This window comes from Pedobacter lusitanus, from assembly GCF_040026395.1.
Taxonomy (GTDB): Bacteria; Bacteroidota; Bacteroidia; order Sphingobacteriales; family Sphingobacteriaceae; genus Pedobacter; species Pedobacter lusitanus.
This window is the reverse complement of record NZ_CP157278.1, coordinates 1,211,102-1,268,772: the sequence shown is the minus strand read 5'-3', so window position 1 is coordinate 1,268,772 and position 57,671 is coordinate 1,211,102. Positions and strand designations below refer to the sequence as shown.

Sequence of the window (57,671 nt, the reverse complement as noted above, 5' to 3'; positions counted from 1 at the left end):
CACCGATTATACGCTGCGGAGTTGAATTGTCAGACTGAAGTATTTCAAGGATTTTGAGATCCAGATCGTCTGGATTGAATTGTGATAATGAACTTTTTAAACGCATATAGGACTAAAATCGAGGAAAAATTGCAATTTACCACTAAAAATACAGTAAATAATTCGTGTAAAGCGTAATATTTTTGCGTCAGTAATTTATAAGATGAAATAAGAGAATGATGTTAATACACAATAAACACGAACATTACCGTACAGAAATAGATCTTGCTGATGAAAAATTATTTGGTCAAAAGGCAGAGGAAGATGCGGTTGTATTTTTATCACATCATGACCATTACAATGTTACGCCGTTAATTTCATTGAGTGGTCTGGCAGAAAAACTGCAAATAGGCCGGCTCCTGGTCAAAGATGAAGGGGCCCGTTTAGGGATAGGTAGTTTCAAGGGACTTGGTGGGTACCACGCTGTTATGCGTAAATTTTTAAAAGAAGCAAGCGTAATACTTGGCCGGGAAGTCCGGATCCAGGATATAGCCGATCCTGAAGTCAGGTCTGTCGCCAGTAAGATGGCATTTTGCGCTGCCTCTGCAGGAAATCACGGCCGGGGAGTTGCAGCGGCAGTCCAGATGCTCGGAGCTACAGTATATATCTATCTTCCTGAGCAGACTAAAAGTGAATATGTTGAGGCGATAACGAAGTATGGTGCACTGGTCAGAAAATTCCCGGGAAGTTATGATCAGACTCTTGTGGCAATTAACGCTGATGCTAAAAAAAACGACTGGTTTTTAATATCCGATATTTCGTTTATTGAGAACGACGAAGTTACTTCCTGGGTAATGCAGGGTTATCTCCTCATTTTAAAGGAAGCGTTGGAGCAGTCAGTGCAGGTACCAACGCACATATTTATTCAGGCAGGGGTCGGTGGACTTGCCGGAGCACTTGCAGCTCAGTTACGAATTCGCTATGGAAAAAACTGTCCTTATATTGTTATTGTTGAACCTGTTGGTGCTGCCTGTATCTATGATAGCATCGAAGCAGGAGAATTGAAAAAGATCAGGCATGGTCTGCCAACCGCGATGTCAATGCTGGATTGTCTTCAGCCCTCACTGGCGGCCTGGCGTATTCTAACCAGGACTGGTGATAGTTTTATGAAGATTAATGAAAGTGAAAATAAAGAGGCCCTGGCATTGCTGGGCAAACCATTGGGAAATGATCCTGTTATCAAATCAAGCGAAAGCGGTAGTGCAGGCCTGACCGGATTAGTTAAAGCAATACATCATGAGCAGATGCGTTCAGCTATTGGACTGGATTTAAATTCCTGTGTGCTGGTTATTAATACGGAACAAGCTAATTAATATTTAAATTATAGAAAAGAGATGAAAACATTAAAGGATTTACTGCTGCTGGGGGATCCGCGGTTATATGAAGTTTCCGCGCCGGTATCAGAAACCGAACTTCCATTGGTTCAGGAGTGGGTAGCAGATATGCACAATGTTATGGAAGAGATCAGACATAAATACAACTTTGGAAGAGGTATAGCCGCACCACAATTAGGTATTATGAAAAGATTGATCTATCTGAACATTGACCGGCCGGTAATCATAATCAACCCTGAAATTAGTGAGCAGAGTGAGGATGAGTTTGAATTGTGGGATGACTGTATGAGTTTCCCTAATCTACTGGTCAGAGTAAAAAGACACAGCCAGATCAAAGTTAAATACCTGGATGAGCATTGGCAGCCTCAGGAATGGCTGGTACATAATGACTTATCTGAACTTTTACAGCACGAATATGATCATCTCAATGGTGTTTTATGTACAATGCGGGCTATAGATCAACAATCTTTTAAATGGCGAAGCTGAGTTGCGCTTATAGATTCTTTTTTTGCTTTGCGTGCATACTCGCTGCATAATCGGTCGGGGTCATTCCAAATTGCTTAGAGAAAATTCTACCGAAATGATTTTGGGAGCTATAGCCGACCATTTCTGCTATCTCGTATATTTTAAGAGTACCATCATTGAGTAGTTCTGCTGCCTTTTTCAACCTGGCGAGGTTGATAAGCTCATTAGGGGATAGATTTGAAATGGATTTTATTTTCCGGTAGAGCGTTGGCCTGCTCATATGCATATGATCGGTAAGTAATTCTACATCTAACTGCGGGTTACTGATAGTCTGATCTATGATGACCTGTAGTTTTTTTAAAAATTGCTCATCCGCTTTAGAGTAGGCAAGGCTTTTAATATGGAGGAGCGGAGAACTTGAAAAATAGGCTTTAATTTTATTCCGGTTGGCAATTAAGCTGGAAGCCTGTACCTGTAAGAATTCCGGCGAAAATGGCTTCTCAATGTAGACATCTGCACCGAGTTCTAATCCTTCAATCTTAGATTGTAAAGTGTTTTTGGCAGTAAGGAGGATCACAGGGATATGACTGAATTCTATCCCGGATTTTATTCTTCTGCAAAATTCAAAGCCGTCCATTCTGGGCATCATCACATCGCTGATTACCAGATGGACGATTTCTTTCTCCAGAATGGCGAGGCCTTCAAGACCATCTGATGCGATAAGTACTTTGAATTTTTCGCTCAGGTCATCTGATATAAAGTCGAGAATTTCTTCATGATCATCAACAAGAAGAATAACGGGTTTCTCCCGGATATCATCTGTTGTATGTGGTACGAAGTTTAAATCTTTTTCCATTTTCCTTTTAAATTGAATTCTATCATTTGATGAATAGGGAACACAGCAAGCAGTATATTGTTATCAGTATCACTTTCTTCCAGTTTAAGGGAGCCTTTATGTAGTTCGGTAAGTGATTTTGCAATGGAAAGGCCAATACCTGTTCCCTGCTTCATTTCGGTCTCTTTTACCCTGAAAAAGGGTTCAAAAATCTTATCTTTCAGTTCTGGTGCAATTTTATTTCCATCGTTTAGAATTTGTATTCTGAACTGATCCTGCTGCTCATTTACCGTAAGTATTACTTTTACAGTCTGTTTTCCATACTTGATGGCGTTATCCACCAGATTACTCATTATTTTATAAAATGCCTCCAGGTCTATATAGGCATAAAGTGGTACTGCTGGTAAAATAGTTTCGTATCGGATCTCTTTCTGCTCGGCAGCAAGCAGGAATTGCAAATTTACATCGTGAAGGATCTCAGATATATTTGATTTGACAAAATTTAAAGAAAAACCGTTGATCTCTGTTTTTCTGAAATCCAGAAGTTGATTAGTCAGATTGAGCAAGCGCTCCGTATTGCGATCCATAATTTTAAGATTCTTTTCAAATGCAGGAACTTCTCCTGCAGATCTGATCATTTTCTCCATTGGTCCCTTAATCAGGGTAAGCGGCGTCCTGATTTCATGAGCTACATTCGTAAAGAATCCGATTTTTGCCTGATAGATCTCCTTTTCTTTCTCATGTTCAAAGATTTCCATGCGCCGGTTATTTTTCTGCTGGATTCTTTTGTGATACAGTCTGATTAGCAGTGTAGTTAAACCTATAAATAAAAACGTATATAATAACCAGGCCATGGGGCTTTTCCAAAACGGAGGGAGCACTACAATAACCAGCCTGATGTTATTTTTACTCCATTCTTTACTGCCCTGGATCATAGCTTTAGCTTCAAATATATATTCACCCGGGGAGAGTTTGGTGAAGTATATTTTTCTGTTTGTCTTTAGATATTGCCAATTGTTATAAAGGCCGCTTATCTTATAGGCATATTCAGTTTTTTCCGGCGAAAAATAGCTCAATGCGGCAAAATCAATATTAAAGGAAGACTGATTGTTATTCAGGATAATTTTATCTGTATATAATATGGATTTCTGTAGCACAACAGCATCTTTTTTTGACTGAGTTTGTGTATAGTCAATTTTAAAGCCGGTTAAAAATAAGGGAGCAGTTTTAACTGTGGTATTCAATTGGTCCGGTAGAAAACTGATCAGACCTTTTACACTTCCAAAATACATCCTGCCATTCGTATCTTTATAAGATGAGCTATAATTGAACTGATCGGTAAGCAGACCATCAGTTTTTGTATAAACTTTAACGTTCCTTTTAAGCGGATCAAAGCAAACCAGCCCGCGTGTACTGCTAATCCATAATTTGTATTGGTTATCTTCCAGGATATTAAAAAGAAAATTGGCTGGCATCCCATCTTTTACTGTAAAGGATTTGAAATTGCCTGTTTTTTGATCAAACAGAGATAAACCACCACCATCTGTGGTAATCCACAGGTTCTTTTTACTGTCCTGAAAAATACAGTTTACCGTGTTATTGGGTAGACTACCAGCGTCTTTATTATCATTTCTGTAATTCTTATAACTGGGGCTATCAAGCCTGAAGCTGAAAAGTCCGTCATTGAAACTTCCCGCCCAGATTGTTCCATCCGCATCTTCTTTGAGGTTATTATAGAACAGAAAAGGCAAGCCTGGAACAGGATCGAAGTCGTCTTTTTTGCGGTTGTAGGTATAAATCCCGGATGTAGTTGCAATAATAATCTCACCAGCCCTGGTTTTATACAAACTTAAAATGAAATCCGATCGGAGTAAACTTCCCTTACGCATGTGAAAATGCTTGAAAATCAAACCGGTATTGACGTCCATTACATCCAGGCCGTGTTCAAAAGTACCTATCCAAAGTTTGTCGCCATCCGCAAGAAGGCCATGGATATTGTAATGTGAGATAGTATGTTTATTTCCGTCTGGAAAGTAAGAGACGAATTGAGCACTTCCAGGAGCTAATTTGTTAAGGCCGGCATCTTCGGTTCCGATCCATAAATTGCCTCGCTGATCTTTGCAGATTTCCCTGATATCGTTTCCGCTAATGGAATTTTCCTGCTGAGTTGGGAAGTATTTAGTAAAGATGGAGGATTCGGTAGCATAATAATTCACTCCGCCAAAATAGGTTCCTGCCCACATTCCACCTTCTGTATCACGGCAAAGGGAATAAATTGCATTATCGGATAAGGAATAGGGATCACTGTTTCGTTTTTGCAGGTGGACAAGATTTTTACTTTGATGGTTATAAATATACAATCCCGATTCAGTGCCGATCCAGTACTCCTGATCCTTAGACTTTTTTATCGCCCGGACAAAAATATGGGTTTTGTCTCTATTCATTACAATCAGATCTTTGAGCACCCTGGTTTTAAGATCAAATATTTTGATACCCTGGTTGACAGTCCCAATAATCAGCTGCTGATCATTGGTTTCTTCGATCGCTGAGATCCAGCCTATTTCTACAGGCTTCTTTTTACCGGATAGATTGAGCATCTCAAAAGTCCGGGATGTCTGATTGTATCTGGCAAGATAACCATCTGGACTGCTTACCAGGACTTCACCATTTGAACGGCAATAGATATAGGTTGGTACAAATGACTTACTAAGCTGTACAGCAGAAAACCTTTTTTGAACCAGATTATAAGTATATACTTTACCTGAAGAAAGCATCCAGAGATTATTTGAATGATCAAGTGTAAGTACACCTACACCCATGTTTTTTGTTTCTTTTATCAATGTAAAATAATCGTTCAGGGTATTATAGTGATATAATCCCTGATCAGTACCTATCCACAGACTGGCTGGCTGATCACTAAGCAGGGAATGGATCTTGTCATTACCCAGACTTTTCTGATTTGCCGGATCATGACGATAAGTCTGGAAAGTATAACCATCAAACCTGTTAAGTCCGTCTTTTGTTCCCATCCAGATAAAACCGCTGTGATCCTGAGTAATGCAAAACACACTATTATTGGATAAGGCGTTCTCTACCTGATAATGTTTAAAATAATAGGGTTGTGCCTTCAGGAATGTGGCAGAGAGCAAGAAAAGAAATAAGGTTAGAATTTTCAATTTCAAAGGGTCATTATCTCAAATATATCAATAATTATAAACCCGGAGCAGATAAACCTTCATCGCTGAACAGAACAGAAAATAGAGACAAAATGTAGAATTATTGATACAAACGTGTGCAACAACCAAAAGCTAAAAATTCAATATTTGATTGTGCCCGGATAGAACCACCTGATTATCCCGGTACACCTAACCAAATATTAAATCTTTATGGAAAAAAGTCTACATGCTCATTGCAGAAGTGTGCACTTAAAGCATTATCAGCTTAAAGCTTTTATCTTTTTTATTTCTCTTTTTTTCTCCTTAACCAGTATCGCGCAGCCGGGCAGTATAAGCGGAACAGTAACTGATGATAAAGGACAAACGCTGATCGGTGTCACGGTAAAAGTGAAGAATACAAAAATTGGCGGGATGTCTGATACGAACGGAAAATTTAAGATCACCGTTCCGGATAAGAATGCTGTCCTGGTATTTGCTTACATCGGATATGTCACAGCAGAAATTCCCTTAAACGGGCAAACTAATTTAATTGTTAAACTAAAAGATTATGATAATGACCTTAAGGAAATTGTGGTCACGGGTTACGGTACCCAAAAAAGAGAATCAATTACCGGAGCTATTTCAGCTGTAACCAGTAAAGATATAGAACGGGTACATGGAGGAGCTACAGTAAGTACCGCTCTGGCTGGAAAGATTCCCGGAGTGACCTTCCGGATGACAGACGGCAGGCCGGGAGCAAGTGCCAGTATACAAATCCGTAATATGGGACGGCCCCTTTATGTTATTGATGGAATACAGCAGGATGAGACACAGTTTAACAATATCGCACCTAACGATATTGAAAGTATTTCGGTTCTGAAAGATGCTTCTGCTGCTATCTATGGGGTTCGCGCAGCCAATGGAGTAGTCGTAGTGACCACTAAAAAAGGGACAGCAGGTGAGAGCCGGATAAATATAGATGCTTACCTGGGTTTTCAGAACTGGTCGAGGTTTCCTGATGTTGTGCGTAGTTCTTACGATTATATGCGCTATAAAGCAGATGCTGAATTAAACTCTAATGGGAGCACCAGTATCACTCCGGCTGAACTGGAGAAATATAAAGCCGGAACTGATCCTGCCTACAGGAGTTTTGATTGGAGGGATTATATCCTGAAAAGTAATAATAATGCACCTCAGAATTCCATTAACATGAATTTTACAGGAGGAACTGATAAAATGAGTTATTATGTTTCTGCTACTAATCTGTATCAGAATTCTGTATTAGGGAAAGAATATGAGTTTAAACGAACCAATATCCAGTCTAATATTACAGCTACGGTAGCAAACGGACTTAAAGTTGGTGTAAATATTAACGGAAGAATTGAAAGCCGGGAAAATCCTGGTGTTCCAGGTTTGGATGATTATCTGCTGGCCCGTCTTGCGGTATTGCGAAACAATCCTCTGGAGCGTCCTTATGCAAATGATAATCCAGACTATCTGAATGATATCGGACATACCGAAACCAACTATGCTTTTTTGAATAAAAAACTCTCAGGAACATACCGTAACGACTGGAGGGTTCTGCAAACCAATTTCAATGCAGAATATCAGATTCCAGGGATAAAGGGCCTGGTCGTTAAGGGTGTATATTCTTATTATCTGGCAGATTATGTGCTCAATAACCATGAATATACTTATAATACCTATACCTACAGGCCTGCTACAGGTGCCTACGACATTACCGGTGGTAGTAATAATCCATACAGGGAACGTGAACAGAAAAAAGAGTTTGCCACTACGTTTCAGGGACAGCTGAATTATAACAATACTTTTGGTAAACATACTGTGGGTGCTACGCTGGTTGCGGAACGGATTGACCTGAAACACCAGCGGAATTATATACATTCTTCTCCAATTTCCAATAACTTACCTTTAATTTACTTCCCAACTGCAGACAGATATGATGACAGTGATGATGGCGAAGCGCGTATCGGATATATTGCCAGATTAAATTATAACTACAACAATAAGTATTATCTGGAAGCTTCAGCAAGACGGGATGCCTCTTATTTATTTGCACCTGATAAACGGGTAGGGTATTTTCCCGGCGTTTCTGCCGGATGGAGAATTACAGAAGAAGGCTTTATGAAAAAGCTTTTAGGAGAAAAGAAAGTCCTGAGTGATCTGAAATTCCGTGCTTCTTACGGTATACTCGGAGATGACCGGAACCCAAATGATCCGAATCAGTCTATTGTGCCCCCTTATGCTTATCTGCCGGGATATAACTATAACCAGGGAACGGTAATTCTGGATGGAAATCCTGTAATCGTTTCCAGAGATAAGGGAATTCCTTTAAACAGAATATCCTGGCTGAAGAGCAGGACTTTTGATGCAGGTGCGGACTTCAGTATGTTTGGGAATAAGCTGACCGGGACTATAGATTATTTTTACAGAAAACGTACAGGTTTGCTGGGTGGAAGGAATGATATCATTATCCCTGTTGAACTGGGTTACCGGCTACCTGATGAGAATGTGAACAGTGATGCACAGTACGGACAGGAGGTCTCTTTAAATTATAACAGCAAAATCGGTCAGGTAAATTTTAATATTGGTGGTAATTTCTCCTATACCCGGTCTAAAAACCTGCAATCCTATAATCCTTTATTTTTTAATTCCTGGGATCAGTACCGTAACTCTTCAGAAAACAGGTTTACCAGTATAGACTGGGGTTATGAGGTTACCGGTCAGTTTACTTCTCAGGAACAGATCAATAATTACCGGGTAAATATTGATGGTAAAGGAAACAGGAGCCTTTTACCTGGTGACCTGATCTATAAAGATCAGAATGGAGACGGGAAAATTGATGAGTATGACCAACGGCCAATTGGCTTTGGTTATGGCAGGCAACCCAATATTAATTTTGGTTTAAGCTTTGGAGCAAGCTATAAATCATTTGATTTTCATGCGGATTTTTCTGGTGGAGCTGGCTATACCTGGTTTCAGAATTATGAAACAAGATGGGCCTTTCAGAACAATGGTAACCTGAACAGCATTTTTGAAGACAGATGGCACCGGGCTGATCCATTTGATCTGAATAGTGCATGGATTCCTGGTAAGTATCCTGCAAACCGCTATAATCCTGGGACGGGACACAGTGACTATGGTTCAAACTCTACCTTCTGGCTGCATAGTGTGAGATATCTGCGGGCAAGAACTATAGAATTTGGCTATACCTTATCACCTGCAATGTTGTCCAGAATCAAGATTAAGCGGGCTCGGATTTATGTAAACGGATACAATCTGTTCTCTATTGATAATATGAAACAGTATAACGTTGATCCGGAAATAGCTGATGACAATGGTCTTCAGTTTCCACAGAATAAGGTGATTAACGTCGGACTCAATTTAACCTTTTAATATTTTCATTATATAATTATGAAGAAGATAGCTATAATACTAATGTTTGCTGTCCTTTTATTTACAGAGGCCTGCAAAAAAGACAGTAAATTTTTAGATGTACCTCCTAAACAGATCATTCCTGAAGAAGTCGCGTTTTCAGATCAGGCTCTCGTGCTCTCTGTTTTAGGAGATTTATATAACAGACAACAGGACTTTTCAAGTCTGGATGGTGACGGCTGGAGATCGTTTGTTGATTTTAGCGAAGCATTTCCCTCAGAAAACGGAAGCTATAATATCGTTCAGCGGACAGGCTGGGGTTATGGAGAATGGGGAACCTGGGATTATGGTTATATCCGCGATCTGAATCTTTTTGTAAAACGTGCGACTGTTGCAACTAAGCTTATTGAAGCAGATAAAACCAGGTTTATTGCAGAAGCACGTTTTCTCAGAGCTAATTTTTATTTCGAGATGGTAAAGCGAATGGGAGGAGTACCTCTGATTACAGAACCCATGCAGTATGATTATTCAGGTAATGTATCCAATTTACAAGTTGCCAGATCCAAAGAATCAGAAATCTATGATTTTGTAATCAGCGAGGCTGAAGCTATAAAAGATCTGTTGCCTGCAGATGCGAATCAAAAATCAAGAGCGTCAAAAGGAGCTGCACTGGCTATGGAAACAAGGGCAGCTCTATATGCGGGATCTATTGCCAGATATGGTTTAAGGACTCCACAGGTTACCCTGCCTGGTGCTGAGATAGGAATACCCGCTGGCATGGCCAGTGGTTATTACCAGAAAGCACTTGCAGCAGCAGAGCAGATTATCAGAGGGCAGGCTGGTTCTTATCAGCTGTACAAAGTTTTACCAGATCTGTCAGAAAACTTTGCAGCAGTTTTTCTTGATAAAAGCAGCGTGAATCAGGAATCCATTTTTATTGAAGACTTTAAAGTAAATACAGCAAAGGTACATGGCTTTACGACCAACAATCAACCATTTTCTATTTCGGACGAAGGCCTGGATGCAGGACGGCTTAATCCTTCTTTAAATCTGGTACAGGCTTTTGAAAAGCTCGACAATACTTATGCACCTATCACTACAAAGGATGCGCAGGGTAATCCCGTGTTTTATAACAATCAGCTTGATGCTTTTGCAGGCAGAGATGCCAGGCTCGCGGGAACTATCTTGTTGCCTGATGGAAAGTTTAAGGGTAAAAACGTTGATATCTGGGCTGGTTATCAGCTGGCTGATGGCAGTATTTTAACCAGTGACGATGCCAGTCATCTGGTCAAATTACCCGGAACGGATGTTGCAGTTCAGGTAGTTGGGAAAGACGGACCGGTTAACGGGCAGGAGTTCAGGTCACAAACAGGTTTTTATATTCGGAAATATCTGGATCCGCAGGTAGGTTCTGGAAGAAGAGGGAGACAAAGTGATGTGGCCTTTATCCGTTACCGCTATGCAGAGGTTTTATTGAATGCCGCTGAAGCAGCTTTTGAGTTGGGGATGAGCGGTGTTGCCGATGGATACATTAATCAGGTTCGTGCCAGGGCGGGCTTAACCAGAGCTTTACAGGGAGTTACATTTGACCAGATTGTTCATGAACGCCGGGTGGAGCTTGTTTTTGAAGGACATACGCTATTTGATATGAAAAGATGGCGTCTGGCGCATATTGTTTGGGATGGAAGTAAAATGACCGTAGAACAACTGGTTAGTAATATTGGACTGGCTACCAAGAAAAACACACAGCCTTACGGGCTATGGCCATACCGATACTATAATCCGGGGAACCCAAATCATGGGAAATGGCTTTTTAAGGAAGTACTGCCTTCAGCAGTCACCGGAGCAAATATGTTCCAGATGGGGAATTATTATTCAAATATTGGCAATGATATTTTATCTGCAAATCCAAAAATTGTTAAACAACCAAACCAGTAATCCTGGTATTAAAAATACAGCAATGATGAAGTTAAAACCTAAATATATACTTTTCTGTTTCCTCCCATTTAGTCTGTTGTCCTGTAAGAAGGATAATTATGATGCACCGTCATCTACTTTAAAAGGCAGGATTCTTTATAACAATGAAGAGATTGGCCTGGAATATGACCGTGTTCCGCTGGAAATATACCAGCCTGGTTTTGGAAAGAAAGGAGCAATTGCCGCAAGTTTTGCTCAGGATGGAAGTTATTCAACGCTTTTATTTGATGGTAATTATAAACTGATTATTCCTAATGGACAGGGACCTTTTAAATGGCATCAGAATACAGCAGGAGTAAATGACACTTTATCCGTTGCCGTTAATGGAAACCAGACACTTGACCTGCAGGCAATTCCTTATTATCTGATCAGAAATACAGTTTATAAGGTAGCTGGAAAAGAATTGACGGCTACTTTTCGGGTAGATCAGATTATTACTGGCAATGAAGCTAAAAATATTGAGCGTATTAACTTATATGTGAATAAAACTCAGTTTGTTTCAGGCGCGGACAATATTATCAGTGCAGTGCTACCGGGAGGATCTATGGCCGATCCTGCCAGCTTAAGTCTTAAAGTGAATGTACCGGCCATTGTACCGGCACAAAATTACGTTTTCGCCCGTATAGGCGTCAAAATAGAAGGGGTAGAGGATATGGTCTTTTCACCTCTTCAAAAAATCCAGTTATAAAACAAAATAATACAATGATGAAAAAAATTCTAACAGGAACAATGCTCTTTTTATTGGGTTATTCTGCAATTGCCCAGCAGACAAAATGGACTTTGATTAAGGACAGGATTGTTTCTCCATGGGCAGAAAAGGTAAATCCTTCAGCACCTTTGCCGGAATATCCGAGGCCACAACTCGTACGTGAGAATAACTGGAAAAACCTGAACGGATTATGGGAGTATGCCATTATACCGAAGGATCAGCAGCATCCGGCTGACTACCAGGGCAAAATACTGGTTCCTTTTGCCGCAGAGTCCGCCTTGTCGGGAGTTGGGAAAACAGTTGGTAAAGACAGCGTGTTATGGTATAAAAATACCATAACACTACCTGCGTCAGCCAGTAATAAAGAATTGCTGCTGCATTTTGGAGCAGTAGACTGGCAAACGGAAGTTTTTGTCAATGGTAAAAGTGCAGGTAAACATGAAGGTGGCTTTGATCCTTTCACATTTAACATTACTTCCTTACTCAAAAAGGGAAATAAGCAGGAAATTAAAGTACGGGTATGGGACCCGACTGATCAGGGACCACAACCAAGAGGTAAACAGGTGAAAAAGCCTGAAAGTATCTGGTATACACCAGTAACAGGTATCTGGCAGACTGTCTGGCTGGAAGCTGTACCAAAATCTTATATTCTGTCTACCAGACAGACGCCTGATATTGATGCACACCATATTTCAGTAAGCGCTGTGGTTCAAAACCATCGGCCGGGAGATCAGCTGAAAATCACTGTGCTGGATGGTACGGATATCATTGCAGAAGAAAAGATTGCTGTTAATTCTACAGCCGTGATTCCGGTTAAAAATGAAAAATTATGGTCTCCGGAAAAACCATTTCTATATGATCTGAAAATCGCACTGCTAAGAAATGGAAAGCCTGTGGATGAAATAAAAAGTTATTTCGCCATGCGTAAAATTTCTATGGGCCAGGATGCCAGCGGTATTCAGCGAATGCTGTTGAATAACCATTTCGTATTTCAGTATGGTCCTCTTGATCAGGGCTGGTGGCCCGATGGCTTATATACCGCGCCTACCGAAGAAGCTATGATCTATGATATCGATGAACTTAAAAAAATGGGGTTCAACATGATTCGTAAGCATATCAAAGTGGAGCCTGCAAGGTATTACAACTATTGCGACAGAGTTGGTATCTTGTTATGGCAGGATATGCCAAGCGGCGATCTCGGGAATGGATGGGAAAACAATCCCGGAGTACTGGATCGTGCGACAGATAAAAACAGGACTGCTGAATCTGAAGGTTATTACCGCAAAGAATGGGATGCAATTATGACCAGCTTGTATAATTTCCCATCGATTGTAGTTTGGGTGCCGTTTAATGAAGCCTGGGGACAGTTTAAAACTGTTGAAATTACAGAGTGGACGATGAAAAAGGATCCTTCCAGATTAGTAAACAGCGCAAGTGGAGGTAATTTTTATACCACTGGCCATATTGTGGATCTGCACAATTACCCGCATCCGGCTATGCCACGACCGGATTTGTTTGGGAGGAAACAGATTGTTGTTCTGGGTGAGTTTGGAGGCCTGGCTTTACCGGTAGAAGGGCATACCTGGCAACAAAAAAATAACTGGGGGTATCAGTCTTTTAAAAATGCCGGTGACCTGTTTAATAAGTATGCAACTTTTGCCAAAAGGATAGAGGAACTAATACCACTGGGGCTGTCAGCCGCAGTATATACACAGACGACAGACGTAGAAGGAGAAATAAATGGCTTTATGACCTATGATAGAAAGGTGATTAAAATGCCAGTAAATGAGCTAAAGCGTGTTAACGATAGACTTTATCTAATACCTGCCCCTTAATGAATAGTAATAGCAAATATATAGTATGAAACGATTATTTATCTCTCTGGCTTTAGTGGTTTTGCTGCTCAGGTCTTCGGCTCAGCAGCGTATCGCTCCGGCATATCCGCTGCTTACACATGATCCATATTTCAGCGTCTGGTCATTTACAGATCAATTAAATACCTCAGCTACCAGGCACTGGACCGGAGCAAATCAGTCTCTGACAGGTTTGTTAAAAGTAGATGGTCGGGTTTACCGCTTTCTGGGCGGGCAAGAGGAAAGCTTCCAGACTGTTCTTCCTGCTTCAGATGAAAAAGCCTATACCGCTGAATATGTGGAATCAGAACCTGAAAAAGGCTGGAATCAACCGGGTTTTATACACAACGGCTGGAAAACGGGCTCAGCTCCTTTTGGGGATGGTGCGGCAACCACGCAATGGAGAACTAAAGATTTGTGGATGCGCCGGACATTCAACCTGGACCAGACAGATTTTAAAGGGTTAAAACTTAAATTAATGAACGATGATGACGTAGAGGTCTATTTAAACGGAATTAAGATTTTTAACTGTGAATGTTTCAATGGTAAATTTATCTATGTACCTGCAGATACCAGGCTTTTGAAAAATGGACAAAATCTACTGGCTGTTCATGTTAAAAATAATGTTGGTGGTCAATGGCTGGATGTAGGCCTCGTATCCGATAAACCTGCTTTGGCTTCATCAGATGTCTTGCTGGCAAAACAGATAAAAACAGGAATAAGTGCTACGCAGACTTCTTATAGTTTTGATTGCGGTCATGTGAATCTGGATGTGGATTTCACTTCACCTTTACTCATGAGTGATTTGAACCTTTTATCACGTCCGGTTTCTTATGTGTCTTTCAAAGTGAAGTCTAAAGATGGAAAAAAACATAATGCAGAAGTTTATTTTGGCGCAAGTACAGATTTAGCTGTGAATACAGAATTTCAGGAAGTTACTGCTAAGTCTTATAAAACGGGGCAATTATCTGTTTTAAAGGCAGGTACAAAAGAACAGGCTGTGTTAAAAAAACGGGGCGATGATGTGCGTATAGATTGGGGTTATTTGTATGTTGCTGCGGCCGGAGATACCTGGGCAAAGCAATTTATTGGTACTCCTGATGAAACTATTTCTTCATTTGTTACAGGAAAAGTAAATGGAAAGACCAGTGCGGATGGAAAAAAATTAGTGCTTTCAACATGGCTGCCTTTTAATCAGATCGGAGCATTACCAGTTGAAAAACATATCTTAATAGGGTATGATGATAAGTACGCTGTGCAATATTTCGGGCAGAATCTCAGACCCTGGTGGAATAGGAGAAATGACCAGACGATAGAAAAGCAGTTAGAGCTGGCAGATACGGAATATGCTGCTATACTGAAAAAATGTAATGATTTTGACAAGAAGTTTCATACTGATAATGTAAAAGCAGGAGGAGTAAAATATGCTGAGCTTTCAGACCTATCTTATCGTCAGGCTATTGCTGCACATAAACTGGTAGAGAGTCCACAAGGGGAAATCCTGTTTATGTCTAAAGAAAATTTTAGTAATGGTTCAATTAATACAGTTGATATAACTTATCCGTCCGCACCGCTGTTTCTTGTCTATAATACTGATTTGTTAAAAGGCATGTTGAACGGTATCTTCTATTATAGTGAAAGTGGCAAATGGAAAAAACCATTTCCAGCCCATGATCTGGGAACTTATCCGCTGGCAAACGGGCAGACTTATGGAGAAGATATGCCAGTGGAAGAAGCTGGTAATATGATTATTCTTACCGCTGCAATTGCAAAGGTGGAAGGTAATGCGGATTATGCTGAAAAACACTGGAAAACACTTTCTGTCTGGGCAGATTACCTGAGTAAGGAAGGATTTGATCCTGCAAATCAACTTTGTACAGATGATTTTGCCGGACATCTGGCCCGTAATGCAAACTTATCAGTTAAAGCAATTGTTGCTTTGGGTGGGTATGGAATGCTTGCCGATAAACTGGGAATGAAAACTGAGGCCTTGAAATATAAAACGATGGCTAAACAAATGGCTTTGAAATGGGTGGAAATGGCCAATGATGGAGACCATTATGCCTTAACTTTTGATCAGAAAAATACCTGGAGCCAGAAATATAATCTGGTTTGGGATAAAGTGTTGGATATGAACATTTTTCCAAAGGAAGTATTCAAAAAGGAAATCAGGTATTATTTAACCAGGCAAAATACTTTTGGTCTGCCGCTGGATAGCCGTCGCAGTTATACGAAGTCAGATTGGATTATGTGGACAGCAGCACTCACAGATAACCGTGCAGACTTTGAAAAGTTTATAAACCCGGTTTATAAGTATGCTACAGAAACACCTTCCAGAGTTCCGCTAAGTGACTGGCATGAAACAACAGATGCTAAACAGGTTGGCTTTCAGGCAAGAAGTGTGGTGGGAGGATATGCAATTAAACTTCTGGACTATAAGTTACATCATTAATAAAGATTATGAAAATCAAATATCTCACAGGTTTAGCCATTTCGGCGGTAATTCTTACTTCCTGTAATTCAGCGACCAAACAGGGAACTGTCTCAGACAGCCTGCAAACAGTAAAACTTTCGGCAGATTCTTTTAAAAGAACTACAGATGGTAGGGAAACGGGGCTTTATGTTTTGAAAAATTCCAAACATGCTGAAGCCGTATTTACTAATTATGGAGGAAGATTGGTTAGTCTGCTGATTCCGGATAATTCCGGTAAATTAACTGACGTAGTGGTTGGTTTCAATAGTGTTAATGCTTATGAAAAATCTACAGAACCTTATTTTGGAGCAACAATAGGGCGTTATGGGAACCGCATTGCCGGAGGGAAGTTTAGTCTTGATGGCAAACAATATACTTTATTTACCAATAATGGCCGGAATACTTTACATGGAGGTAAAAATGGCTATCAATATGTGGTTTGGGACGCAAAACAACCTGATAGTCATACGCTGGAACTGCAATATTTATCGAAAGATATGGAGGAGGGCTTTCCGGGAAATTTAGTGGTTAAAGTAACCTATATATTAACAGACGAGAATGAATTGAAAATGGATTATGTTGCAACAACAGATAAGCCAACTGTTGTGAACTTAACCAATCATGCATTCTTTAATCTGAACGGAGAAGGAAGCGGAAACATTCTGGGGCATCTGCTGCAAATCTATGCAGATAGTTATACTCCGGTAGATTCTACATTAATCCCAACCGGTAAGATTGAAAAGGTAGCAGGAACACCATTCGATTTTTCTAAACCAACAACTATAGGAGCCAGAATTAATGATAAAAATGAACAGTTAAGTTATGGTAAAGGCTATGATCATAACTATGTTCTGAGCAGGGCAAAAGAAACAGGTCTGTTTCATGCGGCTACTGTGCAGGGCGATAAATCAGGTATCGTAATGGATGTCTATACTATGGAACCTGGTCTGCAGTTTTACAGTGGTAATTTTATGCAGGGTAAAAATATATTTAAAAGTGGTGCCAGAGATGATTTCAGAACTGCAATAGCACTGGAAACTCAGCATTTTCCGGATTCTCCGAATCAGGCGTCTTTTCCATCCACCATACTTAAGCCGGGTCAGACTTATAAAACGAGTTCTATTTACAGGTTTTCAGTTCGGTAAGAACTGATGCCTGAATCGGGTTAATGTTCAGCTTAAAAAACCATGTTTTAAAGGTGATAGAATTCTCCCTTTAGAACATGGCTTTGGTTATTCTCCGAATTCATGAATATCCAGGACCTCTATATGATTACCTGTGATTTTAAACACATCTGTAGCAGCTTTATATTTTTCTTCATCTCCGGTATCCAGCGTTCTGAAATATACTTTACGTATATCTTTTTCCTTTTTAACAGCAATAAATGTGAACCAGGTTGAATTTGAAGCACCGTCAGGTAAAACAGCACTTATATTCGCGTTCTTTAATTTGATTTGATCAGGTCCCTGAAACCATTTTTGAATCAGCTCATCACCATTATAATTTTTCGTATCAGAATTCAATGCTTTGATCAGCAGGGGATGTCCGGCAGTATCAAATCCGGTGCTGAATTTTGAAGCATAATAGAACAAAATTGCACGGGTTGGTTCATCCAGCTCATCACAATACCGTTTCTGAATAGTAACGTCACCTTGTCCTGCTCTGGAGAATACAACTGTACTATCAGCGTTAGCCGGTAGTTTATACAGATATGTCAATTTGTAATCCAGTGACATTTGCTGAATAACAGTATCAGGATGAACCTGATTTTCCTGCTGCTGATCAGATCCGTCAGATTCAGATTGCTTTGCCTGCTTACACGAAAAAGACAATAGTATAAGCTGACAAATTACTATTTGCAGCATTCCGGAAGTTGAGATTTTCAGACGATTCACTTAATGGTTTTTTATAAAAAATGGATTACTTCAACGCTTTATTCAGTGCTATCACAGCAGTTTTGAAATGCTCAGGAGCAATCAGAAACTGAATGTTTACTTTTCTTAACGCAAAACCGGCACTTTTAATATTTATATTATTTTCAGTCAGTGCAGAAGCACTTTTAGCGAGTAATCCGGGCTCATCCATATTGGTGCCCAGCAGACAAACCATAGCCACATTTTCTATCGTAACCTTTTCAAAATCGTCTTCTAACTGGCTGATTAGTTTTTTACTAAAGTCACGTGCCCATATCACTATGGAGATACTGTTTGCACTGGTCGATTTAAATGTATAACTAACCTTATGGTCATAAAATGCCTGCATAATCTGCAGATCGCTACCAACATTGCCAACCATTGAAGGATCGTAAACGTCAATCATCATGAGTTTATCAGTTCCGGTAATTACTTCTACACGCTTATGTTCACAGACAAATTCACGGGTAATCAATGTACCCGGATGTGAGGGTTCAAATGTGTTTTTAATACGCAGATTAATACCACTTACTTCCAGAGGCTTGGATGCTTTTGGATGGATAGCCTCCATGCCTACATCTGCCAGCTGATCCGCAATATCATAATTGGTAAATCCTACCGGGGTACAGTTTTCCAGACCCACTACACCAGGATCAGCAGTTGATAAATGATATTCTTTATGGATAATTGCTTCTGCAGGTTTTAGGTATTCGGCGATTTTACTGAAAGTAACTTCCGAGTAACCTCTGTCAAATTCCCGCATAATTCCTTCAGTACCTTTGGCGTAACCTGTTACAATACAAATTGTCTGTTTAAGATCTACTTGTTTAAATGCATATTTAATACGCTGATCTATAGTAAGCGCACGACTATCGTCAAAGCCACTCAGATCAATCAGGGCGGTATTGATGTTCATATTCTGCAGAATATTGGTGAAGTTAAATGCAGAATGAGTTTCACCAATAGACGCAAGTATTTCACGGGCAGCCTGCAGGATACCTTCCTTGCTTACATAACCCGAAGCCAGTATATTGGCCAGATTTTCCAGGTATTTCTGCGCCTGATTGACATGGTTTTCAATAAACTGATCCGCAACAGCCAGGTCTAAACCCAGATCCGCATATTTCTTATTAATAGTTTTAAGTTTAACAATCAAATCCTTTAAAGGACGATGAAAGTTCTGGTGCTTGGCAATGCGATGATATACACCGGGTGCACCTGTTTTCTTATTTTCAAGCAGAAGATCTGTAACGCCCGAAAAAGCCGAAACGACAAATATTCTATTGTATAACTGATCTCCTGTACGTTCAAACAGAATAATATTTTTAATGACATCCTGCAAGGCACTCATGGAAGTGCCGCCAATTTTTTCTACTGTTAACATCTGATATTTTATGAATGCCAGTATTGCACTGGTTTTTTGATTTAATTTTCTGTCTAAAACTACAGGATTTTTCCCAATCTAAATAAGATTGCATTAAAATAAATTAGAACCAATCTTAATTGTGGTGTATTCAATAGCAAGAAAAAGTCTCTTGTTTTCTAAATTAAATAGCATAGGATGGCTGTAACAATTAATACTGATTTGAGCTCTTAATAACAAGGTATCTAAATCTTCCCGCTATGAGAAAAAAGATCATGTCATTTTGCTTTTTAGCGACTATATTATGGTATGTATCCTGTACGAACAGGAGTAAGCATGAACAGATAGACCGGACGATTAAAAATTTCTATGACAAGGGAGCTTTTAATGGTGCGATACTGGTTGCAGAACGGGGGAGAATCGTATATGATACCGCTATGGGTTCTGCCGATTTTATAAAAAAAAGACATTTAGATACCAGCGCTGTATTTTATCTGGCTTCTTTGTCTAAACAATTTACTGCGATGGGTATTATGTTGCTCGAACAAGAGGGAAAACTTGCTTATCAGGATACATTAGGAAAATATTTTCCGGAGCTTCCGGCTTTTACTCATCAGATCAGTATTCGTAATCTGCTGAATCATACTTCCGGTCTACCAGATTATTTTGAATCAGCTAACCTGGTCAAACCCGGTCTTTCCAATGTTCAGGTATTTTCCTGGCTTGGTAAACAGCGAAAACTTAATTTCTCTCCCGGATCAAAATATCTGTACAGTAATACCGGCTATGTTTTATTAGCTATGATTATAGAAAAATTAAGTCATAAAAGCTTTAGTCAATTTATGAAGCAAATGATATTTGAGCCTCTTGAAATGCAGCATACATTAGTTTTTGATCAGCAAAAAATAGTAATCAGAAACAGGGCATTAGGTTTTGATGCCAATAAAAAGATCGATGACTACGCTATTCTTACCAGTGGTGACGGAGGGATTTTTTCAACCACTCATGATCTTTTCAAATGGGATCAGGCTCTTTATTCAGGTGTTTTAATTAACCAATCTAAACTCAGCGAGGCATATCAAAAAGCAAAGTTGAAAAATGGTAATTATTCTGATTACGGTTTCGGATGGAATATCAAAGAGAATCAGGCTGATCATGCCGTATATCACACCGGAGAGCTTAATGGTTATCAGACTTTCATCTACAGGGATATCAACAGGCACCATACAATAATCATTTTGACCAATCAGGGGCGTGCCCTGCAAATGTGGCCTGTCGCAGATCGGATTTTAAAAATACTGCGGGAACGTTAATATGGATTTATCGGCTTGATAACTGGTCAATTGCCTCTTGCAAAGAATTCAGGAAATTGATTTGTTTTCCCTGATTGCTTTCGTAAATAAAATCTCTGATACTCTTACCAGGATACTTTGAAAATTCGCCAATAATTACCAGCCTTACTCTGTAATTTGAAAACTTTTGAAGGATTTCTCCGGCAATACCGTTTTTCAGCTCAAAGAAATCAGGGGTGATATTTTTTTCGTGAACGATGATTTTGTCAAAATCCTGATAATAGAGATCAACCAATACCTGAAGCCCGTCTTCTGGTGTTTTAATTAATATCTCATCTGCAATTACTTCGGCAATATGGATGTTTCCCGAATGATGTACTTCTATTTTCATTTGTTGTCTGCTCTTATTTAAGGCGCTCGTACCGGCAAGTTAGTGAAAATCACTATAAAGACTGAGCTGTTTTTTTCTAAGCCTTTGGTAGCCTGAAATCTATGAACAGGCAATTATTTATATGCTGTAAATAAACTATCGGTAGAATCATTTTTTATATCCATTATATTATTTTCATAAATTTGTGTTGTCGATTAAAAACAATTTTATGAAAAAGTACACACTACTGCTGGTTTTGTTTTTTGCATTAACCAATGCCTTTGCCCAGGTCAAGACACAATATTTTGATGAAAACTGGAAACCAGTTATTCAGGAAGATATGGTTTATTACAGACCAGAACCTAAAGCTGTAAATGGTAAATATTTGTTTAAAGATTATTATAAATCAGGTAAACTTCAGTTCGAAGGATTTTCTCTATCCAAAACAGAAGAGAAATTTGACGGGGAGGTTAAATATTTTGCAGAGAACGGCAAAATCAGCGGAACATCAGAATTCAGGAACGGAGTACTGGATGGTTCAGTTAAAACCTATTTTGAAGATGGAAGACTCAGACAAGATGCCACGGTGAAAAATGGTGAAGAAGAAAGTGCAGTACTTTATACATACAAAGGAACAGACATCAATGGTAGTCTTTCCTTATACGACCTGATGACATTCTTTGATCATGATGAGCGGGTTAAACAAATTATTTATGATGGCGATCCAAAAGGAATCAGACAGGAGAGTTATCTGAGTGAAGGCAAGGCGAAGTATTACGGACCAGACGGAAAGCTTTTGGGAGAGCTGATTTTTGATCTGTATGGTAATCCTAATAACGGGACTATGATTGAGTTTGATTTCAACCCGATGAAAGTTTCAGCTACGCGTGTTTTTGTTGATGGTAAGGAACAGCAGCTGGAGAAAATATAAAGCAATTGAACACAGGATTCAAAAAAACACCCGGTTCTTTAAAAGACCGGGTGTTTTTTTATGATTAAAAAGATAAGCTGTCAGTTATTTCACACGCTCAACATACTCACCAGTACGGGTATCTAATTTTATTTTATCACCTACGTTCACAAATAAAGGTACTTTAATCTCCACACCGATTTCTGTTGTCGCATATTTTAATGCACCAGAAGAAGTATCACCTTTAACAGCCGGTTCCGCATAAGTAATTTCTAATTCTACGAAGTTAGGAGCCTGAGCCATGATTGGTTCTTCACTTTCAAAAGAAACAATTACATCCATACCTTCTTTTATAAATTTCGCAGCAGGGCCGAATAATGTTTTAGCAACATTGAACTGCTCAAAAGAAACATTATCCATTACTACAAAGTAGTCACCTTCTTCATATAAATACTGGAAATCATTAGTCTCTACGCGACAGATTTCAACCTGCTCATCAGTTGCTAAACGTGCCTCTACAATTTTTCCGGTTTTAATATTACGAAACTTTCCCAAATAGAAAGCTCCACCTTTACCTGGTGTACGATGCAGGATTTCTGTAACTGTTACCAGTTCGCCGTTGAAACGTAAAATATTTCCTACTTTGATTTCGGATGCCTTTGCCATAAAAATATAATTGTAAAATTTGAGTCCAAATATATGTGCTTTTTTTGTGTATTTAAAGCTGAAACTTATAAGATAATAATTTAAAGCCGGAAAGGAGCACATGACCTGTAATTTGAGCACCTTAATCAAAAAAGGCTATTTTTGAAAACATCGTATAATTATAACCGTAAAAGCAATCCTTAGATATGATCCTGAATGAATACATAGCCGGCATATTAAATACCACTGAAACTTTACCCTTTCCGACTGTCACTCTGGAGTATGCTAAAAAATCAGTCATTACCAGTATAGGCCAGATGGAAAGAAATATTTATTTCCTTCAGGAAGGTATTATAGAGATTGGTATGGAAACAGCAGCCGGGAATAAAATCATTGATTTTTGCTTTTCCAATGACCTGGTTTCCTCTTATACTTCTGTTTTATCACAGGAAGTATCTGATGTATACCTGTATTGTTTAACCGATTGTATTGTTGAAGTTGTGCCTTATATTCAGTTAAAAGAAGCCTACAAAACAAGCCTGCTATCCAATCAGTTTGGAAGAATGGCGACAGAAAGTCTTTATATGAAAAGGGTTAGAAAAGAGAAAGATACACTGACTAAAAATGCAGAGCAGCGGTATCTGGAGCTGATTAAATACAGACCGGAAGTTATCAAAGAAATCCCCGTTCACCGGATAGCCCGGTATCTTGGTATACATCCCGAAAGTCTGAGCAGATTGCGTAAATCAATTTCCTAACATAGGTCAGTATATAAAAAACGGCTGTTTTTCTACCTTTGACCCAATCAATAATGAATAGATCATGGTACATTTCCAAAAAAGATTAGCGTTACGCTGGGCGGATTTAGATCCAAATTTTCACCTCAGACACAGCAGTTTTTATGATCTGGCTGCACAGGCCAGGTTAGAGATTTTAGGTGAACTGGGCCTGACGATGACTGTCATGCAGGAACAGCATTTTGGCCCTGTAATTTTCAAAGAATCATGTACTTTCATCAGGGAAATCAAATCTGAAGATATCATCTATATCAATATAAAAGTTGAGAAAATGAGTGCTGACGGATCAAAATGGTCTATTTTACAGGAATTTACAGATGATAAAGACAAGGTGAGAGCTATTCTTACCGTAGAAGGTTCCTGGATCGATACAAAACTGCGTAAACTGGCCAGACCTGTACCTCAGGTTGCCCAGGACGCTTTTAATCTGTTACCCAAAATCGAAAAAACTTTGAACGATAGTTTTTAGACTAAAAGCTCAAACCCATAGAATTGGGTAAATAAAAATGTAAATTAGAATGATTGCGATAGATCCAGCTCCGGATCGGAGGAGGTATGCCGTAATTTCAGTTCAGGCATCAGCTAAAAATACCCTATGAAAAACTACTGCCAAAAGCTATTATTATTTACTGGTTCCCTGTTGATCTCCCTAACATCGGTCCAGGCTCAGCAAATACCCGATTTACCTGCGTTGATGCAGCGTGCGGTCAGCAAAGATATGGGGCTGGCCAATAAGCAGCTTGATGTGGAACAAAGTAAAAACTCAAGACAATCCCTGTCAGATGCTTATTTGCCAAGGGTAAGCAGTTTAGCCAGTTATGCTTATTTAAATAGCAGCATTAATGCCAGTTTACCGTCCTCAACGTTTCCGATTTTAAATATTCCTATTCCGGCACTGGATGGAAGTTTTAACATGCATAATAATACCTGGCTGGCTAATGTAAGCGCAAAAGCCCTGCTTTTTGACGGTCTGAAAATCGGTAATTATAAAAAAGCATTAACCGAAAAAATAAAGGCGCAGACTGTAATCCTGGAGAATGACCGTCAGGATATTATCAGTAAAGTAAGTGAAACTTATGATATGCTGGCTCTGCTCAAACAAAGTAAAGTAGTACTCGATCAGAGTGATAAACAGCTGGACGCCCAGTCAAAAATTGCTGATAAAGCACTTTCCTATGGCCTGATTACAAAATATGAACATAAAAAGATTGAAGTAGCCCGTGCTCAGTTACAGGCTAAACTGGCAGAATACGATGGCAAACGGAATCTGGTTCTTAAACGCCTGGAACAGCTGACTGGTATCGGTATGGATACACTCCGTTTAATTGACAATAACCTTATTCCATATTTAAATGTAGTTCCTGGTCAGGATGTAAGTAACCGTCCTGAATTCGCAGCGCTTGATGCTACAGATAAGGCCTATAATTATCAGTTAAAAGCCAAAAGAAATCATTTGATACCTACTGCAGCAGCCTTTGGTTCGGTATCCTATATGAATCTGTCCAATCTGGTTTTTCAGAATAAAGCAGGTACACTGGGCCCCAATACTGGTGATGTTAAACTGCAGATGAATAAGCTGCAAATGTTCCCGGCATTTATTGTAGGAGTAGGTGTAAAGTGGGACATCTTTGACGGATTTGAAAGTAAACACGAGATTAAGAAGATAAAGATTGAATTACAGCAGGTAAGAAATAAAAAAGAAGAAGCGAAGGAACTTTTATCTCTGGGGCTGATCAAAGCGAATACCGATTATAGTATTGCCAATGCTCAGATTACTGCAAAAGGTAAGGAAAAAGAGGTCTCGCTTGATGCACTTCATATTGCCTCCAAAGAATTCAGAACCGGACTGATCAAACCCGCTGACCTGATTGCTGCAATCACCGACAGTGAAAAAGCAGAATTAGGATATCTGGAAACCGTATTTAATCAAAGACGCGCTGCCGTTGAAGTGTACAAAGCCGGCGGTAACCTTACTATAGACAAATTCAAATAATAGAATTAAATATTTTATCAAGATGAACGATATCAAAATCTTATTGCCGCTGGCTATGATTTTCTTTGGACTTACTTCCTGTAATCAGAAGAAACTGGATCACGCATTCGAAGGAAAAATAAAGAGAGAAACAATTGCTTTTACGACGAAAGTGGCAGGGCGGATTTTAAAGATTTACGTGAAAGAAGGTGATCTGGTACATCGTGGTGATACCCTGGCTATGTTGAACCTGCCAGAGGTTACAGCTAAAATTGCTCAGGCAAGCGGCGTAGTCAAAGCGGCTTCTGCGCAGCATACTATGGCAGATAATGGCGCCACACAAAATCAGCTTAAACAGATACAGGCTAAATATAAAGCCAGTTCAGAGCAGTTTGCTTTTGCACAGAAGTCTTTTAAAAGAGCAAGTGCAATGTATGCTGACAGTATGATGGCACCTCAGGCCTATGATGAAGCATTTGCAAAATATCAGGGAGCAAAAGCGCAGCTTGACGCAACTGCTGCAGAACTGAATGAAGCAAAAAAAGGACCTCGTTATGAAACTAAGGATGCTGCAAAAGGACAACAGCAGCAGGCAGAAGGGGTATTGCAGGAGGCTGAAGTTGCGTATTCTGAAAGATATATTATTGCGACCAATGATATGGCAGTAGAGACCATTACCTTGCATGAGGGGGAGCTGGCTACTCCGGGTTATGCCATTTTTAGCGGTTATATACCCAGAAGTACCTGGTTCCGTTTTACTGTTCCGGAAAGTCAGATTTCAACAGTACAAAAGGGCAGTGCAGTGACAGTTAACGTTCCTTACAACAAAGAGAGTTTCAATGGAAAAGTAGTGACCATTAAACAAATGCCTAAATACGCTGATATCACTACAGCTTACCCTGAATATAAAATGGATGAAGCTGTTTATGAAATAAAAATAATTCCGGAGGATATTAAAAAGGCAGAAGAATTGCTTTTTAATGCAGCTGTCTTATTACCCGGATCTGCTGTGAAATCGAAATAAGTTAAATCAGCCAGATGCAGCAACGGATAAATAATTTCGTCTTTTTAGTTAAACGGGAGTTTGGCCTTTTCTGGAGCAACAAGGTATTTGTGGTTGCATTTCTAATCATGCCCGTTATTCTTGCCTTTTTACTGGGTAACGTCTATATGGATGGTGCGGTAAAGCACCTGAAAATTGTCGTGGTAGACAAGGACAATACGCCTATGAGTAATAAGCTGACAGAGATGTTTGCTGAACATCCAACTTTACATGTAATCGCTGTAAAACATGAAACCGTAAATCTGGATCAGACTATGCTGGATACCCGGGCAATTGCAATAGTAGTCATACCCGAACGTTTTGAATCTGATATTTTTAACAAACGCAGACCAGAAGTAAATACTTATCTGAACATGAGTAATACAGTTGCTGCGGGCGCAGTCGGAACTGCAATAACACAATGCAATGGTACGCTGAATGCGGGGATAGGGATAGAAGCGATGAAAAAAGCAGGGTTACCTGCAGCTGTTGCCACGCAGCGGATTCAGCCCTTTCAGCTCAATCTTTTCCAGCTGTATAATCCCGGGCAAAGTTATCTCGTGTTTTTATGGCCGGCTCTTATTTTTTCTATTTTGCATCAATTGCTTTTACTGGCAATGGCGGTTAGTTTTTCGCAGGAAATAGAAAATAACACATTTAACCAGGCAGGTCTTTTGGGGCGGACAACTTCGGCCTTTCAGCTCATCATGGTTAAAATATTTCCGTATCTGCTCTTGTCGATGATTACACTGGCAGTTTTCTATTTGTTTAGTTTACATTTTAAATTACCACATTCGGTTCATCCTGAGGTTTTATTTTTATCACAGCTTTTAATGGTCATCAGTACTTGTCTGCTGGGTGGACTGTACAGCATTATTTTTCCATCTCAGCTGAAAGCTACTGAACTGCTTTTATGTATTGCCTCACCGGCATTTACGGTTTCTGGTTTTACCTGGCCGGCCGATCAGGCACCAGCTATCCTGGAAGGATTTGGTAAAATTATTCCTTTAACACCGTACTTAAAAAGCTTAAGAGCCCTGTTACTGGAAGGCGCAAATTTTAGTGATGTGATACCTTTTATTCAGCATCAGCTTATACTGATCGCTGTATATTTTTTGTTAAGTTTTGTACTATTGAAGTTGAAAATCAGGAAAAGCCTTCGGGTTCCAAAAGATTAAATTCCGGAGAATAATTATGAGCAGACTGAAGACATTTTTATCATTGACCGGCCGGGAATTCAGGTTGTTTAAGAACAATCCGGTTATGGTGATGCTGTTTATTGGCGGCCCGATTCTGTATGGCATTATATTCGGGGCAATGTATCAGAAAGGTAAGTTCACAGATTTACCGGTTAAGGTTGTAGACAAGGATAATTCTGCCTTAAGTACCAGATTTATTGATATGCTGAATGATATGGATGTCTTGAAGGTTGTTGCAGTTAAGCATGAAAATGTAGAGATGCGTACAGTACTCATGAATGATAAAGCGATGGGCGCAGTGATTATACCCGATGGATTTGAAGCAGACATTTTACAAAACAGACATCCTGAAATCAACGCATATGTGAACAATGCAAACCTGATGACCTCGAGTTATGTATCCCGGGCATTACTGACTGCAGCAGGGACGTTAAATGCAGGAATTAAAATAGGGGCAATGCAGAAACAGGGACTACCCGGAACAGTAGCAGCAGATCAGTATGAAGCATTTCATTCCAATATTTTTCGCTTGTATAATCCGGCCTCAAACTACATGATATATTCCTGGCCATCTTATCTGGCTATTATTTTGCAGACAGTGACCATTGTGGTTATGGCTTTGAGTTTTACTTCAGAATTTGAGGCAGGTACTTTTGGTCAGTTATGCAATCAAAGTAAATCTGTAGCTATGATGATGGCCATCAAAGTTGTTCCTTACTGGATGATCTCTCTTGTTCTGGCAGGTATTCTGGCTTGTTTTTATGTGATTTTCAAAGAGCCCTTTCCTCAGCATATTGGAGATGCAGCCGTTATTTTCTGTCTTTTTATAGCTGCAGCCACCTTTATGGGAATGGTAGCGAGTATCATTTTTAAAACCCAGTTAAGAGCAGTACAATTCTTAATGGTTTTGTCGATGACAGTTTATATCGTATCGGGTTATAGCTGGCCATTTGATCAGACCGGATGGGCAGCAAGATTATTTGCCTATGTTTTCCCGATGATGCCCTTTGTTAACGGGTATAGAATATTGTTACTGCAAAACGGTACATTGGGTGATATCGGTGACTATACTACAATACTATGTATTCAGCTTTGTTTTTATGCTTTGCTGTCTTATGTGCTTCTAAAAATAAAGGTGCGTGGAGAAATAAAAAAATAGAAGAGGATATTATCCTCTCTACAAACCACTGATTGAGGTGAAAGTAATTTACCTCTTGAGTTCTGATCTTTTAAAGCCAATTTTCCGGTTAAAAAAGAGCACAGAAAATAAGAGGAGCAGCAGGCAGATTACAGTCAGAAAATAGCTGAATTGCATCAGCACTTTTGCCCAGCTCTTATCCTTCATGAAGAATTCTTTATAGAGCAATAATCCTACACTGCCAAGATACCCGGCTGAGTCACACATATAGACAAAGAAGCCGGCATTAGCCCTGATCTTAAACAGTGCAATCATTCTTTCAAACAGCACGACCTGAATTGGCGTATAGGCCAGAAATAAACCCATTCCTACTAAAAGCATCCACAAAAAGGGACTGACTAACTGAAAGTGGAATAGTAATGTACTGCCTCCGCTGATCAGCAGGCCCAAAGCAACCAGGTATTGTGTCATCCAGAAACCTTTGATATTATTTCTGATCAGTGACAGGCAGCCTATCGTAATCAGAACAATAATTCCTGTAATTGCTTCTGTCAGGGAAAATACAGTTTTATCCCAGTTAGGTGCTATTTCATTCCAGATTTCTACAGAAAAGTTATCTCTGAAATCGCGCATGGTAGTCAGCATGGTGTAAATCAGCCCGATGCTGATAATCGCTAATCCATATTCTTTTAATGCATATTTTTTATCAGCTGAGGTCATAGGCAGACGTTCAACTCTAAGCAGTTTGTCAGTCTCATCAGGTTCCGGGATCATAGAAAGCATCCATACAAACATCAGAAAGGGCGGCAAAAACAGTAAGCCCATTGCGAATGGCATCCAGAATTCAGGAATAAAAGGTAGCCATTCATGGATGATAAAGTAAATGGTTTTGATGATTCCTGATGATACGATCAGGCTGATGCTCATGCCCATAGCCAGCATTTCGGTAAATCGTCTTCCTTCAAGATAGCTGAAAATAATTCCCCAGATCATCCCCAGCGGTAAACCATTCAGAAACAGAAAGACAAAATTATAGGGGTAGGGTACCATCCCAAAAAATAATAAGGAAATTTCAGCAAAAAGAATTAAGCAGATAATGAGCTTTTTCCTGCCCGAAGCCTTAAGTTCCGAAATGACTTTAATGCCCATGAATTTGGAAAGCATATAGCCAAATACCTGTGCAATAATCAGCACTGCTTTGTAATCCAGGTCCCAGAGAGACATGCCGGTATAGGTGCCGCTTGTAAAGGGCTTTCTAAACGCATACATACAAAAATAGGTGCCAAAAGCAGCCAGCATACACCAAATGATAAAAAACACTTTGGAGTGGGTCAGTAAATATCTTAGTCGGTTCATTTTATACGATTAAAGGTGTCTGCCAGCATCTATACCCACAGGTGTTTGATGAAAGGGGCCGTAACCACACGGCCCCTAACCACAACTAAACTAAACAAAACAGTAGTCTTCAGAAGAATTATTTCAGCAGCCACATGAGCTGGTCTCTGTCGTCAATCTCACTTCCAAACTGAGCAGTTAAAGCAGCTCTGTAATTGGCTGTATTGTCAGTGTTTTCGGCTGTTGGATACGCCCATCTTACCGGAAATTTAGTGATGTTGTTGACGTTTGAAAATTTGTACTCCGGAACTCCTGTACGGCGGTTCAGAAACCAGGCTTCCCATCCCGAGTTTTCGGCAAATGAAAGATATTGCTGTTCCAGGATTCTTTTTAAACCAGCAGGGCCACTGATATATGGTGCTTTACTGGTCAGGTAATCTCCGACAGGTGCATTATAAAAATCCATGGAAGCCTTAACGCCATTGTCATAATGCGTTTTTGCATCGGTAGCAATCCAGCCTCTGTTGGCTGCTTCAGCAATATTTAATTCCTGTTCTGAATAACCCAGTAATATAGATGGCTGGCCAGTGAAATTCCAGAATCTTTTTTCATTAGGTCTGGAAAATTCTCCATTATTCTTTTTCAGATTGTTATCTATGGCTGTAGCTGCAGCACTTGCTCCTGCATATGAAGCGAAATCTGCTCTTACTGCTGCCTCATTGGTTGGGTTGGCTGCCAGTGCTTTAGGGGTAGGATCAGCTATGATTGGTAATCTGGGATCCTGATAACTTTTAAGCAGATCAATATAAGTGTCGGCATAAATGACTCCTTCTTTTAAAATTCCTGCTGTCGGATTATAAGTGCCTCTGAAACCATCTTCGTCTCTGTGTGTAATCTGCATATTATCAGACAGGCTGATGAATAATGGGTATTTTGAAGGATTTTGTATAATAGCCTGAAATCTGCTTTTTACGTTTACATCTGCATCGTTCTCTTTTTTACTTAATAATATCAGTACTCTGACGGTATAGGCGTTGATTGCTTTTTGCCATTTTCTCAGATCTCCTGTATAGTAAATATCTCCGTCTACAGATGCGCCCGGGTTAGCGGTAATGAATGCACCAAGTTCAGTATTAGCTTCATCCAGCCAGTTTAAACACTGGATAAATACAGATTTTTGGCTATCATATCTGGGTTTAGGGATTTCCGCTCCTTTTAATGCTTCTGTGAGTGGAATATCCCCCATCTGTCTGGTCATGGTGATATAGTAATAGGCTTTTAAAAATTTAGCGAGTATGGGGTAAACGGGTGTTTTTGCAGATTCGGCCTCTTTAACCATTTTGTCAATATTGCGCAACGCACTACTTATTGCACTGTAAGTGGTAGATTTATCATTGTCTTTGATTTTGTCGCCATAGTAAAAAGAGCCGGTTCCGTATTTGTAATTTACCGGGCCGGAATCGGCACTGGCAAAAGTATGATACTGAGGATCCTGATAAGAGTCTGTGAATGAACTTACGGGTCTTGGAATGACTGCGGTAAAAAGTAAAGCAGGTGGTACTGAAATCGGGTTATTGGGATTGTCTCTCAGTACATCATATTTTAAACAGCCACTGGTGGTAACAATTACCAGAAGTAAGCAAAGTATTATTTTAATAGCTTTCATGGTCTGAGCTTTTATAATTTAAGATTGATATTAAAACCGTAAGTCCTTTGTGAAGGCTGCTGAAGACCAGTATCTCCAGTCTCCATACTGTATGTATCCAGATCACCAAAGGTTTTGTCTTTGGTCCAGTAATATAGATTTCGACCTACTAAAGAAATAGAAGCTCCTTTAATAAAAGTTTTTTTCAGGAAAGAGGCCGGAAAATTATAAGTGAGGACAACTTCTCTCAATTTGATAAAAGTCTTGTCAATAATGAGATTTTGCCATGCTGCTTTATATCCTTTTGCCCAGGTCTGATAATCAACTTTATAATCGTTTGGAGCAAATACTCTTGTATCAGAAAGCAGATTGCCATTCGGGTCATATTTTGCCGCCCCGCTTACAATTTTAAGTCCTGGTATCAGCATCGTCTTTGGGTCACCTCCGGTAGCATAAGCGATATTTGATAATTCTCTTTCAGGGCCAACTGCATCAGGGTGAGAGCCTGATTGCCAAAGATTTCGCTCATAACCATCATAAGTAATACCACCAAATCTGCCGTCGACCAAAAAGGAAAGAGATAGATTTTTATAATTGAAAGTATTGTTCATGCTCAGTGTAAAACTTGTTTTTTGGTTACCCATATCTACGGTGTAATCTGTAACTCTGGGTAATCCGTTTGCATCAATAATCAGTTTGCCATCAGGTGATTTTTCCCAATCGTTATACCAGTACTCATCCAGACGTCCGCCTACCGGGATTTTTCCTTCCATCAGTTGTGGAGTTCCGTCAGCCAGCGGAGGTAATGACTTTAAGTAATCTTTACCGGAATCCATATTGATAATTGAAGTCCAGGAGAAATTATCAGTTTTTACCGGGGTAACATTTACAGAAAAGTCATAACCTCTTCTTTGCGTTGTTCTTCCATTCAGTCTGATACCTGTATAACCCGATGTTTGAGAAAAAGGCTGGGTAAATATCTGAGGACCGTAGTTGTTGGTATAATAGGTAAAATCGAAACCCAGTCTGTCATTTAAGAATCTGGCTTCCATACCTGCCTCATAAGTAGTGTTAAACTCCGGCTTCAGATTCGGATTGTCAATAATATTGGGATAAGCAGCTGTAGGTGAGTTTCTGTATCGGTCACCAGTTGAATAGGAGTTTACAGCAGTATAGATATCCATATCACCGCCAACTTTTGCATAAGCCGTTCTTAATTTCAGATAGCTGATAACTGTAGGCAACTTAAATATATCGCTTACTATAGCACTCAATGACGCAGAAGGATAAAAGAAAGCAGAATTATTTACCGGTAAAGTGGAAGATTTGTCTGTTCTGCCTGTCAGACCAAGAAATAGCTTGTTTTTATAACCAATGTCAACGGAAGAATAAGCACTATATATGCCTTTTCTGTCCTTATAACTGGTAGGAGTGATCTTATCAGTCGAATTTTCCAGTTTAAAGATGTTCGGAACGATTAGTTTTGTAGTAGCTGCATGCGCCTCTGTATTTGCTGTATAGCGCTGGTTTCCGCCTAAAGTAGCATTTACACTGAATACATTATTGAAGAAAGTATTGCGGTATTTTAGCAGGAAATCGGTATTTGATTCGAGAAATGTATATTCATTATGTCTGTATCTGCCACCGCGATCGGCAATGCTATAGTCATAAATGTCCATCGCAATCTCTTCATCTTTGGTTAAGGTATAGGTATTCAGATTAGTTCTGATATCTACATCCAGCTGATTATTGATTTTATAGTTGAATTTCAGTGACCCCAGAATATCGTTTTTAGTATAAGGTCTTCTCCACTCATAAGCAAGCATGTACGGGTTATTGTATCGCCAGTTTTCTACAAAGCGTTGCTTGATTCCTTCTTTACCCGGAACCCAGTAATCTTTAAAATCCCTGATATCAAAATGGGCACCTCCCCAAATCGTTAAATTGTAGATAGGAGAGTGCGGACCATAGTCATTGCGGGGCAGGTTACTTGCAAACTCATAAGTATGTTGCAATGATCCTTCAACGGTCAGCTTTTTTGAAAGATTCGTATAGCCGCTCAGACGGAAAGTATTGATGTTTAATTTGGCGCCTGGTACTGATGCTTTTGAATATTTGTAAGTGTCAGAGAGTGTAATACTTCCATTTTCTCCTTTGCTTTGTACAGAGAAATTTGTAGAGGTCAACAAGCCGGTTTGCATAAAATTGCCCAGATTGTCTTTGCCTCTGGCAATCCATGGGGTAGGAATTCTTTTACCAGTAACCGGGTCAATAGGAGAGTCATATTGAGGAATCAGTCGTCCGTCAAATTTGGGACCCCATACCGAATAATCAAAGTCATTTACACCTCCGCCTCCGGGGCCTCCCGAACCAAATGCATATTGTCCGGCATCACCCGGGCCATACAGAGTCTGAGCTCTCGGAATTCTGATAAACCCTCCCTGGAAAGTAGTCGAAGAATTTACAGCTACGGTGGTTCCCATAGCAGCTTTGCTGCCATTTTTTAAAGTAATCTGCACTGCCCCGTTAAGTCCCAGAGAACCATATAATGCAGATGCAGCTGCACCTTTAAGAACCGATACATTTTCTATATCATCAGAACTGATATTCCATAGGTCAGTATCGGTATTAGGAACACCATTTATAACAATTAAGGGCTTTTTACCCCTTAGAAATATTTTGGGATCAGAGAAGAAGTCGCTGCTGTTCTGGATGGTCAGTCCTGCTACTTTACCCGTTAAAGATTCTACCACATTCGGGGAAATAGCCTTTTGCAAAGACTCACCCTGTACTTCCTGCACAGCATAACCAAGACTTCGTTTCTCTTTTTTTACACCTAATGCAGTTACTACAACCTCGTTAAGGGCATTCTGTTCGGGGGTGAGTTTTACATTGACCTGTGATTGTGTACCAGCATTAATCTCTTGCGGCTGGTAGCCAATGTAACTGAAAATCAGGGTAGAGTTAGGTGAGATAGTCAGACTGAATTTTCCTGTCGTATTGGTGGTGCCACCAATATTACTGCCTTTTACTTTGACAGATACACCAGGCATACCCTGGTTTTTTTCATCTGTGACTGTTCCCGTGACAGTGCTTTGAGCATAAGTGGCACTCAGGCCCAGCAGCCAGACCAAAATGGTTATTTGGCCCACCTTTTTTAATGAGTAGATAATTTCCATACATTCAGAAGTTTAATTTGGCTATACTATGTTTAGTATTTGTACAAATATATAATACTTATTTAGAATGCAATGTTAAGTAATGCTTAACTTTTGAAAAAAATACACAATCTATGATATCATTGTATTTTGCTCTTAAATCATTATTAATTTGCTTTTAAACTTAGTTCTAAAATTTTATCAGCTGATTTTAGTGACGTTTATGTTACTTGTTTTATTTAGTATTTGTTAACTTATTGTGTTATTTTTACTCCCATACCAATTTTATAAACCTATACAAGCCAATTGAAATGAATAAAAGAATTTTTCCGGTACTGCTGGCCTTATTAACGTCGGCTGCTGCCTATGCTCAGAAAAGTAATAAGGTAGAAAATGTGATTATTGTATCTATTGATGGTTTGCGCTGGCATGAAGTTTTTCAGGGAGCCGAGAAAGCATTGATCAAGAACAAAAAGTATAATTCACAGGATTCAGTTCAGAGAATAAAAAAATACTGGGCTGATGATCAGCAGGAACGTAGAAAAAAATTAATGCCTTTTGTCTGGAGTGTAATTGCAAAAGAGGGGCAGTTATATGGCAACCGCGATTTGGGAAGTCTGGTGAATGTTAAAAATCCTTACTGGTTTTCATACCCCGGACGTAATGAGAATCTGACTGGTTTTGCAGATCCGAAAGTGAATTCTAATGATTATCCTGATAATCCGAATAAGAATATTCTGGAATTTATCGATCAGCAAAAGGGATATAAAGGTAAAGTTGCCTCATTTGCCTCCTGGGATGCCGTAGTCAGAATAATTAACCGGAATCGAAATGGCCTGATGGTGAATAACCCATTTGAAAACATAAAAGATACTAATCTTACCGAGGCTGAAAAATTAGCTAATGAAATTCAGCATTATGAGCCTAAAATATGGGGTGATGGAGAGCGTATGGATGCAACTACCTATGCAATAGCAAAATCTTATATCATGGCCAGACATCCAAAAATTGTTTACCTTGACCTGGCTGATACCGATGAACACGGACATGAGGGGCATTATGAACTTTATCTGGATGCAACCCATAGTATTGATGCGATGCTTGGCAGCCTATGGGAAAATATTCAGCATGATCCTTTTTATAAAAATAAGACAGCTATTATAGTTATGCCGGATCATGGCAGAGGCGAAGGTAAACAATGGACCAGTCATGGTTCCGGTACTCCACATTCCAATGAAACCTGGCTGATGGCCATCGGACCTCAGATAAAACCTTTGGGTGAGGTTAAAAATAATGGGCAGTTATACCAGGATCAATATGCCCAAACCATAGTCCGCTTACTGGGTTTTGAGTTTACTTCGGCAAATCCAATTGGTGAAGCCATAGAAAGCGTTTTGAAATAATCTTCAGGGCATGAAACTTAAAAGCATAACTATTCCCGCAGTTTTACTGCTGTTTTTTGCAATGGATCTTCACGCTCAGGAACCGGTATATTATCTCAATTTTGACAACTTCAATTTTAAAGAGACCATTACACCTAAAGACAGCGCATATTATGTTGTTGATCTTCAGCAATCCCAGTATGTAAAAGGATTGAGTGGCAGGGCACTGGATCTTTCTGCCAATGCAATCTTAAGAAGACCGGTTAAACTCGGTAAGGGTACATTACCTGAGTTTAACGAAAAGAGCTCTTTTTCAATCCAGGTATGGGTTAAAACTTTGCCGGGTGCAAAGATGGGTACTCCCGTAATGGGGAATAAAAAAGCAGATGATTTATCGACTGCAGGCTGGCAGATTTATACCCGGGAGAATGGTGCGTGGGCGCTGATTTTAAATGATGGCAAAAGACGATATGATTATAAACCTACAGCAGAAAGACAAAAAATAAATGATGGAAAATGGCACCAGATTGTTTTTACTGTTGACAGAAAAAAGCAGGAAGTGTGGATTTATCTGGATGGAAAGAACGTAGCGATATACAATACACCAGAACTCGGCGGATTTAATACAGAGCTGGCAACAGTTGTGGGAGGGACAGATGAAAAGTGGGAGTATGGATCAAATGGACAGTGGAATGCATTTAATGGATTTCTCGATGAGATAAAGATTTGGAATACGATCGTAAAAGATACAGAAGTACAGCAATTATTCGCACAATTCAACACAGGGGTAAATATAAATGAAGCAACCTGTGTTCCTTCAGATCTCAAAGTCCTGACATGGAATGTCTGGCATGGCGGACATCGTTACGGACAGGCTGTAGGTTTACAAAGGTTAATAGAAACCATGAAACCGACACATGCAGATATTATAGGTCTGGTTGAAACTTACGGATCCGGTGAAATCATTGCTGATTCTCTGGGATATTATTTCTATCTGATCAGTGCCAATTTATCCATCATGAGCCGTTACCCTGTCACAGAGACGATTAAAGAATTTCATCCTTCCAATTTTGGAGGGGTGAAATTAAATCTGGGTTCCGGTAAAAACCTGGTTTATCTGAATACCTGGCTGAATTATCTGCCTGATGTAGATGCCAGTATCAGACAGCAGCAAAAAAATGCTCAGGAATTAATCAAGGATGAGGCTGATACCCGACACATGGAAATCAAAGAAATACTGAGAAGGATAGATCCTTATCTTAAAAATGCAGCTCATATACCTGTAATTATGGGGGGCGATTTCAATATGGGGTCGCATCTGGATTGGACGGAAGAAACAAAGGCTATTCATTTTAACCGTATCGTAGAATGGCCGGAAAGTAAAGAAATGCTCAATGCAGGGTTTACAGATAGTTATCGTGCGCTCCATGTCAATCCTTTATCAGATCCCGGATTAACATGGGGAGTAAGGGCAGCAACAACAACAGCTAAATATGGTGTCAGAGATAGGATTGACTTTATCTATTTTAAAGGAAATAAGCTGAATCCGATTGAATCAAGGGTGATTGATTATCATCCGGTGATGTTTCCGTCTGATCACGCAGCTGTCATGTCAATTTTTCAATGGAAAAATTAATTCAGTAAAATATAAATTAAATACAGAACATAATACGGGTTTTACAGGTTATAAGAATAAATATCCTATAAAACAGATTAATGGAACATCAAACTTACCAGGACGCAATAGCGGAATACGAACTTAAAGAAAGCGAACAGTCACTATTGCTTTATGCACATTATGGCAGAGCAATTTATATGGGGCAGGCTTTAGAGCAGCAGACGATCAATATGCTGGCTATAGATGACATTGTGAAAAATAAACCTGAGTCGCAGGATACCTACGAAGCGATCTGGGCCAAATATGATCATAGTAAAAAAATGGTCGGAATTATGACTGCTTTATTGCAGGAAGCTTATCATATCAGTGATGTGGATATGGAAGAACTCAGAGAAGTCCTGGCCTGGAGAAATAACTTAGCTCACAGATACTTCAGGTTCAACGATGTGCTGTTCGCTTCGCATGGCGGACGTAAACGTATGATTAAGGATTTTGTAGACTTTGCCAATAGTATCAGAGCGGTAGAAGAAAAGTTGTCAGTTTATATTGCGGCTTATAACAGAGGGGCGGGTTTAAGTACAGAAAGCATTGCAAAATTACTGGCCGAAAGAAAAGAAGAATGGAAAGATAAGGTTATCGATGATACCTATGACAGTACTGTAAAGTATAACTAGTTCTCTCTGGATTCTGACCAGATTTATGCATCTTTGGCTCAAATCCAGAAAATGATCAGAACGATTACTATCAGTGACTTTATCAGCCTGTCTGAAGTTATTCCCTTAGTTGATGTCCGGACCCCTGCAGAGTTTGCGCAGGGGAAAATACCCGGCGCATTTAATCTCCCGATTTTCACGAACGAAGAACGTGTTCTTGTAGGTACCACCTATAAGCAGGTTGGAAGAGAACAGGCTATTTTACTGGGCTTTGATCTGACCGGGAATAAATGGTCTTCATTCATCAAAGAAGCACTGGAGATTTCACCTGCAAAAAAGATAGCGGTACACTGCTGGCGTGGCGGAATGCGAAGCGGCGCAATGGCCTGGGCACTGGATCTATATGGTTTTGAAGTTTACCTTATTGAGGGTGGTTATAAAAGCTATCGCAGATGGTCTGCCGGACAATTTGAAAAAAACTATCAGCTGAATATTCTGGGCGGGATGACCGGTTCGGGGAAAACCAGGCTGTTACATCAGTTTCGGTCTTCCGGAGAACAGATCATAGACCTCGAAGACCTGGCTCAGCATCAGGGCTCATCCTATGGTACCATGAACAAAATGGTACAGCCTACACAGGAACAATTTGAAAATAATCTTGCTTTTCAGCTGAATCTGCTGGATCAGGATCGTACTGTATGGGTAGAGGATGAGAGTCTGACCATTGGTAAAAGATGTATACCCAATCCTTTCTGGCACCAGATGAGAGATGCTGTACTGGTCAATATCCAGGTTCCTCATGAATACCGTGTTGAATTACTGGCTGCAGAATATGGCGCTTTAGATGCGGCATTTTTAATTGAATGTACAGAGCGGATCTGGAAAAGATTAGGCCCGGAGCAGACTAAAAATGCTATCCTGGCAATTGAAGAAGGCCGGATGCCGGATTTTATCCGGATCGTACTGGTTTATTATGATAAAACTTACAGGACAGGTCTGAGCAAGCGGAATAAAGAGAAAGTTATTACAGTTGAGCTGGAAAGTAAAGATATCATGGCCAATGCCGCCCGGATTTTGAATTCCTTAAAAGAAGCAGCTACCAGAAAATAATTATAAATCAGAGAAATGGACGCGAATAATATAAAACTTACTCAATATTCACATGGTGCAGGATGCGGTTGTAAAATCAGCCCTGCCATACTTGATAAAATCCTGCACAGTGCAGTTCCTGCAATTACTGATCCCCGGCTTTTAGTAGGGAATGACAAAAGAGATGATGCAGCAGTATTTGATCTGGGGAACGGATCAGCGCTGATTTCTACTACAGACTTTTTTATGCCTATAGTGGATGATCCTTACGATTTTGGCAGAATTGCTTCTGCCAATGCAATCAGTGATGTCTATGCAATGGGAGGAAAGCCAGTTATGGCGATCGCAATTTTAGGCTGGCCGATTGAAAAGCTTGCACCCGAAATTGCACAGAAAGTGCTGGAAGGTGCAAGAGCTATTTGTGCTGAAGCGGGTATTACACTTGCCGGCGGGCATAGTATAGATTGTCCGGAGCCGGTTTTCGGATTATCAGTTAATGGACTGGTCAACACTTCACAGCTTAAACAAAACTCTACAGCAACAGCTGGCTGCCGTTTGTATTTAACCAAATCCCTGGGTGTAGGTATTTTATCTACTGCTCAGAAAAAAGGTGTATTGCTTGCCGAAGATGCGGCAATTGCGCTGAAAAGTATGGTTACCCTGAATAAGCCGGGTGAGTTGTTCGGTCAGCTGGAAAGTGTAAAGGCTATGACTGATGTTACTGGTTTTGGATTGCTTGGTCATTTAGCAGAAATGTGTGAGGGAAGTGATTTATCAGCAGTTATTGAATTTGACAAGGTGCCGGTAATTTCTTCATTGCCCTATTATCTGGAGCTCAATTGTTATCCGGGTGGTACACAAAGAAACTGGAATAGTTATGGCCATAAAGTAAGTGAACTGACGGCAAATCAGAAATTCATCCTTGCTGATCCTCAGACCAGCGGAGGTTTGCTGGTTGCAGTTGAAGCAGATGGTGTGGAAACATTTGAAGCTTTGCTGAAAGCACAAGGCCTGACTGAAGAACATCTGGTATCTTTTGGCTGGCTGAAAGACAGAGACACAGCGCAGCTGATTCAGGTAGTCTAAAATCTCAGTAAATAGAAAAAACAATAAATTACAGCTTATGCTTAAAAACATTTTATTCAGGACAGCTATTATGCTGTTGTTATTTACAGCCGGAGTAACTGCTGCATATGCACAGACTTCAAAACCTTTTTTACAAAGTAATCCCTGGAAAGAGGATCAGTTAATTGAACCGGCTGCACTGGCTGCTATGATCAGTAAAAAGGAAGAGGTTAAAATCTATAATATTGGAGTGGTTCAGAACATCAGGGGAGCAATCAATGTTGGTGCTGCAAGTGATGCTGTGAATCTGGAAAAACTAAAACAGCTCCTGAAAACGGTGCCTAAAAATAAATCCATCGTGATTTACTGCGGTTGTTGTCCGATGGGTAAATGCCCTAATATAAGACCAGCATTTAAATTGTTTTTGGAGCAGAAATTTACTAATGTCCGTCTGCTGGATCTTCCGGATAATATCAAAATTGACTGGGTTGATAAGGGATATCCCGTAGAATAAGGTTATCGTCTTTAAGACTGCGGCCGGATTTTAACAGTTAAGATTAATCGCGCTGATTATTGCTTATATTATGTTCCGGAAAACCGGTCCCCGAATCAAAGGTTTTTTTTAACAGAACAAAATGGGAAATGTAAAAACCGACTTGTTTTACACTGAAATGCCATCTGTTGGTGTAGGTATAAATGATCTTTTAGCTCAGGAAGATCTCTTTTTTAAAGTTCCGCCCGACTGGCATATCGTGATCACAGATATTAAGAATTCTACCCGGGCTGTGCAGAACGGACAACATAAAGAGGTGAATTTTCTTGCTACAGGCAGTATCGTTGCCGTACTGAATATTGCTGAAAAAATGAAGGTAGATGTACCATTCTTTTTTGGAGGCGATGGTGCAACGTTTATTGTTCCTCCATTGATCTTTGCTCCCGTTATGGGAGCTTTGTCTTTATACCGGGTAAATTCACTGACTAATTTTGATCTGGAAATCCGTACCGGAACCATAACCGTGAGCAGGGTTTATCAGGAGGGTTATGAGCTACGGATTTCTAAATATAACCGGTCATCTTTTTTCTCAATTCCTGTGGTGCTTGGAACCGGGCTGGATTATGCTGAAAAACTGATTAAAGCAGAAGATTACGAATCTGGTGAGTTTCTTTCGGAAGAAAATGAACTGGATCTTTCCGGTATGCAATGCCGGTGGGATAGGATTGCCCCACCGGAAAATCAACAGGAAGTCGTGTCCTTACTTGTTGTTGCAGCCAAAGGAGTAAGTCAGTCTGCAGTGCTGCGGAAAGTGATGCTTAAAATAGAAGAGATTTATGGTGATCCCCTACAAAGACAACCTATATCGATCCCAAAGCTACGTTTGCAAACGACCTTCAATAGTCTAAAGACAGAATTGCTGGCTAAACTCGGGAAATTTGACTGGCTTGAAATTATAAAAGCCCAATTGGTAAGCATTTATGGTTTCATTTATTTCCGTACTCTGAAAGGAAAACGTTATCTGGAAAAACTGATTGAAATGTCAGATACGCTTGTATTGGACGGAAAGATTAATACAGTAATTTCGGGTACGGTTTTACAAAGGCAGAAACTGGAAAATCTCCTGTCACAAATGGAATCCTCCGGTGAAATATTTTTTGGATTGCATAGTAGTAATGCTTCTGTCATGTCCTGTTATGTAAGAAATATGGATGATGGCCATATACATTTTGTAGATGGTGCGGAAGGTGGTTATACACAGGCCTCAAAAATACTTAAGCGTAAATTAATCCATCTTTAGCATCCGGTTGTTTTGATCACCGGATGCGCTAAGGAAAAAATTGCACAGCAAATTTATCTGCTAAGCTTATCGGCTTCGATAATAGCCTCAGCAAATGCCTGAGGAGCTTCCTGTGGTAAATTATGTCCGGCACCTCTGATAATCCGGTGTATACGTTTACCTGAAAATTTGCTGGCATATGCTGTGCCATCTGTTGCAGGCGCAACGCCATCAGCGTCACCATCAAGAGTGACTATGGGTACGGAAATTACCGGTCCCTGAGCCAGGAGTTTTTCTATATTGTCGTATTGCGGATCACCTTCGGCCAGGCTCAGTCGCCAGCGGTAATTATGGATCACAATACTGATATAATCCGGATTATTGAATGCAGCGGCAGTACGAAGGAAAACGGCATCACTGAAATCCCATTTTGGAGAAACATTTTTCCAGATCAGCTTTGCAAAATCATTTCGGTTAGCCTCATAACCAGTGCGGCCGCGCTCGGTAGCAAAGTAGTACTGGTACCACCAGCCCCATTCTGCTTTTGGAGATAAAGGTAGTTTGTTACGCTCAAGATTATTAATCAGATACCCATTTACAGCAACCATTGCTTTGCAGCGTTCAGGCCAGAGTGCTGCAATAATACAGGCGGTTCGGGCTCCCCAGTCAAAACCGCCAAGAATAGCTTTGTCAATCTGAAGTGCATCCATAAAATCTATGATATCGCGGGCAACTGCTGCCTGCTGGCCGTTTCTAAATGTCCCGGCTTCAAGAAAACGGGTTGTGCCGTGACCCCGCAGATAAGGAACAATTACTCTGTAACCCTGGGCAACGAGCAGAGGAGTGACCTCTGCAAAGCTATGAATATCATAGGGCCAGCCATGCAGAAGAATCACGACAGTGCTGTTGGCCGAACCAGCTTCAGCGTAGCTGACATTCAGCACGCCGGCATCAATTTGTTTTAAATCATCAAATGAATCACTGATCTTATGGGCAGTTACATTTTCGGTTGCTGATTGCGCCTCGGCCGGACTGCTGATCATAATGAGCGGGCCTGCGGCAAGCGTGATGGCCGCAGTACTCAGGAACCGGCGGCGGTCATATTTTAGTTGTTCTGACATATTGTGTTTTTTAATCAAAAATAAGTGTGTACCGGGCGCTGCTCAATTAATAAACGGGTTAAACAGGCTGGATTGTAGCTGAATCAGGCATTTTCAGTCTTGAAATATTTTTCAGTTAAATTGCTTTTATATAGGGGGATCTTTAACTCAGGAAAAGCCTGATTCGAGATCAATTATGCCCATTAGAACTGGTTTGATCTGTCTGAAGGGGCTTTTTTGAAATAGTTTTGGGAAACAAATAAAAAAAATATGAAAACGATCAAAATTTCAGGATTTACCATCTGTCTTATGCTTAGTATACTATCTCTCACTGCATGCGGACAGCGTGATAATGCAATTCAAAAAAATGAAGGAAAAGGGTTTGCCGTATTGGAGTTGTTCACTTCAGAAGGTTGTTCAAGCTGTCCGCCTGCAGATGAATTATTGGCTGAGTTACAAAAAGACCAGCAGGGTAAAGAAGTCTATTTACTGGCTTACCATGTTGATTACTGGGACAGACAGGGCTGGAAAGATGTTTTTAGTCAGGCGGATTATTCCAAAAGACAGGTGCAATATGGTCACTGGCTTGATAAACCACAGATTTATACGCCGCAGGTTGTTATAAACGGTAAAGCTGAATTTGTGGGATCTGAAGAATTTGCGATCCGCAATGCCATATCGGCCGGACTGGCCGAAGGCCCGGCTTCGGCATTGAAACTGGAGGCATATCAGGGCAAAGACGGGCTTAATGTACATTATCAGGCAACGGGGAGATTAAAAGGAAGTGTTTTAGCTGTTGCAGTTGTACAGAAAAGTGCGGTAAGTAAAGTAGAAGGTGGTGAAAATGCAGGGCATACCCTCTCGCATGTACAGATTGTGCGTAAACTGCAAACTTATCCGCTAAGCGAAAAAGGGGATGGGGTTGTCACTGTTGCAGTACCAAAAGATCTGCACACGGCTGATTTTGAAATACTGGGGCTGCTCCAGGATAAAAATAAGGGTGAAATACTGGGTGCTGCAAAAGCAGAATGGAGAAAATTGTAAATAAATTTCAGGAGTAGAACAAATTATATGGAGATGCGACGGAGCGCTGTGACGGGATGTATTGTGGTCGGTGTTGGTATAGGGTTGGTATACCCCAGGGGTATACCAACCCTATACCAACACCGACCACTTACACTCCTTAAACTTTTACTGGTCTTTCTGGCGAAGATGCCTTAACGGTTTCTTCTACTTCGCCCGGATAGATAAGTTCCCGGGTGATTCTGGTTTTGATACTTTTGCCTTCTGCTCCCTGATATAACAGCTTCCGTTCCCAGCCTGTGGTAAACAGGCCGTCGTTTTGTCCAAGATCAAGACAGGTCACATAACTTTCATTCATATAAGCTTTAAGCGGTAGCGAAAACAAATCATTAACGGCGTTATGGCCGGCCCATTTTCCTAAATCTATAGAGAACTGACAGGCCATTAAAGAAATATGACCGTCTGTATCTACAGGAACACTGGCGACATCTCCGGCAACAATGACTTCAGGATGTCCGGCTAATTTTAAAAACTGATCAACCATTAATCTGCCCGAGGCATCTCTTTTTCCATTGAGAAAACTGGTTAGTGAACTGGCTACCATACCTGCGCACCAGATTACGGTTTGTGTCTGGATTGCAGTACCATCTTTCAAAATAATCTGATCCTGGTTTATTTCTTTGACGTAAGTTCCCGTCATGGTGGTTATGTTTTTATGCTGCAGCGTGCTGACGATATAAGTCTGTGCATCTTTAGCATACATCCCGGCAATTTCTTTTTCCTTCTCCAGGAGTATCACTTTGAAATCCGCACCAGAGCCGGCATATTTTTTCCGGAGCAGATTTGCTTTTTCTTCAATGGATGTTGCTGCTTCAAGTCCGGTTAAACCGGCGCCCGCGATCACAAAAGTTCTGGCACCATCGCCTGAAAAATCGGCTTTTGCCAGACGGATGAGATGGTCTTCCAGTCTTTGGGCATTCTGGTAAGTATCCAGATTAAAGGTGTATTGAAAACCAGGAATATTCATTCCTTTGAGCTGACTGCCCGAGGCGAGAATTAAATAATCATAACCATACCTGTGCACGCCCTGATCTGTAGAGACCGTAACTATTCTGACTTCAGGATCTATGATTTCGGCTTTGCCTGATACCTGTTTGATTCCCAGAGGGATAAAATATTTGTCTAAGGGAACCCTTAAACCTTCTAACGAAACCTCATATAACCTCGGACGTATGGTCATATAGTTATCCGGATTGATTAATATGATTTCGAGCTCATTTTCCCTATTGATTTCACGACTCTGGCGAACTGCGCTCATGGCACTCCAGAATCCGGCAAAGCCTCCGCCTATGATTACTAATTTCTTTTTCATGATGCTATGGATTGCTGGTTACCTGATCAATTGCTGCATGTACTTCTCTGATTGATTGTTCAAACTGCAATCCGCCAAAAGCTTCTCCGTTTAAAGCTATTTCATGAATATCACTGATCCCCATAATATTAAATACTGTTTTAAGATAGCCGCTCTGAAAATTCATATGTTCATAATATTCTCCTTTGCCATAACCTCCGTTACCTCTGCTCAGTAACAGGTACAGCGATTTATTCTTTAATAACCCGGTATAAGGATTTTCAGGATTTTTACCATTGATCGTAATCGTTTCGTTAACGCGGATCACCTGATCGAGATAAGCTTTAAGCGCACTTGGGATAGACCAGTTGTACATTGGAGTTCCTAAAACTATCACATCTGCATTTTTTAGTTCTGCAATCAGCTGATCACTGAGTTTAAGTGCATCAATTTCTTCGCTGGTGCGTAAATCAGCAGGTTTAAACGCTCCGGCTATCCATAATTCAGATACATGAGGAATCGCCTGCTGACCAACTTCACGATATTGAACCCCGGCAAATGGTCTGTTTTGTTTCCACTGTTTCAAAAACAGCTCTGTCAGGCTTCTGCTATTTGATCTGCTGCCTCTGGGACTCGCATTGATAATTAATAATTTCTTCATTTTATAATGGTGTGTTAAAATTTGTTGTGGTTGTTTTTTCTTGCCGCTTTTGGAATGATAGTTTCGAAATTATCCCAATGCTCAGCAATCTTGTCCCGCTCAATTCTGAACATCATAAAAGGAGGTATGTGCTCCGTGGAAATATCCTTCACTCATGAGTAAGACAAAGTTTCCTTCGCCTAATACCTGATGTACAGTTTGATACTCCATAATTTTTTCTGCACTGACCCATTCACTGATCACTTTTTTTATGGAACCTATTTCATCTGATAACCAGGGGTTATGCTGGATATAAGCATCTCCATCAAAATAGGAGGCCAATTGATCTGCCCGGCCATGTAAAAAAATATCGGTCTGCAGCTGACTGGCCAGAGCTTTATTTTGTTCAGTTTTATGCAGGTCTCTGCTCACTGTTTCTCCGTCAATCATAGAACGTCCGGCCAGATTGAGCGGTTGTTTTTCCTGAATATTATCCCAGTGCTCTACAATTTTATCCTGATCAAATCTGAAAACGTTAAAACTTATCTGAGCCTTTTCCAGTATGGTTTCCACATGGGCAAATACATAATCCCCATCTCTGAAAATCCGTTGAACACAGACCTTTATTCCATCCGGTGAATTCTGTAATTGCCTGGTCATTCCTTCCAGTCCATCTTCTATCTGCAGATTGTGTTGTATGAAACGCGTGGGATGAATCACATTTAAGGCAGTGTAATCTTTTGTCTCCATGCTCATTAATAAGTCGTATACCTGTTGTTTTTTGATCATCCATGGTTATATTTTGCTGATATTCAATTGTTTGTTTGCTGTTTTTGTCTTTATTGAGTGCAAAATTACTGCAGGGTGGTTATTCTCAGGGGGGCCAGTTTTGTCTAATTGAATGGACCAGATAAATGTGATGTTTAGATGATAAAATCTTAATTTAGCGACCTATGCTTCCATTCAAAAATTTATTACTGATTGATAAGAACAGTTCAACTGCAGTATTCAGACAGATCGCCTCACAATTAGTATTATTGATACAAAAGGGAATTTTACTACCCGAAATGGAGTTGCCCAGTACCCGTTCTCTTGCAGCTGATCTGGGGCTTCACCGCAAAACGGTAATGGCAGCTTATAATGATCTGATTGCAGAAGACTGGGTAGAAAGTGAGCAAAGAAAGGGGTACCGGATTTCTGCACTTCTGCCGATTATTAAACCAAGATCTTACACGAATAATAATTCTCTGACAGGTTATCAGGGCAGTGCTGATTTTTTATTTGACAGGCTTGATCACATCCCGTCATTGCCTGTGATTTCTCCTGGTTTTAAACTGATCGTGAATGATGGTTTTCCGGAAACAGCTATCTTTCCGATTGAAAAAGTTTTAAAGGAATACCGAAAATTACTTGGGCACAATGTGCTTAAAAAATCTGCAGCGAGCTGGGATGTAGGAGGGAGTGCTTCTTTTAAAGAAGCCCTGCATTCTTTTCTGAACGAAACCAGGGGACTGAATATCAGACCGGAGAATTTAATGATCACCAGGGGGGCACAGATGGCTATTTATATTGCTGCCGCACTGATCCTTAAACCTGGTGATCAGGTGTTGGTCAGTGATCCGGGTTATGCGATAGCTGATGCTGCTTTCAGGCAGCTGGGTGCAGAATTGATTCGTGTTCCGGTAGATAATGATGGTATGGATATAGCTGCAGTAGAAACTGTACTGAAGACTAAAAAGATAAAACTTTTATATATTATTCCTCATCATCATCACCCGACTACAGTGACTTTAAGTTCAGCAAGAAGGACAAAATTACTGGAACTGATCAGAACTTATCAGCTGGCAGTAATAGAAGATGACTATGATTATGACTTTCAATACCAGTATAGCCCATATTTGCCTCTGGCAAGTGGTGAACATGATGGAAATGTAATTTACATAGGTTCATTAACTAAAGTTCTTGGCGCTCCTTTCAGACTGGGGTATATGATTTCAACTGCTGATTTTTTATACAGTGCCGTCAAATTGAAATCATTGATTGATTTAAGAACTGATGTGTTAATGGAAGGAGCAATAGGTGCGATGATCAGCAGCGGCGAATTTTCCAGACATATCAAAAAAGCGAATAAGTTATATGGAGCCCGTTGTGATTACGGTGTCGGTTTAATCAGCAGTGAGTTAAGTAACTGTATTGATTTAACTAAACCGCAGGGAGGAATGGCACTCTGGCTGAGATTTAAAGAAGATTTTCCTGTGGCTAAAATAATCAGTAAGGCTTCTGAGATGGGGTTAAGGCTTACAGGCAGCGCCTGGCATAAGGGGAATAGTTTAAAACATAACGGGCTGAGATTTGGGTTTGCTTCTCTCAGTGAAACAGATATTGAATTTGCTGTAGCGGTTTTAAAAAAGATAACTGCTTAGCAATCAGATTGGAGTTGGTCTTTTTTGGACTTGCGGTGGTACAGATAGATGCTTTTGTTTCCAGTCTTGTCCTCTTTGGACAGTACACCGGAGTCTGCCAGACGGTTGAGTTGTCTGGAAAGCTCTTTACTGGTAAAACCCCGTTTATATTCTTTTTTGATATAATCCTGAACATCATTGACTTCTCTTTTCTCTTCAAAAAAGGAGGATGGGATCAGTTCGGTTTTCAGGAAATACGCTACACTTTTTTCTGCCTGACGGGCAATGAAAAACTGGGTGTTGTTGACATTATCACTGTAAAACTTTCTGATCGTTTCTATATGCTCCCATTTTTTTAGTTTAATGAGTTTGGGTGAAAAAATCACACTGAGTTCCAGTTCAAAGAAATCGGCAATTTTACCGGCAGTTTTACTGGAAATAGAGGCTTTGCCGTTTTTAATTGTGCGGAGGTGATTTACAGAAAGATCTGTTGCACTGGCTAATCCGGCAATACTGATGCCTGTCTGGCTAAGCAGTGATGTAATCTGTCTGCCAACCAGTTCTGCTCTGAGTTGTTCATTCTCTTCCATCATAATTCAAAAAGAGAGATAAATCTGTCCTCATGATTAATGAAATAGTTGTTATTTTGAATTCAGATTAGTATCTTTATACTTTATTTATCTCATACGTTGTTTTCTTTATTCTATGTATGTGGAAACGAGCATGTTTCCTATAATGTTGAATTTTGAACAGAAGACATCAGGCTTATTTTCTTATTCTTCCCGGACGGCTGTAGCCGTCATGTATTGCTCAATACAAAAATCCTAAATCCGTTTACCTGACACATTTTTGGAGTAAGGGTCAATCATTTTGTAAGCATCTGCATTGACTAAATTTTTAATAATAACTAACCGATAAACATGAAAAAAACGATCTCAATAATCGCTATGGCTTCGCTTTGCCTTTTTTTTAATGCGATTGCTCAGTCTCAACCACCAGGTAACCCGGTTAAACCGGTCAGCATCGGGGAAACCATTCCTGATGTCGCGGTAACCAATATTTATAACTATAAAACCACTAAAGCCAGTTTTTCAGATTTCAAAGCCCCGCTGATTATTCTTGATTTCTGGACTACCTGGTGTACATCCTGTCTTGCTGATTTTCCAAAAGCAGAAGCATTGCAAAAACAGTATGGAAAAAAAATACAGCTGCTTAAAATTACCCATCAGCCAAAAACTCTCGTCCTTCCTTTTCTTGAGAAATTCAACAAAGGCAAATCTTCTGTTATTCCGGTAATTACCGATGACAAGGTGTTTAATGATTTATTTCCGCATATCTATATTCCTCATTATGTATGGCTGGATCAAAGCGGTAAAGTGGTTGCAGTTACTTCCGGTGAGCAGCTCACTGCAGAAAATATAGACCGGTTTTTAAGTACGGCCAATATTGGGAACATGCCCGTAAAATTTGATATGGATACGTCGAAACCTTTATTTGTGACCAATGAGCTGTTAAAAAATAACCCGCTGCAGCATTATTCAGTATTTTTTAAGTATAGATATTACGGATTGGGTTGTGGTATTGAGGAAATAATGAATGATGCAGGGATAAAAACAGGTTTGTCGATGACGAATCTGACACTGGAAGATTTATATGGTATTGTCGTTAGTAGGTTGTTCGCTCAAAGAGGAATCATTAACGCCGATAGCAGAAGGATTATCCGGTTAAAAGATCCTTCCAGGATTATTGGATTGCGATTGGAAAACAGAAATCTTTACACTTATGCCTGTAATTCTCCTGAGCTTAAAAATACCTCTCTGTATGAATATGTCCTTGAAGATTTAAACCGCTACACAGATTATATCGGGAGTATAGAGAAAACAAAAGTTAAGTGTTTGGTGCTGAAACGTAATGGTGTGGCAGATCTGATAAAAACCAAAGGTGGACCTACTCAGCGTACACTTTTTCGGGGAACGGATTCAAAATTGATTAATGCTTCTGTTAAAGTTATGATGGTTAGTATGATGGAACTGCCTTTCATCAAAATGCCTTTGGTAGATGAGACAGGTTATACTTCGAAGATAGATATTTCATTGAAAGCCTGGACCGATCTGCCGGTTTTGCAGAAAGAGCTTAAGGCTTATGGTCTGGAGTTGCAGGAAAAGGAAAGAGAACTGGACATGTTCATTTTAAGGGATAAAAATTAAAGCGTTTATGAGGAATCTGATCATCATATTATTGCTGCTGGTTTATACGCTTAAAGCTAAAGGACAGCAAAAAATAACAGGCAGGGTTGTCTCTGTATTGAGTTCAAAACCCATAAAAGGAGCAACCATCCGGGTAACAGGGACAAAAATCGTGGATCATACCAATGATCATGGTTTGTTTGTACTCCGGTTAAATCCTGGTGTGGATACAATTGAATGTTCATCTGTAGGTTATCAAAAGAAAAAAGTAAGGATACAGCCAGGGTTGTCTATGCTGATAGAACTGAAACCGGAGGAACAGGTTCTGGATGAAGTCAGTATCGTTTCTTCCGGCTATCAGAAACTGTCAAAAGAAAGAGCCACAGGTTCTTTTAGTTTCATCGGTCAGAAAACCCTGGATAAGCAGGTAGGTACAACTGTGTTAAGCCGGTTGGAGGCTGTGGCAGGTGGGGTGTTTGCAAACCGAGGTACAATGACAGGCCAGGGCAAATTGGTAGTGCGGGGTCCGGGTACGATCAGAGGACCGGGAGGAGCCCTGATTATCCTGGATAATTTTCCATATGAAGGAAGTCTGGACAATCTTAATCCCAATGATGTAGAAAATATTACGGTATTAAAGGATGCGGCGGCTACTTCTATCTGGGGGGCCAGAGCGGGGAATGGAGTAATTGTAATCACGACAAAAAAAGGTAAGTTTCAGCAGCCCGTTACTATGGACTTTAATGTCAATACTACAATAATAACCAAACCTGATCTGAATTATCTCAGACAAACCTCTTCTGCTGATTTTATAGAACTGGAAGAGTTCCTGTACGCCAAAGGAAAATATACGGCTGATATCAATTCTGTAACTAAAAGAGGGCTTACGCCAATTGTCGAAATGCTGATCAGTAAAGACAAAGGAGAACTGTCTGCAGAGGCCTATAATCTCGCAAAAGCTGAGTTGAGCAAAATTGATATCCGGGATCAGTATAGTAAATATATTTATCAGCAGGGCTTGAATCAGCAATATGCGCTGAGTTTAAAAGGTGGGTCAGCTGATCATGCCTGGATTTTATCAGCTGCTTATGATCGTAATTCATCCACCAGGGATGAAAAATATAACAGGTTTAATATGCGGCTGCAGCAAACGCTTCGTCCTGTTAAGAATTTAGAATTAACAGCTGCAGTATTATATACGCAGAGTAAAAACAGTTCTGGTAGACCGGTGTATGGGGGGATCAGGTCTGGTGCGGGCCTGTACCCTTATGCGCGTTTTGCTGATGAGCAGGGTAATCCGGTAGCTATCGTGAAGGATCGTCGTTTTGGATATCTGGATACTGCCGGCAGGGGGAGATTACTGGACTGGAAATATTATCCGCTGGAGGATTATAAGCATGTAACCGACGAGTTATCTGTAAGTGATCTGCTGATCAGTACAGGGGCTAGTTACAGGTTGATGAAAGGACTATCTGCTGAGATCAGGTATCAGTTTGAAAGACAGCAGACGGGAACCAGAAATCTAAGTGATAAGGATAGTTACTTTGCAAGAAATCTCATCAATTCCTTTACACAGCTGCCTGCCGGTAAAGAAATAATTTATAAGGTTCCCAAAGGAGGGGTACTGGATTTATCCGGCGCTATCCTGGAATCGCATAACCTGAGAGGACAACTGAATTACAGCAGGGACTGGGGTAAACATGAATTGACTATGATACTGGGTGGTGAACGCAGGGATTCAAGAACACGCGCCAATCAAAGCCGGTTTTACGGTTATGATGATCAGTTAATGAATTATGGAAATGTAGATTACCTGACAGCTTTTCCTGATTTCACAACAGGTGAATTAAATTATATCCAGGATATCGGAAGTCTGGATGAAAATGTAAACCGGTTTGTTTCGGCCTATGCAAATGGTTCTTATACTTATAATGGGAAATATACCTTATCAGCAAGTGCCAGAAGTGACGCTTCCAATCTTTTTGGGCTGAAAACAAATGATAAATGGAATCCATTATGGTCTGCCGGATTATCCTGGCTGTTAAGTAAGGAGGGATTTTATCCGCTAACCGCGTTGCCTTATTTAAGGCTGAGGACAACTTATGGGACCAGTGGAAATGTAGACCCGTCAATGACAGCTGTAACCACTATGGCTTACCTGGGAAATTCGGCCTATACGCCATCGCCAATGGCACAGTTTCGTAATTATTATAATCCTGAACTGACCTGGGAACGTTCTGCGATGTTTAACCTGGGGCTTGATTTCAGGTTTAAGGGAAACAGAGTCTTTGGTAGTATCGAATACTTCAGTAAACGGGGGACCAATCTTTTTGGTAATAAGCTGATTGATTATACCGGTGGCGTAGGGTCTGTGATTTTGAAAAATGCAGCAGATACTAAAGGGTATGGTATGGATATGGAATTGAACAGTTTAAATATAATGACCGGTGGTTTTAGCTGGAACAGCAGACTAAATGCAAGTTTTTACAGGGATCAGGTCATTAATTATTATTTACCAGATCAGCAGGCCCGTGAATATGTCAATCAGATTCCTGCGATATCAGGTGTGGCAGGCAAACCGGTCAATTCCATATTTTCTTACCGGTGGGCTGGTCTTGATCCGGCCAATGGAAACCCGAGAGGTTATGTGAAAGGTGTTGTCAGTAGTGATTACAACGAATTGACCGGAGCGAATACTAAAATTGAGGAGCTGAATTATCATGGTTCTGCAATCCCCGTTTTTTATGGTTCATTAGGTAATACTTTCTCTTATAAGGGAATTAGTCTGGAGGTGAATTTTACCTATAAACTGGGGCATTATTTCAGGAAATCCTCGGTTAGTTACGGAGACTTGATTAATGGACGGAGCGGACATAGCGATTATGGCCTGAGATGGCAGCATCCAGGGGATGAGCTGCGTACTCATGTGCCTTCTCTGGTTTATCCGAATAATAGCCTCAGAGATAATTTCTATGCGGGTTCTGAAGTGCTGGTGGAGAAGGCAGATCATATTCGTTTACAGTACATTAACCTCTCTTACGACCTGAACCGGGAGAAGATGAGATTTCTGCCTTTTAAAAATATGTCTGTTTATGTCAATGCAGCTAACCTGGGGTTGATCTGGGCAGCTAATAAAGATGGTCTTGATCCTGATTATCAATGGCCAAATCTGTTAAAGCCTTCAAAAACTTTTTCTCTTGGTATACGGGCCAATTTAAATTAACTGAAAATGATGAGATTATATAAAAATGTAGCAGTCATACTGATGGTTGGCTGCTGCGCAGGATTCCTGGGTTGTGAAAAATTTCTTGATGAAAAGACAAACCGGAAACTGGCAGTACCGGCAACTCTACAGGATTTTCAGGCTCTGCTTGATCATACTGATATGAATGTCAGTGCTCCCAGTGCTGGTGAAATCAGTTCGGATGCTTATTATCTGACCGATAAAAAATGGGCAGGACTGGAAAGTGAAAATCAGCGCAGAATGTATATCTGGGAAAAGGAAAATCTGTTTAATACCGGTTATAATGACTGGAATGATACCTATAAAGCAATTTATACCTGTAATACGGTTTTGTCCGGAATACCACAGGTTAAAAGGACAGCGGTAAATGCTGCAGAATGGGACAATGTAAAAGGGCAGGCACTTTACTGCAGGGGAAATAACTATCTGGATGCTGTAATTGTCTGGAGCTTGGCTTATGATCAGACAACGGCGTCCATTGATTTAGGTTTACCCTTACGCCTGAACACAGATTTCAATGAAGTTTCGGTCAGGTCAAGTGTCCGGCAGACTTACGAACAGATTATTCAGGATATCAAAGGTTCCATTCATTTACTGCCCCTGGTTCCTTTGTCTAAATTCAGGCCTTCAAGAGCCGCTGCTTATGGATTATTAGCCAGAACCTATCTGTCCATGCGGGATTATGAAAATGCGGGTCAGTATGCAGATTCCTGTTTGGCTTTAAATGAAAATTTACTCGATTATAACACTTTAAAGTTTACAGGGAATTATCCGATTGTAGCTGCAAATAATACAGAGGCCTTATATTTCAGATTTATGAGTTTCTCGAATATTATTTATAATAATCTGCCAATTGTAACTCCTGAAATTTACAATTCTTATGCTCCGGATGATTTAAGAAAACAGGCTTTTTTTAAAAAGAACACGGATAATACTTTTTGGTTCAGGGGGAGTTATGGTGGTAATTATGGCCTGTTTTGTGGAATAGCGACCAATGAGATTTTTTTAATCAAATCGGAGTGTCTGGCTAGGATGGGCAAGGTAACTGAAAGTATGAATATACTCAACAAACTATTGGTCAAACGCTGGAGTAATAAGGCAACTTATATGCCCTATACGGCTTCAGGTACTGATGATGCACTGAAAGTTGTACTTGCAGAACGCAGAAAGGAATTAGTGATGAATAGCCTTCGGTGGATGGATATCAAGCGGCTGAATAAAGAAGGAGCAAGTATTAAACTAACCAGAAATCTGAATGGTAAAGTGTATGAGCTTGCGGCCAATGATCTGAGATTTGCATTACCCATTCCAGAAGATGTCATTGCTTTATCAGGAATGATACAGAATAGAAGATAGGTCTGATAATTTCATGGATAGCCCAAAAGCTATCCATGAAATTATATTTAAGGAGCAAAGACTCTCCTTGATTTAGAATCCTTAATGATCTGCTGTGGAGTATGATGATCCAGATAGTCTTCAAGAGTTTCACCTGCAGGGATTACGAGCTCACAAGGGGTGTTTGTTACGAGCTCGCACCTAAATCTATCCAGATCTAATTGCGTATCCCAGGCTCCTGGCGTTTTGATCATACTGTTATCATCCCCATTGAAGAAATAGGAAGTAGCAAAGCGATCAGGATGGACATTTTTAAAAGCACTTTGAGTGAAAATCAATCCTCCTGCCAGTAATATGGCAATTAATCCAACTGTATTTACATTTTTCAAGAATTTTTTCATGACTATAGATATTAGAACAGTGCATTTGTAATGCACCGACTGATTACCATCCGGAAACCTTGAAGCCCTTTCCATCCGGCTAATTGTGGACTGTATTTATCCCAGCTGAGCTTATGGCTGTATCTGATATTTCTTCAATTTTTGATCGGACCCCTTTCTTTATTTCGTTTAAATAATAATTGATCCGGGCAATATCTTTCTATGAAAATACCTGCCCCGGTTACTATAAGAAAAAAGAGATTGAAAATGAGGTGAGTTTGGTAACTCATATGTTTAAGTATCCCACCGCAACTACAGGGAATTCTTCCAAATGTACCAGTCATCGTGATCGCGATATAAATAGTAAATGCGGAAAGCAAAATCAGACTGGCATAAAAACCCTTTAATCTTAGCGGTTGATAAAGGAGTAAGCCCACTACAAACAGTTCTGTCAATGGAACCGCCCAGACCAAAACCAGTGCAATGGCTACAGGAAATACCTGGTTTATCATTTCTGATTTGCTTTGTGTCAATTCAATAAGTTTACTTATCGCAGTGTAAAAAAATAAAAGAGCTATTACAGCTGATATGATCCTTAATACATTTTCTCTTCTCATTTTAATCTTTTAGTTAATGTAACCAGGATTAAATGTCAGGAAGATCAGAAGATATTACAGTCGTTTTTGGTTAAGTTCGTACCTGTCAATTGTTAGATTCGAACTGATTATTTAATAGACCCTTCGGGTCAGTTTTCCCTTCTGAGCCTGGATAGGGAGTTAGGATTTATTCCTAAAAAGTAAGCAATATCCTTTTGTTTGGCATTGTTAAACAACGCCGGGTGTGCATTAAACAATTCCAGATACTTGTCTTTACCGCTTAAATGTAATTTATTGGTATTGTACTCCTGTCTCAATGATTCATAGTGATCTCTGATTTTTCCAAACAGGAATGCCGTTTCCTTTTCCAAACGCAGATAATCTTCAATTTCCAGATAAATCAGATGCGTATCTTCTAAAAGTTCAATAGTAGAAGTTGAAGGATTCTGGCTGAAAAAACCAGGTATGGTATACAGCAAATCTCCATTAAACCAGAACCATACAGTTTGCTCCTGAAGACCGGGGTGCTGATCTTCTTTATATTCTCTTGCTGATCCTTCAACGATAAACCAAAGTCTTTTTTGGATTTCTCTCTGGTATAAAATCCTGGTGCCTTTTTTAAGGTGCTCTTCAAATACCATATCCATCAGCGTCTTTTTGAAAAGAAGAGAGAGCGGCATGAGTTTTTCCAAGACCAATATCAGTTGTTGAAATATTTGATGATTAATAGCCATTATTTTTCTTTTTGCACAATGAGGTTTACCATGATTCAGTAGTCTGACTATGAAAGAATGGGAGATTATAACTTCAGAAGATTAAA

General features: G+C 40.1%; 46 protein-coding genes (1 of these 46 cut by a window edge). 28 read left to right on the top strand and 18 right to left on the bottom strand.

Annotation, left to right across the window (positions count from 1 at the left end; translation table 11 throughout):
• On the bottom strand, nucleotides 1–106 hold the 5' end (the start) of the coding sequence (locus tag PL_RS05425) for an Lrp/AsnC family transcriptional regulator (RefSeq protein WP_041880064.1). The gene continues 386 nt to the left of window position 1, outside the view; only the first 106 of its 492 coding nucleotides appear in the window; its start codon is at nucleotides 104–106; its stop codon lies off the left edge, out of view.
• Nucleotides 107–215: 109 nt separating this feature from the next.
• Here PL_RS05425 and PL_RS05420 point away from each other — a divergent pair, with 109 nt between their 5' ends.
• Both PL_RS05420 and PL_RS05415 read left to right on the top strand, forming a co-directional pair.
• Nucleotides 216–1,352: a diaminopropionate ammonia-lyase gene (locus PL_RS05420; protein ID WP_082035859.1), complete on the top strand. Its 1,137-nt coding sequence runs from the start codon at nucleotides 216–218 to the stop codon at nucleotides 1,350–1,352.
• A 21-nt stretch (nucleotides 1,353–1,373) separates the two neighbouring features.
• On the top strand, nucleotides 1,374–1,859 hold the full coding sequence (locus tag PL_RS05415; RefSeq protein ID WP_041880067.1) for a peptide deformylase: 486 nt from the start codon (nucleotides 1,374–1,376) through the stop codon (nucleotides 1,857–1,859).
• Between the two features lie 7 nt (nucleotides 1,860–1,866).
• Here the strand turns inward: PL_RS05415 and PL_RS05410 are convergent, their stop codons facing one another.
• Together PL_RS05410 and PL_RS05405 are read right to left on the bottom strand one after the other, a co-directional pair.
• On the bottom strand, nucleotides 1,867–2,694 hold the full coding sequence (locus tag PL_RS05410) for a response regulator transcription factor (protein ID WP_041880070.1): 828 nt from the start codon (nucleotides 2,692–2,694) through the stop codon (nucleotides 1,867–1,869).
• The gene (locus PL_RS05405; RefSeq protein ID WP_160292081.1) at nucleotides 2,679–5,849 is read right to left on the bottom strand and encodes a ligand-binding sensor domain-containing protein; all 3,171 of its coding nucleotides are present in this window, start codon (nucleotides 5,847–5,849) and stop codon (nucleotides 2,679–2,681) included. Before PL_RS05405 ends, PL_RS05410 begins: the two co-directional genes overlap by 16 nt.
• Nucleotides 5,850–6,059: 210 nt before the next feature.
• On the opposite strand from PL_RS05405, the gene PL_RS05400 reads away from it, so the two are divergent.
• Genes PL_RS05400 through PL_RS05375 form a run of 6 tightly spaced genes read left to right on the top strand, consistent with a single transcriptional unit; the run spans nucleotide 6,060 to nucleotide 17,381 of the window.
• On the top strand, nucleotides 6,060–9,245 hold the full coding sequence (locus tag PL_RS05400; protein WP_041880073.1) for a SusC/RagA family TonB-linked outer membrane protein: 3,186 nt from the start codon (nucleotides 6,060–6,062) through the stop codon (nucleotides 9,243–9,245).
• An 18-nt stretch (nucleotides 9,246–9,263) separates the two neighbouring features.
• The gene (locus PL_RS05395; RefSeq protein WP_041880076.1) at nucleotides 9,264–11,162 is read left to right on the top strand and encodes a RagB/SusD family nutrient uptake outer membrane protein; all 1,899 of its coding nucleotides are present in this window, start codon (nucleotides 9,264–9,266) and stop codon (nucleotides 11,160–11,162) included.
• Between the two features lie 22 nt (nucleotides 11,163–11,184).
• Nucleotides 11,185–11,889: a DUF3823 domain-containing protein gene (locus PL_RS05390; protein ID WP_235324473.1), complete on the top strand. Its 705-nt coding sequence runs from the start codon at nucleotides 11,185–11,187 to the stop codon at nucleotides 11,887–11,889.
• 14 nt (nucleotides 11,890–11,903) lie between these two features.
• A complete protein-coding gene (locus PL_RS05385; protein ID WP_348621162.1) occupies nucleotides 11,904–13,745 on the top strand; it encodes a glycoside hydrolase family 2 protein in 1,842 nt (613 codons plus the stop codon).
• Nucleotides 13,746–13,770: 25 nt separating this feature from the next.
• A complete protein-coding gene (locus tag PL_RS05380; RefSeq protein ID WP_041880081.1) occupies nucleotides 13,771–16,215 on the top strand; it encodes a glutaminase family protein in 2,445 nt (814 codons plus the stop codon).
• Between the two features lie 8 nt (nucleotides 16,216–16,223).
• Nucleotides 16,224–17,381, top strand: coding sequence for an aldose epimerase family protein (locus PL_RS05375; protein ID WP_041880084.1), 1,158 nt, complete (start codon nucleotides 16,224–16,226; stop codon nucleotides 17,379–17,381).
• 87 nt (nucleotides 17,382–17,468) lie between these two features.
• Here PL_RS05375 and PL_RS05370 read toward each other — a convergent pair whose 3' ends face one another.
• Together PL_RS05370 and PL_RS05365 are read right to left on the bottom strand one after the other, a co-directional pair.
• On the bottom strand, nucleotides 17,469–18,131 hold the full coding sequence (locus PL_RS05370) for a hypothetical protein (protein WP_152620274.1): 663 nt from the start codon (nucleotides 18,129–18,131) through the stop codon (nucleotides 17,469–17,471).
• 25 nt (nucleotides 18,132–18,156) lie between these two features.
• Entirely contained in the window at nucleotides 18,157–19,533 is a 1,377-nt protein-coding gene (locus PL_RS05365) for an aspartate kinase (protein WP_041880089.1), read from the bottom strand.
• Nucleotides 19,534–19,772: 239 nt separating this feature from the next.
• Between PL_RS05365 and PL_RS05360 the strand changes: the two genes are divergently transcribed.
• Nucleotides 19,773–20,825 (top strand): serine hydrolase domain-containing protein, encoded by a 1,053-nt coding sequence (locus PL_RS05360; RefSeq protein WP_052496142.1) that lies wholly within the window; start codon nucleotides 19,773–19,775, stop codon nucleotides 20,823–20,825.
• A 7-nt stretch (nucleotides 20,826–20,832) separates the two neighbouring features.
• Here the strand turns inward: PL_RS05360 and PL_RS05355 are convergent, their stop codons facing one another.
• Nucleotides 20,833–21,195 carry a DUF4180 domain-containing protein gene (locus tag PL_RS05355; RefSeq protein WP_041880091.1) on the bottom strand — a complete coding sequence of 121 codons (363 nt, stop codon included), beginning with the start codon at nucleotides 21,193–21,195 and terminating at the stop codon, nucleotides 20,833–20,835.
• A gap of 208 nt (nucleotides 21,196–21,403) precedes the next feature.
• On the opposite strand from PL_RS05355, the gene PL_RS05350 reads away from it, so the two are divergent.
• Nucleotides 21,404–22,105: a toxin-antitoxin system YwqK family antitoxin gene (locus PL_RS05350; RefSeq protein WP_041880094.1), complete on the top strand. Its 702-nt coding sequence runs from the start codon at nucleotides 21,404–21,406 to the stop codon at nucleotides 22,103–22,105.
• An 84-nt stretch (nucleotides 22,106–22,189) separates the two neighbouring features.
• Here PL_RS05350 and efp read toward each other — a convergent pair whose 3' ends face one another.
• Entirely contained in the window at nucleotides 22,190–22,750 is a 561-nt protein-coding gene (gene efp / locus PL_RS05345) for an elongation factor P (protein ID WP_041880189.1), read from the bottom strand.
• Nucleotides 22,751–22,935: 185 nt separating this feature from the next.
• On the opposite strand from efp, the gene PL_RS05340 reads away from it, so the two are divergent.
• The 6 genes from PL_RS05340 to PL_RS05315 all read left to right on the top strand — a co-directional run bounded on the left by PL_RS05340 (nucleotide 22,936) and on the right by PL_RS05315 (nucleotide 28,898).
• Nucleotides 22,936–23,487, top strand: a complete 552-nt coding sequence (locus PL_RS05340) for a Crp/Fnr family transcriptional regulator (protein ID WP_041880097.1) — start codon at nucleotides 22,936–22,938, stop codon at nucleotides 23,485–23,487.
• Nucleotides 23,488–23,551: 64 nt separating this feature from the next.
• A complete protein-coding gene (locus PL_RS05335; protein ID WP_041880100.1) occupies nucleotides 23,552–23,995 on the top strand; it encodes an acyl-CoA thioesterase in 444 nt (147 codons plus the stop codon).
• 126 nt (nucleotides 23,996–24,121) lie between these two features.
• Nucleotides 24,122–25,519, top strand: a complete 1,398-nt coding sequence (locus PL_RS05330; protein WP_041880104.1) for a TolC family protein — start codon at nucleotides 24,122–24,124, stop codon at nucleotides 25,517–25,519.
• Between the two features lie 22 nt (nucleotides 25,520–25,541).
• A complete protein-coding gene (locus PL_RS05325; protein WP_041880108.1) occupies nucleotides 25,542–26,522 on the top strand; it encodes an HlyD family secretion protein in 981 nt (326 codons plus the stop codon).
• Nucleotides 26,523–26,536: 14 nt separating this feature from the next.
• A complete protein-coding gene (locus tag PL_RS05320) occupies nucleotides 26,537–27,718 on the top strand; it encodes an ABC transporter permease (RefSeq protein ID WP_041880110.1) in 1,182 nt (393 codons plus the stop codon).
• Between the two features lie 16 nt (nucleotides 27,719–27,734).
• A complete protein-coding gene (locus PL_RS05315) occupies nucleotides 27,735–28,898 on the top strand; it encodes an ABC transporter permease (protein WP_052496145.1) in 1,164 nt (387 codons plus the stop codon).
• Nucleotides 28,899–28,946: 48 nt separating this feature from the next.
• Here PL_RS05315 and PL_RS05310 read toward each other — a convergent pair whose 3' ends face one another.
• From PL_RS05310 to PL_RS05300, 3 genes are all read right to left on the bottom strand, one after another.
• On the bottom strand, nucleotides 28,947–30,233 hold the full coding sequence (locus PL_RS05310) for a DUF5690 family protein (RefSeq protein ID WP_052496146.1): 1,287 nt from the start codon (nucleotides 30,231–30,233) through the stop codon (nucleotides 28,947–28,949).
• Nucleotides 30,234–30,351: 118 nt separating this feature from the next.
• Nucleotides 30,352–31,878, bottom strand: coding sequence for a SusD/RagB family nutrient-binding outer membrane lipoprotein (locus PL_RS05305; RefSeq protein WP_041880116.1), 1,527 nt, complete (start codon nucleotides 31,876–31,878; stop codon nucleotides 30,352–30,354).
• An 11-nt stretch (nucleotides 31,879–31,889) separates the two neighbouring features.
• The gene (locus PL_RS05300; RefSeq protein WP_052496147.1) at nucleotides 31,890–35,036 is read right to left on the bottom strand and encodes a SusC/RagA family TonB-linked outer membrane protein; all 3,147 of its coding nucleotides are present in this window, start codon (nucleotides 35,034–35,036) and stop codon (nucleotides 31,890–31,892) included.
• A 290-nt stretch (nucleotides 35,037–35,326) separates the two neighbouring features.
• Between PL_RS05300 and PL_RS05295 the strand changes: the two genes are divergently transcribed.
• From PL_RS05295 to PL_RS05265, 7 genes are all read left to right on the top strand, one after another.
• Nucleotides 35,327–36,418 (top strand): alkaline phosphatase family protein, encoded by a 1,092-nt coding sequence (locus PL_RS05295; RefSeq protein ID WP_041880119.1) that lies wholly within the window; start codon nucleotides 35,327–35,329, stop codon nucleotides 36,416–36,418.
• Nucleotides 36,419–36,428: 10 nt separating this feature from the next.
• Nucleotides 36,429–38,033, top strand: a complete 1,605-nt coding sequence (locus PL_RS05290) for an endonuclease/exonuclease/phosphatase family protein (RefSeq protein ID WP_052496148.1) — start codon at nucleotides 36,429–36,431, stop codon at nucleotides 38,031–38,033.
• A gap of 80 nt (nucleotides 38,034–38,113) precedes the next feature.
• Nucleotides 38,114–38,689: a hypothetical protein gene (locus tag PL_RS05285; RefSeq protein WP_041880121.1), complete on the top strand. Its 576-nt coding sequence runs from the start codon at nucleotides 38,114–38,116 to the stop codon at nucleotides 38,687–38,689.
• 51 nt (nucleotides 38,690–38,740) lie between these two features.
• Nucleotides 38,741–39,778 carry a tRNA 2-selenouridine(34) synthase MnmH gene (gene mnmH, locus PL_RS05280; protein WP_041880124.1) on the top strand — a complete coding sequence of 346 codons (1,038 nt, stop codon included), beginning with the start codon at nucleotides 38,741–38,743 and terminating at the stop codon, nucleotides 39,776–39,778.
• A gap of 15 nt (nucleotides 39,779–39,793) precedes the next feature.
• Entirely contained in the window at nucleotides 39,794–40,843 is a 1,050-nt protein-coding gene (gene selD / locus PL_RS05275; RefSeq protein WP_041880127.1) for a selenide, water dikinase SelD, read from the top strand.
• A 37-nt stretch (nucleotides 40,844–40,880) separates the two neighbouring features.
• A complete protein-coding gene (locus tag PL_RS05270; protein WP_041880128.1) occupies nucleotides 40,881–41,336 on the top strand; it encodes a rhodanese-like domain-containing protein in 456 nt (151 codons plus the stop codon).
• Nucleotides 41,337–41,457: 121 nt separating this feature from the next.
• The gene (locus tag PL_RS05265; protein ID WP_041880131.1) at nucleotides 41,458–42,615 is read left to right on the top strand and encodes a DUF3095 domain-containing protein; all 1,158 of its coding nucleotides are present in this window, start codon (nucleotides 41,458–41,460) and stop codon (nucleotides 42,613–42,615) included.
• A 53-nt stretch (nucleotides 42,616–42,668) separates the two neighbouring features.
• Here PL_RS05265 and PL_RS05260 read toward each other — a convergent pair whose 3' ends face one another.
• Nucleotides 42,669–43,715 carry an alpha/beta fold hydrolase gene (locus tag PL_RS05260; RefSeq protein ID WP_041880134.1) on the bottom strand — a complete coding sequence of 349 codons (1,047 nt, stop codon included), beginning with the start codon at nucleotides 43,713–43,715 and terminating at the stop codon, nucleotides 42,669–42,671.
• A gap of 249 nt (nucleotides 43,716–43,964) precedes the next feature.
• Between PL_RS05260 and PL_RS05255 the strand changes: the two genes are divergently transcribed.
• Entirely contained in the window at nucleotides 43,965–44,738 is a 774-nt protein-coding gene (locus PL_RS05255; RefSeq protein ID WP_041880137.1) for a DUF1223 domain-containing protein, read from the top strand.
• A 139-nt stretch (nucleotides 44,739–44,877) separates the two neighbouring features.
• Here the strand turns inward: PL_RS05255 and PL_RS05250 are convergent, their stop codons facing one another.
• The 3 genes from PL_RS05250 to PL_RS05240 form a co-directional block, all read right to left on the bottom strand.
• On the bottom strand, nucleotides 44,878–46,089 hold the full coding sequence (locus PL_RS05250; protein ID WP_041880779.1) for an NAD(P)/FAD-dependent oxidoreductase: 1,212 nt from the start codon (nucleotides 46,087–46,089) through the stop codon (nucleotides 44,878–44,880).
• A 4-nt stretch (nucleotides 46,090–46,093) separates the two neighbouring features.
• Entirely contained in the window at nucleotides 46,094–46,729 is a 636-nt protein-coding gene (locus PL_RS05245) for an FMN-dependent NADH-azoreductase (RefSeq protein WP_041880782.1), read from the bottom strand.
• Nucleotides 46,730–46,828: 99 nt separating this feature from the next.
• Nucleotides 46,829–47,497: a nuclear transport factor 2 family protein gene (locus PL_RS05240; protein ID WP_052496197.1), complete on the bottom strand. Its 669-nt coding sequence runs from the start codon at nucleotides 47,495–47,497 to the stop codon at nucleotides 46,829–46,831.
• A 164-nt stretch (nucleotides 47,498–47,661) separates the two neighbouring features.
• Between PL_RS05240 and PL_RS05235 the strand changes: the two genes are divergently transcribed.
• The gene (locus tag PL_RS05235; protein WP_041880784.1) at nucleotides 47,662–49,131 is read left to right on the top strand and encodes a PLP-dependent aminotransferase family protein; all 1,470 of its coding nucleotides are present in this window, start codon (nucleotides 47,662–47,664) and stop codon (nucleotides 49,129–49,131) included.
• Here the strand turns inward: PL_RS05235 and PL_RS05230 are convergent.
• Nucleotides 49,128–49,703 carry a helix-turn-helix domain-containing protein gene (locus tag PL_RS05230; protein ID WP_041880787.1) on the bottom strand — a complete coding sequence of 192 codons (576 nt, stop codon included), beginning with the start codon at nucleotides 49,701–49,703 and terminating at the stop codon, nucleotides 49,128–49,130. The two genes, PL_RS05235 and PL_RS05230, sit on opposite strands and share 4 nt — an antisense overlap.
• A gap of 327 nt (nucleotides 49,704–50,030) precedes the next feature.
• Between PL_RS05230 and PL_RS05225 the strand changes: the two genes are divergently transcribed.
• The 3 genes from PL_RS05225 to PL_RS05215 are packed head-to-tail and all read left to right on the top strand — an operon-like array spanning nucleotide 50,031 to nucleotide 55,896.
• Entirely contained in the window at nucleotides 50,031–51,317 is a 1,287-nt protein-coding gene (locus PL_RS05225) for a TlpA family protein disulfide reductase (protein ID WP_041880790.1), read from the top strand.
• Between the two features lie 7 nt (nucleotides 51,318–51,324).
• Nucleotides 51,325–54,519: a SusC/RagA family TonB-linked outer membrane protein gene (locus tag PL_RS05220; RefSeq protein ID WP_041880793.1), complete on the top strand. Its 3,195-nt coding sequence runs from the start codon at nucleotides 51,325–51,327 to the stop codon at nucleotides 54,517–54,519.
• Between the two features lie 6 nt (nucleotides 54,520–54,525).
• Nucleotides 54,526–55,896: a RagB/SusD family nutrient uptake outer membrane protein gene (locus PL_RS05215; protein WP_041880795.1), complete on the top strand. Its 1,371-nt coding sequence runs from the start codon at nucleotides 54,526–54,528 to the stop codon at nucleotides 55,894–55,896.
• Nucleotides 55,897–55,943: 47 nt separating this feature from the next.
• Here the strand turns inward: PL_RS05215 and PL_RS05210 are convergent, their stop codons facing one another.
• The 3 genes from PL_RS05210 to PL_RS05200 all read right to left on the bottom strand — a co-directional run bounded on the left by PL_RS05210 (nucleotide 55,944) and on the right by PL_RS05200 (nucleotide 57,585).
• Entirely contained in the window at nucleotides 55,944–56,276 is a 333-nt protein-coding gene (locus tag PL_RS05210) for a hypothetical protein (RefSeq protein ID WP_041880798.1), read from the bottom strand.
• Nucleotides 56,277–56,410: 134 nt separating this feature from the next.
• The gene (locus tag PL_RS05205) at nucleotides 56,411–56,872 is read right to left on the bottom strand and encodes a MauE/DoxX family redox-associated membrane protein (protein ID WP_052496198.1); all 462 of its coding nucleotides are present in this window, start codon (nucleotides 56,870–56,872) and stop codon (nucleotides 56,411–56,413) included.
• A 128-nt stretch (nucleotides 56,873–57,000) separates the two neighbouring features.
• A complete protein-coding gene (locus PL_RS05200) occupies nucleotides 57,001–57,585 on the bottom strand; it encodes a Crp/Fnr family transcriptional regulator (protein ID WP_082035879.1) in 585 nt (194 codons plus the stop codon).
• Between the last annotated feature and the right edge of the window lie 86 nt (nucleotides 57,586–57,671).

Excerpts from the sequence above, each read along its gene's own strand:
- PL_RS05205 (WP_052496198.1), bottom strand. The coding sequence starts at position 56,872 with ATGAGAAGAGAAAATGTATTAAGGATCATATCAGCTGTAATAGCTCTT.
- PL_RS05200 (WP_082035879.1), bottom strand. The coding sequence starts at position 57,585 with ATGGCTATTAATCATCAAATATTTCAACAACTGATATTGGTCTTGGAA.
- PL_RS05235 (WP_041880784.1), top strand. The coding sequence starts at position 47,662 with ATGCTTCCATTCAAAAATTTATTACTGATTGATAAGAACAGTTCAACT.
- PL_RS05400 (WP_041880073.1), top strand. The coding sequence starts at position 6,060 with ATGGAAAAAAGTCTACATGCTCATTGCAGAAGTGTGCACTTAAAGCAT.
- PL_RS05320 (WP_041880110.1), top strand. The coding sequence starts at position 26,537 with ATGCAGCAACGGATAAATAATTTCGTCTTTTTAGTTAAACGGGAGTTT.
- PL_RS05285 (WP_041880121.1), top strand. The coding sequence starts at position 38,114 with ATGGAACATCAAACTTACCAGGACGCAATAGCGGAATACGAACTTAAA.
- PL_RS05315 (WP_052496145.1), top strand. The coding sequence starts at position 27,735 with ATGAGCAGACTGAAGACATTTTTATCATTGACCGGCCGGGAATTCAGG.
- PL_RS05365 (WP_041880089.1), bottom strand. The coding sequence starts at position 19,533 with ATGTTAACAGTAGAAAAAATTGGCGGCACTTCCATGAGTGCCTTGCAG.
- PL_RS05340 (WP_041880097.1), top strand. The coding sequence starts at position 22,936 with ATGATCCTGAATGAATACATAGCCGGCATATTAAATACCACTGAAACT.
- PL_RS05350 (WP_041880094.1), top strand. The coding sequence starts at position 21,404 with ATGAAAAAGTACACACTACTGCTGGTTTTGTTTTTTGCATTAACCAAT.
- PL_RS05260 (WP_041880134.1), bottom strand. The coding sequence starts at position 43,715 with ATGTCAGAACAACTAAAATATGACCGCCGCCGGTTCCTGAGTACTGCG.
- PL_RS05220 (WP_041880793.1), top strand. The coding sequence starts at position 51,325 with ATGAGGAATCTGATCATCATATTATTGCTGCTGGTTTATACGCTTAAA.
- PL_RS05270 (WP_041880128.1), top strand. The coding sequence starts at position 40,881 with ATGCTTAAAAACATTTTATTCAGGACAGCTATTATGCTGTTGTTATTT.
- PL_RS05290 (WP_052496148.1), top strand. The coding sequence starts at position 36,429 with ATGAAACTTAAAAGCATAACTATTCCCGCAGTTTTACTGCTGTTTTTT.
- mnmH (WP_041880124.1), top strand. The coding sequence starts at position 38,741 with ATGATCAGAACGATTACTATCAGTGACTTTATCAGCCTGTCTGAAGTT.
- PL_RS05305 (WP_041880116.1), bottom strand. The coding sequence starts at position 31,878 with ATGAAAGCTATTAAAATAATACTTTGCTTACTTCTGGTAATTGTTACC.
- PL_RS05385 (WP_348621162.1), top strand. The coding sequence starts at position 11,904 with ATGATGAAAAAAATTCTAACAGGAACAATGCTCTTTTTATTGGGTTAT.
- PL_RS05245 (WP_041880782.1), bottom strand. The coding sequence starts at position 46,729 with ATGAAGAAATTATTAATTATCAATGCGAGTCCCAGAGGCAGCAGATCA.
- PL_RS05215 (WP_041880795.1), top strand. The coding sequence starts at position 54,526 with ATGATGAGATTATATAAAAATGTAGCAGTCATACTGATGGTTGGCTGC.
- PL_RS05250 (WP_041880779.1), bottom strand. The coding sequence starts at position 46,089 with ATGAAAAAGAAATTAGTAATCATAGGCGGAGGCTTTGCCGGATTCTGG.
- PL_RS05415 (WP_041880067.1), top strand. The coding sequence starts at position 1,374 with ATGAAAACATTAAAGGATTTACTGCTGCTGGGGGATCCGCGGTTATAT.
- PL_RS05420 (WP_082035859.1), top strand. The coding sequence starts at position 216 with ATGATGTTAATACACAATAAACACGAACATTACCGTACAGAAATAGAT.
- PL_RS05395 (WP_041880076.1), top strand. The coding sequence starts at position 9,264 with ATGAAGAAGATAGCTATAATACTAATGTTTGCTGTCCTTTTATTTACA.
- PL_RS05230 (WP_041880787.1), bottom strand. The coding sequence starts at position 49,703 with ATGATGGAAGAGAATGAACAACTCAGAGCAGAACTGGTTGGCAGACAG.
- PL_RS05225 (WP_041880790.1), top strand. The coding sequence starts at position 50,031 with ATGAAAAAAACGATCTCAATAATCGCTATGGCTTCGCTTTGCCTTTTT.
- PL_RS05335 (WP_041880100.1), top strand. The coding sequence starts at position 23,552 with ATGGTACATTTCCAAAAAAGATTAGCGTTACGCTGGGCGGATTTAGAT.
- PL_RS05330 (WP_041880104.1), top strand. The coding sequence starts at position 24,122 with ATGAAAAACTACTGCCAAAAGCTATTATTATTTACTGGTTCCCTGTTG.
- PL_RS05360 (WP_052496142.1), top strand. The coding sequence starts at position 19,773 with ATGAGAAAAAAGATCATGTCATTTTGCTTTTTAGCGACTATATTATGG.
- PL_RS05355 (WP_041880091.1), bottom strand. The coding sequence starts at position 21,195 with ATGAAAATAGAAGTACATCATTCGGGAAACATCCATATTGCCGAAGTA.
- PL_RS05310 (WP_052496146.1), bottom strand. The coding sequence starts at position 30,233 with ATGAACCGACTAAGATATTTACTGACCCACTCCAAAGTGTTTTTTATC.
- efp (WP_041880189.1), bottom strand. The coding sequence starts at position 22,750 with ATGGCAAAGGCATCCGAAATCAAAGTAGGAAATATTTTACGTTTCAAC.
- PL_RS05295 (WP_041880119.1), top strand. The coding sequence starts at position 35,327 with ATGAATAAAAGAATTTTTCCGGTACTGCTGGCCTTATTAACGTCGGCT.
- selD (WP_041880127.1), top strand. The coding sequence starts at position 39,794 with ATGGACGCGAATAATATAAAACTTACTCAATATTCACATGGTGCAGGA.
- PL_RS05375 (WP_041880084.1), top strand. The coding sequence starts at position 16,224 with ATGAAAATCAAATATCTCACAGGTTTAGCCATTTCGGCGGTAATTCTT.
- PL_RS05410 (WP_041880070.1), bottom strand. The coding sequence starts at position 2,694 with ATGGAAAAAGATTTAAACTTCGTACCACATACAACAGATGATATCCGG.
- PL_RS05210 (WP_041880798.1), bottom strand. The coding sequence starts at position 56,276 with ATGAAAAAATTCTTGAAAAATGTAAATACAGTTGGATTAATTGCCATA.
- PL_RS05300 (WP_052496147.1), bottom strand. The coding sequence starts at position 35,036 with ATGGAAATTATCTACTCATTAAAAAAGGTGGGCCAAATAACCATTTTG.
- PL_RS05325 (WP_041880108.1), top strand. The coding sequence starts at position 25,542 with ATGAACGATATCAAAATCTTATTGCCGCTGGCTATGATTTTCTTTGGA.
- PL_RS05265 (WP_041880131.1), top strand. The coding sequence starts at position 41,458 with ATGGGAAATGTAAAAACCGACTTGTTTTACACTGAAATGCCATCTGTT.
- PL_RS05380 (WP_041880081.1), top strand. The coding sequence starts at position 13,771 with ATGAAACGATTATTTATCTCTCTGGCTTTAGTGGTTTTGCTGCTCAGG.
- PL_RS05255 (WP_041880137.1), top strand. The coding sequence starts at position 43,965 with ATGAAAACGATCAAAATTTCAGGATTTACCATCTGTCTTATGCTTAGT.
- PL_RS05240 (WP_052496197.1), bottom strand. The coding sequence starts at position 47,497 with ATGATCAAAAAACAACAGGTATACGACTTATTAATGAGCATGGAGACA.
- PL_RS05390 (WP_235324473.1), top strand. The coding sequence starts at position 11,185 with ATGATGAAGTTAAAACCTAAATATATACTTTTCTGTTTCCTCCCATTT.